General features: G+C 41.2%; 46 protein-coding genes and 2 pseudogenes. 36 read left to right on the top strand and 12 right to left on the bottom strand.

Annotation, left to right across the window (positions count from 1 at the left end; translation table 11 throughout):
* Nucleotides 1-313: 313 nt before the first annotated feature.
* The 8 genes from L1028_RS24995 (at nucleotide 314) to L1028_RS24960 (ending at nucleotide 10,954) form a co-directional block, all read left to right on the top strand.
* Nucleotides 314-1,024: a copper amine oxidase N-terminal domain-containing protein gene (locus tag L1028_RS24995; RefSeq protein ID WP_234540612.1), complete on the top strand. Its 711-nt coding sequence runs from the start codon at nucleotides 314-316 to the stop codon at nucleotides 1,022-1,024.
* Nucleotides 1,025-1,425: 401 nt separating this feature from the next.
* A complete protein-coding gene (locus L1028_RS24990) occupies nucleotides 1,426-1,914 on the top strand; it encodes a hypothetical protein (RefSeq protein WP_234540611.1) in 489 nt (162 codons plus the stop codon).
* Nucleotides 1,915-2,228: 314 nt separating this feature from the next.
* The gene (locus L1028_RS24985; RefSeq protein WP_234540608.1) at nucleotides 2,229-2,459 is read left to right on the top strand and encodes a hypothetical protein; all 231 of its coding nucleotides are present in this window, start codon (nucleotides 2,229-2,231) and stop codon (nucleotides 2,457-2,459) included.
* 1,683 nt (nucleotides 2,460-4,142) lie between these two features.
* Nucleotides 4,143-4,463: a DUF262 domain-containing protein gene (locus tag L1028_RS24980; RefSeq protein WP_234540605.1), complete on the top strand. Its 321-nt coding sequence runs from the start codon at nucleotides 4,143-4,145 to the stop codon at nucleotides 4,461-4,463.
* A gap of 65 nt (nucleotides 4,464-4,528) precedes the next feature.
* A complete protein-coding gene (locus L1028_RS24975; protein WP_234540604.1) occupies nucleotides 4,529-5,968 on the top strand; it encodes an HNH endonuclease family protein in 1,440 nt (479 codons plus the stop codon).
* A 199-nt stretch (nucleotides 5,969-6,167) separates the two neighbouring features.
* Nucleotides 6,168-8,111 (top strand): ATP-dependent nuclease, encoded by a 1,944-nt coding sequence (locus L1028_RS24970; protein ID WP_234540603.1) that lies wholly within the window; start codon nucleotides 6,168-6,170, stop codon nucleotides 8,109-8,111.
* Nucleotides 8,112-8,113: 2 nt separating this feature from the next.
* Nucleotides 8,114-9,976: a UvrD-helicase domain-containing protein gene (locus L1028_RS24965; RefSeq protein WP_234540602.1), complete on the top strand. Its 1,863-nt coding sequence runs from the start codon at nucleotides 8,114-8,116 to the stop codon at nucleotides 9,974-9,976.
* Between the two features lie 603 nt (nucleotides 9,977-10,579).
* Nucleotides 10,580-10,954, top strand: coding sequence for a hypothetical protein (locus tag L1028_RS24960; RefSeq protein WP_234540601.1), 375 nt, complete (start codon nucleotides 10,580-10,582; stop codon nucleotides 10,952-10,954).
* Between the two features lie 134 nt (nucleotides 10,955-11,088).
* Here the strand turns inward: L1028_RS24960 and L1028_RS24955 are convergent, their stop codons facing one another.
* Entirely contained in the window at nucleotides 11,089-11,487 is a 399-nt protein-coding gene (locus L1028_RS24955; RefSeq protein WP_036689594.1) for a cytidine deaminase, read from the bottom strand.
* Between the two features lie 268 nt (nucleotides 11,488-11,755).
* On the opposite strand from L1028_RS24955, the gene L1028_RS24950 reads away from it, so the two are divergent.
* Nucleotides 11,756-12,715, top strand: coding sequence for a methylenetetrahydrofolate reductase (locus tag L1028_RS24950; protein ID WP_234540600.1), 960 nt, complete (start codon nucleotides 11,756-11,758; stop codon nucleotides 12,713-12,715).
* Nucleotides 12,716-13,018: 303 nt separating this feature from the next.
* A complete protein-coding gene (locus L1028_RS24945) occupies nucleotides 13,019-15,007 on the top strand; it encodes an elongation factor G (protein WP_234540599.1) in 1,989 nt (662 codons plus the stop codon).
* Between the two features lie 15 nt (nucleotides 15,008-15,022).
* Here L1028_RS24945 and L1028_RS24940 read toward each other — a convergent pair whose 3' ends face one another.
* Nucleotides 15,023-15,361: a winged helix-turn-helix transcriptional regulator gene (locus tag L1028_RS24940; RefSeq protein ID WP_042126439.1), complete on the bottom strand. Its 339-nt coding sequence runs from the start codon at nucleotides 15,359-15,361 to the stop codon at nucleotides 15,023-15,025.
* A gap of 151 nt (nucleotides 15,362-15,512) precedes the next feature.
* On the opposite strand from L1028_RS24940, the gene L1028_RS24935 reads away from it, so the two are divergent.
* The 3 genes from L1028_RS24935 (at nucleotide 15,513) to L1028_RS24925 (ending at nucleotide 18,180) form a co-directional block, all read left to right on the top strand.
* Nucleotides 15,513-16,424, top strand: coding sequence for a DsbA family oxidoreductase (locus L1028_RS24935; protein ID WP_234540598.1), 912 nt, complete (start codon nucleotides 15,513-15,515; stop codon nucleotides 16,422-16,424).
* A 532-nt stretch (nucleotides 16,425-16,956) separates the two neighbouring features.
* On the top strand, nucleotides 16,957-17,592 hold the full coding sequence (locus tag L1028_RS24930) for a serine/threonine-protein kinase (RefSeq protein ID WP_234540597.1): 636 nt from the start codon (nucleotides 16,957-16,959) through the stop codon (nucleotides 17,590-17,592).
* A gap of 105 nt (nucleotides 17,593-17,697) precedes the next feature.
* Nucleotides 17,698-18,180: a DinB family protein gene (locus L1028_RS24925; protein WP_234540596.1), complete on the top strand. Its 483-nt coding sequence runs from the start codon at nucleotides 17,698-17,700 to the stop codon at nucleotides 18,178-18,180.
* Between the two features lie 121 nt (nucleotides 18,181-18,301).
* Here L1028_RS24925 and L1028_RS24920 read toward each other — a convergent pair whose 3' ends face one another.
* The gene (locus L1028_RS24920; protein ID WP_234540619.1) at nucleotides 18,302-18,409 is read right to left on the bottom strand and encodes a helix-turn-helix domain-containing protein; all 108 of its coding nucleotides are present in this window, start codon (nucleotides 18,407-18,409) and stop codon (nucleotides 18,302-18,304) included.
* Between the two features lie 18 nt (nucleotides 18,410-18,427).
* Nucleotides 18,428-19,174, bottom strand: a complete 747-nt coding sequence (locus L1028_RS24915) for a response regulator (RefSeq protein ID WP_234540595.1) — start codon at nucleotides 19,172-19,174, stop codon at nucleotides 18,428-18,430.
* Nucleotides 19,175-19,252: 78 nt separating this feature from the next.
* Here L1028_RS24915 and L1028_RS24910 point away from each other — a divergent pair, with 78 nt between their 5' ends.
* Together L1028_RS24910 and cls are read left to right on the top strand one after the other, a co-directional pair.
* Entirely contained in the window at nucleotides 19,253-19,765 is a 513-nt protein-coding gene (locus tag L1028_RS24910) for a DUF2264 C-terminal domain-containing protein (protein WP_234540594.1), read from the top strand.
* Nucleotides 19,766-20,042: 277 nt separating this feature from the next.
* Nucleotides 20,043-21,497 (top strand): cardiolipin synthase, encoded by a 1,455-nt coding sequence (gene cls / locus L1028_RS24905; RefSeq protein WP_234540593.1) that lies wholly within the window; start codon nucleotides 20,043-20,045, stop codon nucleotides 21,495-21,497.
* A gap of 85 nt (nucleotides 21,498-21,582) precedes the next feature.
* Here cls and L1028_RS24900 read toward each other — a convergent pair whose 3' ends face one another.
* Entirely contained in the window at nucleotides 21,583-22,371 is a 789-nt protein-coding gene (locus L1028_RS24900; RefSeq protein WP_234540591.1) for a YheC/YheD family protein, read from the bottom strand.
* A gap of 110 nt (nucleotides 22,372-22,481) precedes the next feature.
* Between L1028_RS24900 and sbnA the strand changes: the two genes are divergently transcribed.
* Together sbnA and L1028_RS24890 are read left to right on the top strand one after the other, a co-directional pair.
* The gene (gene sbnA / locus L1028_RS31560; protein ID WP_341482580.1) at nucleotides 22,482-24,749 is read left to right on the top strand and encodes a 2,3-diaminopropionate biosynthesis protein SbnA; all 2,268 of its coding nucleotides are present in this window, start codon (nucleotides 22,482-22,484) and stop codon (nucleotides 24,747-24,749) included.
* A 31-nt stretch (nucleotides 24,750-24,780) separates the two neighbouring features.
* On the top strand, nucleotides 24,781-25,746 hold the full coding sequence (locus L1028_RS24890; RefSeq protein WP_234540589.1) for a 2,3-diaminopropionate biosynthesis protein SbnB: 966 nt from the start codon (nucleotides 24,781-24,783) through the stop codon (nucleotides 25,744-25,746).
* Nucleotides 25,747-25,839: 93 nt separating this feature from the next.
* Here L1028_RS24890 and L1028_RS24885 read toward each other — a convergent pair whose 3' ends face one another.
* The 3 genes from L1028_RS24885 to L1028_RS24875 form a co-directional block, all read right to left on the bottom strand.
* Nucleotides 25,840-26,475: a TetR/AcrR family transcriptional regulator gene (locus L1028_RS24885; protein WP_234540588.1), complete on the bottom strand. Its 636-nt coding sequence runs from the start codon at nucleotides 26,473-26,475 to the stop codon at nucleotides 25,840-25,842.
* A 44-nt stretch (nucleotides 26,476-26,519) separates the two neighbouring features.
* The gene (locus tag L1028_RS24880) at nucleotides 26,520-27,710 is read right to left on the bottom strand and encodes a pectinacetylesterase family protein (protein WP_234540586.1); all 1,191 of its coding nucleotides are present in this window, start codon (nucleotides 27,708-27,710) and stop codon (nucleotides 26,520-26,522) included.
* Nucleotides 27,711-27,890: 180 nt separating this feature from the next.
* Nucleotides 27,891-31,022, bottom strand: a complete 3,132-nt coding sequence (locus L1028_RS24875; protein WP_234540583.1) for an alpha-mannosidase — start codon at nucleotides 31,020-31,022, stop codon at nucleotides 27,891-27,893.
* 246 nt (nucleotides 31,023-31,268) lie between these two features.
* Here L1028_RS24875 and L1028_RS24870 point away from each other — a divergent pair, with 246 nt between their 5' ends.
* From L1028_RS24870 to L1028_RS24800, 15 genes are all read left to right on the top strand, one after another.
* Nucleotides 31,269-33,083, top strand: coding sequence for a sensor histidine kinase (locus tag L1028_RS24870; protein WP_234540582.1), 1,815 nt, complete (start codon nucleotides 31,269-31,271; stop codon nucleotides 33,081-33,083).
* On the top strand, nucleotides 33,083-34,651 hold the full coding sequence (locus L1028_RS24865) for a response regulator transcription factor (protein WP_234540581.1): 1,569 nt from the start codon (nucleotides 33,083-33,085) through the stop codon (nucleotides 34,649-34,651). Before L1028_RS24870 ends, L1028_RS24865 begins: the two co-directional genes overlap by 1 nt.
* Nucleotides 34,652-34,929: 278 nt before the next feature.
* The gene (locus tag L1028_RS24860; RefSeq protein ID WP_234540580.1) at nucleotides 34,930-35,859 is read left to right on the top strand and encodes an ABC transporter permease; all 930 of its coding nucleotides are present in this window, start codon (nucleotides 34,930-34,932) and stop codon (nucleotides 35,857-35,859) included.
* Nucleotides 35,860-35,878: 19 nt separating this feature from the next.
* On the top strand, nucleotides 35,879-36,802 hold the full coding sequence (locus L1028_RS24855) for a carbohydrate ABC transporter permease (RefSeq protein WP_234540579.1): 924 nt from the start codon (nucleotides 35,879-35,881) through the stop codon (nucleotides 36,800-36,802).
* Nucleotides 36,803-36,886: 84 nt separating this feature from the next.
* Nucleotides 36,887-38,404, top strand: a complete 1,518-nt coding sequence (locus L1028_RS24850; protein ID WP_234540578.1) for an ABC transporter substrate-binding protein — start codon at nucleotides 36,887-36,889, stop codon at nucleotides 38,402-38,404.
* Nucleotides 38,405-38,524: 120 nt separating this feature from the next.
* Complete coding sequence (locus L1028_RS24845; RefSeq protein WP_234540577.1) at nucleotides 38,525-39,844, top strand: glycoside hydrolase family 125 protein; 1,320 nt, start codon at nucleotides 38,525-38,527, stop codon at nucleotides 39,842-39,844.
* Nucleotides 39,841-42,990, top strand: a complete 3,150-nt coding sequence (locus L1028_RS24840; protein WP_234540575.1) for a beta-galactosidase — start codon at nucleotides 39,841-39,843, stop codon at nucleotides 42,988-42,990. Before L1028_RS24845 ends, L1028_RS24840 begins: the two co-directional genes overlap by 4 nt.
* A gap of 45 nt (nucleotides 42,991-43,035) precedes the next feature.
* On the top strand, nucleotides 43,036-45,789 hold the full coding sequence (locus tag L1028_RS24835) for an alpha-mannosidase (protein WP_234540574.1): 2,754 nt from the start codon (nucleotides 43,036-43,038) through the stop codon (nucleotides 45,787-45,789).
* Between the two features lie 151 nt (nucleotides 45,790-45,940).
* The gene (locus tag L1028_RS24830) at nucleotides 45,941-46,702 is read left to right on the top strand and encodes an IclR family transcriptional regulator (RefSeq protein WP_234540573.1); all 762 of its coding nucleotides are present in this window, start codon (nucleotides 45,941-45,943) and stop codon (nucleotides 46,700-46,702) included.
* Nucleotides 46,702-47,475 carry an SDR family NAD(P)-dependent oxidoreductase gene (locus L1028_RS24825; RefSeq protein WP_234540572.1) on the top strand — a complete coding sequence of 258 codons (774 nt, stop codon included), beginning with the start codon at nucleotides 46,702-46,704 and terminating at the stop codon, nucleotides 47,473-47,475. The genes L1028_RS24830 and L1028_RS24825 overlap by 1 nt, the downstream gene beginning before the upstream one ends.
* A gap of 35 nt (nucleotides 47,476-47,510) precedes the next feature.
* Nucleotides 47,511-48,422: a fumarylacetoacetate hydrolase family protein gene (locus tag L1028_RS24820; protein WP_234540571.1), complete on the top strand. Its 912-nt coding sequence runs from the start codon at nucleotides 47,511-47,513 to the stop codon at nucleotides 48,420-48,422.
* A 28-nt stretch (nucleotides 48,423-48,450) separates the two neighbouring features.
* Nucleotides 48,451-49,311, top strand: coding sequence for an amidohydrolase family protein (locus L1028_RS24815; RefSeq protein WP_234540569.1), 861 nt, complete (start codon nucleotides 48,451-48,453; stop codon nucleotides 49,309-49,311).
* Nucleotides 49,312-49,314: 3 nt separating this feature from the next.
* Nucleotides 49,315-50,085, top strand: a complete 771-nt coding sequence (locus L1028_RS24810) for an SDR family NAD(P)-dependent oxidoreductase (RefSeq protein WP_234540567.1) — start codon at nucleotides 49,315-49,317, stop codon at nucleotides 50,083-50,085.
* A 25-nt stretch (nucleotides 50,086-50,110) separates the two neighbouring features.
* Nucleotides 50,111-50,434 (top strand): L-rhamnose mutarotase, encoded by a 324-nt coding sequence (locus L1028_RS24805; RefSeq protein WP_234540566.1) that lies wholly within the window; start codon nucleotides 50,111-50,113, stop codon nucleotides 50,432-50,434.
* 35 nt (nucleotides 50,435-50,469) lie between these two features.
* On the top strand, nucleotides 50,470-51,567 hold the full coding sequence (locus L1028_RS24800) for a mandelate racemase/muconate lactonizing enzyme family protein (protein WP_234540565.1): 1,098 nt from the start codon (nucleotides 50,470-50,472) through the stop codon (nucleotides 51,565-51,567).
* A 175-nt stretch (nucleotides 51,568-51,742) separates the two neighbouring features.
* Here the strand turns inward: L1028_RS24800 and L1028_RS24795 are convergent, their stop codons facing one another.
* Nucleotides 51,743-52,180, bottom strand: a complete 438-nt coding sequence (locus L1028_RS24795; protein ID WP_234540615.1) for a MarR family transcriptional regulator — start codon at nucleotides 52,178-52,180, stop codon at nucleotides 51,743-51,745.
* Nucleotides 52,181-52,473: 293 nt separating this feature from the next.
* On the opposite strand from L1028_RS24795, the gene L1028_RS24790 reads away from it, so the two are divergent.
* Nucleotides 52,474-53,004 carry an HAD family hydrolase gene (locus L1028_RS24790; protein ID WP_234540564.1) on the top strand — a complete coding sequence of 177 codons (531 nt, stop codon included), beginning with the start codon at nucleotides 52,474-52,476 and terminating at the stop codon, nucleotides 53,002-53,004.
* A gap of 134 nt (nucleotides 53,005-53,138) precedes the next feature.
* On the opposite strand, the pseudogene L1028_RS24785 reads toward L1028_RS24790, so the two are convergent.
* The 3 genes and pseudogenes from L1028_RS24785 to L1028_RS24775 all read right to left on the bottom strand — a co-directional run bounded on the left by L1028_RS24785 (nucleotide 53,139) and on the right by L1028_RS24775 (nucleotide 55,095).
* Nucleotides 53,139-53,707: pseudogene (locus L1028_RS24785) on the bottom strand (YdeI/OmpD-associated family protein).
* 3 nt (nucleotides 53,708-53,710) lie between these two features.
* Nucleotides 53,711-54,103: a DinB family protein gene (locus L1028_RS24780; RefSeq protein WP_234540613.1), complete on the bottom strand. Its 393-nt coding sequence runs from the start codon at nucleotides 54,101-54,103 to the stop codon at nucleotides 53,711-53,713.
* A 79-nt stretch (nucleotides 54,104-54,182) separates the two neighbouring features.
* Nucleotides 54,183-55,095 (bottom strand): annotated as a pseudogene (locus L1028_RS24775) (helix-turn-helix transcriptional regulator).
* Nucleotides 55,096-55,311: 216 nt separating this feature from the next.
* On the opposite strand from L1028_RS24775, the gene L1028_RS24770 reads away from it, so the two are divergent.
* Genes L1028_RS24770 through L1028_RS24760 form a run of 3 tightly spaced genes read left to right on the top strand, consistent with a single transcriptional unit; the run spans nucleotide 55,312 to nucleotide 57,087 of the window.
* Nucleotides 55,312-55,938 (top strand): TetR/AcrR family transcriptional regulator, encoded by a 627-nt coding sequence (locus tag L1028_RS24770; protein ID WP_234540562.1) that lies wholly within the window; start codon nucleotides 55,312-55,314, stop codon nucleotides 55,936-55,938.
* Between the two features lies 1 nt (nucleotide 55,939).
* Nucleotides 55,940-56,794 carry an ABC transporter ATP-binding protein gene (locus L1028_RS24765; RefSeq protein ID WP_234540561.1) on the top strand — a complete coding sequence of 285 codons (855 nt, stop codon included), beginning with the start codon at nucleotides 55,940-55,942 and terminating at the stop codon, nucleotides 56,792-56,794.
* On the top strand, nucleotides 56,791-57,087 hold the full coding sequence (locus L1028_RS24760; protein ID WP_234540560.1) for a hypothetical protein: 297 nt from the start codon (nucleotides 56,791-56,793) through the stop codon (nucleotides 57,085-57,087). Before L1028_RS24765 ends, L1028_RS24760 begins: the two co-directional genes overlap by 4 nt.
* Nucleotides 57,088-57,165: the final 78 nt, after the last annotated feature.

Here is a 57,165-nt window from a genome sequence, read left to right as displayed (position 1 = left end):
TCTGTTGTAAAATGATTCATAGGGAAGACCTCTCTTTGAATTGTTGTGTGGTAACTCAATTCTACAAGAAAAGGGCTTCCTTTTTCTATTTATCTATTTACACAAAATATTTTACGCTCTCTTCATAAAGGGTTATTTTTATTATTACGGGCTATATATCAAACTTCTCATAAGCCTGAGTATTTGTATTGGCTTACATTTTATAATGTATCGTTACGCAATACCTTTTTAAAAAATATATAGCGCAACATTTTTTTTAATTTCGCGTTATAAACATTGTGAAAATAATTGGAAGGGAATGAATTAATTGTATATGTCTATCATTAAAAAGTTGTTTCCTATCTGTTTAATAATTTTATTGATGCTTCCGAGCGTTAGTTCGGCTGCTTCTACAACTACCAACTCAACAACAAGATCTATAAACGTCAACATTAACGGATCTTTTATTTCTACCGATACTAATCCTTTTATACAGGCGGGTAGAATTATGGTTCCAATTAGAACGCTTGCTTCCCTCGGACTCAATTATTCGTGGGACGCTAAAAGCCACACTGCAACAATTACTAATTCTTCTAATGAAATATTTCAAATGGTTCAGGGTGAGAGTATTGCTTATAAAAATGGGGAACCTGTACAAATGGATAGTGAAGCAAATAATTATAATGGTCGCATGATGGTCCCCGCAAAGTTTGTTAGTGAGGCTTTTGGATATAGCTTATACTATGAAAAGACACGAGGGATTTTATTCATTCAATCCAAAAACTTTATTCCTGATCTCAGCGCAATAAATTCATCAGACTTAAAGCAGGCGCGCCTGGCATCCATTTCCTTACCAATTAATTACTCATTTAAACCTGATGTAAGTGCAGAGAGTGATAATTCTCAATACTACACGTATACATTTGCCTCCAAAGAGACTACTCGCTATACCTATAGTAATGGGACAGTAACAACAGTGGTTGAGATTAAAGATGGAACCGCAAAGGCCATATGGCAATTTTCTGATGTAAATATACCTGGTTAGGATACCACTACGTTGGGCGGCAGTAGACCTGAGTATATTTCCAATATTTACAATGATTCTTATAATTATAATAATGGTACCTATATTGGTTATTACAGGCTTAGTGATGGAACTGGTAAAAACATTTAAATACACAGGCCTTAATTACGGTGATATTATTCAAAGCATTCCACAGTAAACAAATCAAAAAATAAGACGCTCCCCCTATCTGTTTAGTAGTGATTGAAACGGATGAATAACAACCTTAACGGTAATAAGGAAGACCATATGTATTGAAGGATACTTTAATGGAATAAAAACAATGTAGGTAACTTTGTGTCATTTATGTAGGCAACTTTATGTCAACGGACAGACAACGGCTACAGAGTAAAGAGCGAGAAAACTTTTAGGAGTGAACAAATATGCGGATGTATTCTAAAAGTATTAGAATATTGATTGGTATGGTTTTTATCGTTTGTGTAGTAGGAAGTGTAATGAGATTCCAAAGCACGTATGCTAAAAGTACGACTAATCAAAGCCACACTAATTCTACTAGCTATCCTGAAAATGAACATGGACAGACATACGGTTCTGCTGAAGAAGCCAGCTCCATTGAAATGCTACCTGATTTAATCCATGCAGGAATTATGAATGGCATTAAAGGCTATCTGCTGAAAAAAGATTATCTCGGTGGACCTGGCGATATCCCAGTGTATGATGTTTATGGGAAAACCATAATTGGTTCTTTTCATATTGGCGCTAAGAATATGAACTATCCTAAAAATAAAAACGGAAAGACATATGGTTCTAGCGCAGATGCTACTTCTCCAGAAACGGAACCTGAATTAATCAGTGCTATAGGTGTGGATGGCACTGAAGGATATGTGGCTGAAAAGAGACTTAGACGTTGAGCTACCAAAATCACCCGAGGAAGCCATTGCGATACAGAACAGTAGATCACCAGGTGGTCGTGATATTTCGCTGTATGAAGTTGATGGTGAAACTTTAATTGGTGTGTTTCATCTTGGAGGAAAGTAATAAAAAAGTATATTAAGCGTTCCGCTAACGAGGAACGATAGTTTAATAAGAGAGAAGTTTCATTACTAAGCATCAACATCTGTTCCTCTCCACAAAATGATTATTTAGGGTGGTCTATTGCATATCTACGAGTCACATTGATTATTTCTGTAGCACTATTGGGGCATGGTAGAGGGAGCGTGATGTAGTGGAAAAGATAGCTGGAATTATTGTAATTTTTATTGTTGTTATGATTCCTATGTATGGAGTATTAATATGGACTTATTTTTGTCCTGAGGATAGTTTATTATGGGGGAAACGATGGCTGTATAAAGAAGAGCCTGAAATATCTAATGCGGCAATTCGCTTTGCTAAAGTATCCTCATTGACAGCTATTGTGGTGCTGACTATTTTATTTGGAGTCCTAATATTTAGTTAGCATCAACATCCGTTTGTACTTTTTTGATTCTCGTGATACCTCAATCTTGTTCAAATAAAATCGAGGGTTGTTCCCTATAGTATGCAAAAAGCGGTTAAGCTAACGGGACACGTTTGTTCAATTAACAATAGTGGGAAACTGCCGGCACAATCGGTAGCCTTTCGTTCACCTAACCGGCAGGTTAATTCCAATATATGGAACTATTTTATGGAGGTGTATTTATGCAGGAACTGGATCATGGTCAGATTGACAGCTTATTAATTGGTACTGGCTTGGCTTGTGAAGTTCATGCCTCATCAGTCGAATGATCCGGAAGAATATTAGCGGGCATACTTTGTGGGGAAGTCGCTAAATCCGAGTTGTCTGTGAGGTTAGGAAATTATATAACCCGTACGTTTGAAAAATAGTGAAGCACTTTTCTTTTTTTAAGGCAATAGAAATGGCTCGGTGAGCTGCTATGAGTTCATGATCCGTTAAGTTTTTAATGCTTGAGAGTGATTTATAAGTCTTAGGAGGAATAAATTGAGCTGTTCATCCTTCGTGAAAACAGGGACAGCCTCTAAGAAAGCGGGAAGAGTCCTAAACCATAGACCAGATTTTTGATTAAATAGAGATCGTTGAAGAGGGATGTATATTATGCGAAAATCATGAATACTACGAAAATGCCCTTTTTCTCAAGTTAAGTGAAAAATATGATGCTCTAAATTAATCTTCTGAAATTTTTCTCACACTAAATGAAAAATCTTTGTTGATTATACAGGACTTTTTGATGTTTTTTTCTCATTTAAAATGAAAAATCACAAATGTGACTATGCACAGCTACTAAAAGCAAGCGATCATGTAATCCTTCAAAAGGTTTGGAAAAACGTGATTAAAGGTTGGAGTTTTTTGTCGCGCTAACCCGCATCACTACTGGGCTGGATTCAAAAAGATTGAACAAATGATTGCGACGGAATAGGCGTTCGTACTTTTGTGAAGAAATCAAAAATCAGAAAGTATCTCCCGGATAGATTTCTCCGCAGGGAATATCATGTTGTTCATCATAGAAATCATGTTGAGTAGCCTGTGTTTCTTAAGCTGTTTGTGCTCCTCTTCCATTATGAAAGATAGAAAGAATACAGGTGTAGACGTCTAATATAACATTGCATACCATTAATCTAATTGGCGGTCGACTTGAAATGATAACATGACATGAATGGAAAGCTCGTAAATTTACGAGCCTTTTTATGTTTGCTTGGTACTCCCATGATTTTGACAGATTGATGAACAGACTTAGGTAACACTAAGGTGCGAGAACATGATAGCATCGGTGACAAGTGATCACTTGGATTATTCATCATGATGAAGGAGATAGACTAAATGATCCAAATATGAAAGATAGCACTGAGGTAAACGTCATCACATAATAGGATATGCAAATAAGTAGACCTTTTTGAAAGGTCTGCTTATTTGCATATAACGATTTTTAAGGAGCGTGTTAAGGAACTATAAGTGTAGCATGAAGAGTCGTTGTAAACATATTCTAGCTTTAAGGCTGTTTCTTATTCAAATGAGAAGAAACTATACTATAATGTAGAATGGTGTTAAAATTTGGATGTGACTTCTACATATATATTTTTAGTTTTTTGATTCTTAGGTACATATAAAAATTTTTAGATACGATATTAATCAGGAGGTACTAATTTGAGCGCAATAACCCCTAAATATTTTACATTGGTGGATTTACTTGTGGGAAAGCTCTTCAGAATCCCCAATTATCAGCGAGCATACAGTTGGGAAAATAGACAAAGGCAAGATCTTTTTCAAGATATCGTTAAATCTTGCAATACAGGAAAACATCATTTTATGGCAACTGTGGTTTGCTTAATGAGGAAAGATGAAGTTAAGACATTAGGCTCACAAGAGTTGAAAATATATGACATTGTAGATGGACAGCAACGTTTAACTACACTAATTGCCCTTATTAAAGCAATAGTATTGAACTTGCATCAGGGAATGAGCTAGATAAAAGTGAAGGTATCGAATTAGAGAAAATACTCGTTAAAGGGGCTACGAAGGATTTAATTTTATTGCAGACAAATCATAATGAAGCAGAGATTTTTAGCGATTATCTTGTATCGGGAAAGATCCCAGTGAAAACTGAATTAAAAACTCAATCCGAAAAAAAATTTTGTGATTTATTCCATTCTTGTAAGAAGTTCATTAATGAAAGGAAGATAGAATCTAAGAATAACGATAAATGGTTAATTGAATTGTTGTTAGTGATTAAAAATAGATTGGGTTTTATTTTTTATGAATTGGAAGACGAAGCAATTGTATACACTGTGTTTGAAGTTTTAAATAGTAGGGGACTCGAGGTAAACTGGCTAGACAAAACGAAAAGTGTACTTATGGGCATAGTTTATGAAAAATCGGTCAGCAATTTGAGCCTGAAGGAAACTATAAGTTCATTACAAAATTATTGGGGTAAAATTTATCATGTATTGGGATTGAAGGAACTAAATGGTGATGAAATTTTAACATATGCTTCAACGCTTATGTCTCCAGAAGATAGCATTAAAGCTAAGCTTGTTAATTTACAAGATTCCTTAGATCTATTTAAGTCATTATCAAATAGCGATGTAGGAAACGCACTGAAAATTGCAAGAATGATACTTAGAGTCGCTAATAATTACAAAAAATTGTCTAGTATATCTGAGTACCAATTTTTTTATTCGATTTCTCAATGCAGGTTTTTGTATATTTCGTTAATGTTAAATGATATTTTACAAGATGAAGATAAACAAGAAATCCTAATTCATTGGGAAAAAGTGTCTTTTAGAATTTACGGATTAATGGGTAACGATTCAAAGAAAAAGCTTGGTGACTATATCAAACTTGGAAGAGAAATATACTATAACAATATAAAGAACCCATTTAATCAAAAGGTCAAAATAGATGACTATAACAAATTTAATGGGTTAAGTTTAAAAGACAAGATAATTCATAGGATTCAAGAAATTGGTAAGGAATCAGCGATTGAAATAGCGATTGATCGACTAAAAGAAAAGAATTGTTATATGAATTGGGATATGGAATTGAAGTATTTCTTTTATAAATACGAGCAATATATTTCCGACAAAAAGAATGCAAGTTATAATGACAACATCTGGACAAGTATATTTAATTCTCCTTCGACCAAATCTATTGAGCATATTGTTCCACAAAATGATCCGCGTAATCTCTGGGCAGATGTTATTGATAGAAGTCAAGATAATTATGAGCTGCAAATAAACCGAATTGGTAATCTGCTAATTCTTCCTCCTAATTTAAATAGTAGGTGTAGCACAAAGGATTTTAGTGGGAAGAAAGTGATTTATAAGGAAGCATTATCACATGTTGTGAACGATGTTATCTATGATAGTTATATTCCGAATGGAGATGCAGTTGAAAAAACTGATTGGTCTATGACTCAAATTGAGCACCGGGAAAATAAGCTTATTAATGCTGCTCTTGAAATATGGTCGTAATTTAATTTGAAGTCATAAAGCGCCTGCAGAGGTTCAATTTCCTGCGGGCTTTTTAATTTCTATAAGGCACGGTGTAGCTTTATTGAGCCTAATTTATCATAATTATTTATAAAGGGTAGAAAAGGTATTATGCCCTTTGTTGTCGAATGATGGATTTAAATAGCAATTATTTCATATAAATTGTTAAAGGGGTTTTAGTATGTACTTATCAGAACTTAGTATATGGAATTTCAGAAAATATGGAACTGATAAAACTGATGTACAAACAGGAAGAGCTAAGCCTGGGTTATTTCTTAAGTTTAATTCAGGGTTAAACTTAGTATTGGGTGAAAACGATTCAGGAAAAACGGCTATTATTGATGCAATCAAGTTACTTCTAGGTACACAAAGCAATGATTTTATAAAAATAGAGTACGATGATTTTCATTTGGCTTCGGGAAAGACAGAAGAAGAACGCACGGATACTTTGGAGATTCATTGCATTTTTAGGGATTTAAAACCGATTGAAGCAAAAAACTTTATAGAATGGCTAAGTATTGAAACAGTTGGTAAGGAGAATGAATATTACTTGAAGGTTTTTTTGAAAGGAACGCGAAAAGGGAGACGCGTTTTTTTTGATGTGAAAGCCGGGACTGACGAACAAGGCAATCAAATGAATAGTGAAGCTAGAGCACTACTTAAATCAACTTATCTTAAGCCATTAAGAGATGCTGAAAATGAAATGACGCCACGTAAAAACTCTCGTTTATCTCAAATATTAGATAATCATGATGCATTCGAAGATAAAGAAAATCATCATTTAAAACGAGCTATGGAGCAAGCAAATAAATTTATTCTCCATTATTTTCAGGGTCATGATGATGAGATAGGATTGGAAGATCAAAATGGAAAGTTGCTACTTGAAGCCATAAATACATATTTAAAAGAATTTTCACCTATTACATCACCCCTTAATTCGGTATTTTCCGTATCAGACATGAGGTTGAAATCGATATTGGAAAAGTTGAGCTTAAGTCTCTCAGATAATAAATATGGACTTGGTTCACATAATCTCTTATTTATAGCGGTTGAGCTTTTGTTATTGAATCGAAAAGAATATACGGGATTAAAAATCGCGCTTGTCGAAGAAATTGAAGCCCATATTCATCCACAGGCACAGCTACGTCTAATTGAATTTCTTCAACGGGAAGCTACCGATCGGGGCATACAATTAATTTTAACGACCCACAGCACAATCCTGGCATCAAAGGTTTCTTTAGATAATTTAATTTTGTGTAATAATGGACATTGTTTCCCAATGGATCCTAGCAGCACGAAATTGGAAAAGGGTGACTATTCATTTTTGGAACGATTCTTGGATTCAACTAAGGCAAATTTATTTTTTGCAAAAGGTGTCATTTTGGTGGAGGGTGATGCTGAGAATCTTCTTATTCCGACAATTGCTGAGTTAATAGGAAGACCATTATCCAAATATGGGACAACAATTGTTAACGTTGGAAGTACAGCATTTCTTAGATATAGTAAGATTTTTCAGCGTGAGAATGAAACATTAGGGAAAATGAATATTCCAGTATCTGTAATTACAGATAATGATGTCAAACCGGACATTTATAAAACTATCAATGCAGATGCGAAAACACATAGTAATTATATTGACGAGGATCCGAGGCAAAGTAAAATTGAACTTTTTTCAGGTCAAACGGTAAGAACGTTTGTATCGCCATATTGGACGTTAGAGTATGATCTGGCGTTAGGGGGATTTACGAGGGAATTGTATCAAGCGATTTTATATGCTAAAAAAATACAGGGCAGCGATAAATACGGGTTAACGGACAAAAAACGGGAAGAATGCGATGAAGAATTAAATGAAAGATTAACTGACTGGAAAGATAGAAAACTTTCTAAGGAACAAATTGCTTTCAATATTTATCAAGGTATCATGCAAAAGTCGACAGATAAGGTATCGAAGGCAATAGTTGCACAATGTCTGGCTGAGATTCTACAATCATTGCTAGAAAAAGAAAAAGAAAAAGAAGAAGAAAAAGAAGAAGAAAAAATAAAGGATCGTATTTTAGGGGACGTAAATTTAAAGTATATTGTTGATGCAATACTCTACGCAACTGATGGAACTGAGGGAGAATAGTAATGTTTACAATAAATGATGATGATATTGAACTGTCAGAACGTTTGTTGTTACCTGATGGACAGACCTTTGATGAGGAAAGACGTAATGTCATTCGGTGTATGGACGCCGTTGACATACAGGCGTGTCCAGGGAGTGGGAAAACCACAACGTTGTTGGCTAAGCTTTCAATTCTGGCGCGGCAGCTTCCATTAAAAACAAATCAGGGTATATGTGTGTTGACCCATACTAATGTAGCAGTTGATGAGATAAGTAAAAGATTAGATGGGAAAGCAGACGTCCTATTGAGGTATCCCAATCATTTTGGTACAATTCAATCTTTTGTTAATAAATTTTTGGCAATACCTGCTTACATTGATATATTCGGGAAAAGACCAGCGCGCATTGATGACGAGATATTTCACGAATATATAAATAGACGAATGCGAAGTTTGGACAGGGGAACACAAACCTGGCTGAGCAGTAATGGAATTAATCTAGCTGACCTGAGATTTAACTTACAGCGACTTGAAATCTCTAAAAAAATAGACGGTCCAATCATAATGCGCCCTGAAACTAAGACCTATCCAAAGTTGAAGGATTTCAAAGTAGGAATTATGAGAGAAGGCATGTTGTGTTATGATGATGCCTACTCTCTGGCTTATTGGTATGTACGACAATATCCAGGAATAAAAGAAGTATTTTCAGAACGGTTTTCATATGTCTTTATTGATGAAATGCAAGATACGGATGCAAAGCAAAAGGGTATCTTGGATCAAGTTTTTGATCCTAGCAAAGTGGTTGTGCAAAAAATCGGAGATAGTAATCAAGCGATCTATGACTCGGCTTGGCAAGTAGCTACTGAAAGTCTAAATATTTCAGGTAGTATGCGTTTTTCTAATGTAATTGCTAATACAGTGAAAAATATATGTTTGAATCCACAAGTTCTTAAAGGGAACCCTAGTGTACCGGATATTTCCCCTAAAATCATTGTTTTTGATGACGAGTCAATCTCTAAGGTAATACCTAAATTCGGTGAACTAATATTTGATAATAATTTGCATATGCTTAATCGAAAAGTCTATAAAGCAATTGGAAAGGTAGGTCGACCGAATGTAAAACGCACTCTGCCAGCATATTTTGAGCCGTATGGAAAAATAGATAATCATAAAAATCAAGATTTCGAGAGTCTAAGTGGTTATGTAAGAATGGCGTCTGGAAATCAAAATGGTGATTCTGTTGCATCGCTACGCCTTTATGTTATTAGATCAATATTGAAGTCTCTACGCCTGTTAGGTGTAAGAAGATCCAACCAGGTAGCTTATACCGAAACGACATTTATGGAATATCTCAAGAATGAGCAAAAGAATTTTTCTGAGGAATTTAATCTCAAATTAACAGAGTGGTGTTTTCAATTATATGGAGGCGAGGACATTACGGATGAATTAAAACAATTCATCCGCAATAACCTATGTGCTTTTTTTGCGGTAACGGTAAACGCTGAGTTAGAATCTTTTTTGGACGATATAGCTGATACTGAGTCAAGGGTAGAAAACCAGAAAGCTAATATTTATATACATGAACGAGGAACTAATAAAGTCGCAATTGATATTGCAACCGTTCATAGTGTAAAAGGAGAAACGCATACTGCAACCTTATTTTTAGAAACCTATTACCGAATGTTCGATGTTGAATCGATTATTGAATATATGAAAGGAAACCATAAGCCTCCTAAAAATATCACTACCGAAGATAGCTTGAATGTAGCGTACGTTGGTATGACCCGGGCTACACATATGCTATGTGTAGCTGCTCATAAGGATGGATGTAATAAACATCTAGATAAGCTCGCCGAAGCCGGTTGGGAGATTCACAATATTTACTGAATTTACATCTAAAAAAAACGATTCGAGCAGCACGATTTCACTGAAGCCTTCTCTAGATACGGGCACGTAAACAAAGGTCTAACAGTGAATCCTTTTATCATTGATGATTTTTCCCTCATGGATCACAGCGCATAAAATCAAAGCCGGCATCGATTAATAGATGCCGGCTTTGATTTATTAAAACAATGTGTAGTGCTTAATGTATAAGGTGCGTTTGATAGTAGATAAGAGTCTGCAACCTTTTTGATGAAAAAATAGGGGTGACGAAAACCGGTAACGATGACCATGCTTTTAGGAACACACGAAATTTTTAGCAGGCTTTATGCACAGATACAAGGTTGTTCAATTTCAGAGGACAATAGTCCATGGAATTTCAACCTTTTGTATAAAAGCTATTAAATTTATCTGAAATGAACCCTTGATTTTACTGGATTATTTCGTGTGATTTGTTCAAACTTTAAGAAGAATAACAGATCATCGAGAGGAAGTGTTAACCTTTTATCTCAATGGATCGCTTGTTTTTTTTATTTATTGATGATGTTATAAGAAACAAAAGAAAAAAGAATCAAAAATTATAGATAATCATTGAGAGGTTTTAACTATATGAGTTTGATAATTAGTGTAATTCAAAAGGGAAGTATAATTGTAGATACTAATTTTTTGGAGGAGCAGGTACCCGCACCACATAATAATTTGTTTGGTTTCGAATCATGCAGAAAAACTCTCTGGGGAAATGATTTAATTAGTGAACTCGGATGTGAGTTAATATATTCTTTAAAGAATACGAATATTTTTGCATTTGATGAAGGAATAGAAAAACTGGAAAGTGAATTCCTTATTTTGCTTGATAATTTAGATGCTATAGAACTACATACAGACTATGATAAAGAATTTATTGAATTTAGTGTAAGAAATGCTTTGGAAATGATAAAGGTAGTACTTAAAGAAAAAGATAAGGTCGGAATTGCGATTTGGTAAGTCACAACGTATTTACGTGGTGTGTCTGGTCTGTGAACTCTGTGTTCTGACTAAGCTTTTTAACACAAAAACACGCGTACTTGTCTAACACAGGTACGCGTGTTTTTGATATTCCACTATGGTAGGTATTATTTTTACATATCTAAATTTTTGAATGCGTAAGGCAATAAATCCCTTAAACTCAGCTCTAAGATTTCTTTTTTCTCATTGGTTAAATAGACAGGCATGTCGGGCAAACAGAATTCCGATAATACTTGTCTGCAGATACTGCATGGCGGCAGAAAATCCATTGTGTCACCTGCTACAGCTATAGCCTGAAAATCACCTTTAGTATAGCCCTTTGTAATAGCTGTGAAGATTGCTGTTCTCTCTGCGCAGTTAGTAGCACCAAAAGATACATTTTCTACATTTACTCCATTAATAACATTTCCATCTTTAAGTAATAAGGCTGCTCCAACTGGAAATTTAGAATAAGGGGCATAAGCAGCTTTCTTTGTGTTACGTGCGCTTTCCATTAATTCTTCTTTATTCATAATACTCACCCTTTTTAAATAAGAATGAACCTTTCGGTTCCCTTATCGCCAACTTTAAGGTAGGCAGGACTTCTAATATTATAATCAGACCAAATGGTTGTCAACATTAAAATCTAGAAGTTCCGCCTCCATGATGTACTACTACGATAAGTACCAATAGGGAATCATAGCTTTAAGATATAACTAGATATAGTAAATATAAGTTATACATATTAAGCCTGCCATGGTAGCCTTAACTTAAAAGAGACGTGTAGAGGAGTTTTTTATTTTGGGAGCGGCAGAGAGTACATTTAAACAAAAAATATTGAGCAAGAAACCTGGTATTTTAACATATGGAATGACACCACCGAAGGCAAGCCATTCACCAGAAAAGATATCAGAAATTGCACAGAAACAGGTTGAAAGACTTAAAAACGTTGATTTAGATGCTTTAATTCTTTACGACGTCCAGGAGGAAGCAGAGAGAGTTGATCATGAAAGACCTTACCCATATTTACCAACGATTGATCCGGCTGTCTATGGTGATAAATATCTAAGACAAGTGGAGGTCCCGAAAATAATTTATCGGTGCGTTGGTAATGATACAAGAGATTCGTTCGCGGATTGGATTAAGACTGACGAAAGTGAAGACAGATTTTCCGTGTATGTGGGCGCTTCATCAAGTAAACAAGAGGTGAAATTGAATTTACCAGATGCTTATAAGCTAAGCAAACAGTTAAATAGTAATTTAACTTTTGGAGGAGTTGTCATTCCTGAAAGACATATAAAAAAGAATGATGAGCATATACGGGTTGTCGAAAAGATTAACAATGGATGCAACTTTTTTATCACTCAGGCGACTTATAATGTAGAGGCATCAAAGAATTTATTGTCTGATTTATATTATTACTATACAAATAAGGGTTTTGAAATGGTTCCTATTTTATTTAATCTTGCACCATGTGGCACAGCGAAAACATTACAATTTATGAAATGGTTGGGGATCAGTATCCCGGGATGGTTAGAAAACGAGTTGAAATACTCGAACGACATTTTGGATAAATCCATTCAGCTATCTCAAAAAATATTTGAAGAACTATTTGAATTCGGGCTGGAGAAGGGAATTCCAATTGGATGCAGCATTGAAAGTGTTTCAACAACTAAGTTGGAAATTGAAGCATCCATTCAGCTTGCTAAAGATGTAAAGGCATTTCTAGATAAAAAGCTGTTGAGTCTAGAGAGTAGATGATTTATTGGTTTAAGGAGATTAGAAATATAAAAACTAACTATTCATTAAGCCGGTAATCCTTTCTGTTAAGGGTTACCGGTTTTTTATAAGTTAATAGGGATATGATCATCATCTCAAGAGCTGGTCTAGTGTCTTTCTTGCATATTATTCTAGCTAAATCCTTCATCGAGGATGGTTATGTCATTGGATAATATGGATCTTCGGGCGTTACCGCATGCTGTAGGTGGTGAGAGATTCTGTACAAGTTACTAGATTTCGGCTACGATTCTTATATAACAGATTGACTGAATGGATGGTAGAAATATGTATTGTAAACTGTCAGAAGCATCACCAATCACCATCGGACTGCTAGCTCATGTTGATGCCGGCAAAACCACCTTCGCAGAGCAGCTCCTATACCATGCTTCCGGAATTAAGACTCGGGGGAGAGTCGATCATCAGGATGCCTTTTTGGATAGTCATGAGATGGAGCGGGCACGGGGGATAACGATTTTTGCTGACCAGGCAGTGATGAAATATAACGAACAATCGTATCAGCTCATTGACACACCGGGGCATGTCGATTTTTCAGCTGAGATGGAGCGCGCTTTACAGGTCATGGATTATGCGGTAGTCATCTTAAGTGCTGTGGAGGGCATTGAAGGGCATACCGAGACGGTCTGGCAATTGCTACAGGAATATGGCATACCCACTTTTATATTTATTAACAAAATAGATCGTACCGGTGCTGACGTCCAGCGTGTGCTAAAAGCGTTAAGGCAGCAATTTTCGCCGGATATGTTGTATTTGGCAAAAGGTCTAGATCAGAGCATGCTGCCTGAAGAGGTCATTGCAGCCGTTGCTGAGCGAGATGAAACCTTGATGGAGGCATATCTCGAAGACAACATTTATCCTGGGCAGGTATTGGCTACGCTGAAACAAATGGTTAAAGAACGGGTGGTTTTTCCCGTTATGAGTGGAGCAGCTCTATTGGATCAGGGGATTGCGGAATGGATGCAGACGATGCAACTACTAATGGAATCGACTTACGAAGTAAACGCAGTGTTCGGAGCACGAGTATATAAGGTGCGTCATGAGCTGCAAGGCACGCGACTGACTTTTATGAAGATATTAGCTGGAAAGTTACGGGTACGGGAGGATCTCTGCTATAGCACTTCAGAACATGAGGAGTTAAGCCAGAAAATCACTTCTATTCGTATCTATCATGGGGGGAAATATACTTCATGCGATGAAGCCTCCGCGGGACAGCTTGTTGCCGTTACGGGCCTAACCGATGCAGCCATTGGACTGGGTATAGGTAATCATTCAGATCGAGTAGAATCCCGTCTTGTGTCAGCGTTGAAATCCAAAGTTGTATTCAATTTGGGGATATCATCCAGAGAAGTGCTACGCTACTTCATGATCCTGCAAGCCGAAGACCCTACGCTGCAAGTGACATGGGAGGACAAGCTGGAGGAGATTCATGTTCATGTGATGGGAATGATCCAGCTAGAGGTACTTCAGCAGGTGGTATTAGACCGTTTCCAGCTCAAGGTATCGTTCTCCAAGCCAGAGATATTATACAAAGAGACGATCGCAGAGATTGTGATTGGTTGTGGGCATTTCGAACCTCTTAAGCATTATGCAGAGGTGCATCTCCGGCTTGCGCCTGCGAAACGTGGTGAGGGAATTACATATCGCAGTACATGCCATGTGGAGCAGCTCAGCACAGGGTATCAGCATCTCGTCGGTCAGCATTTACTTGAAAAGGACCATCGTGGAGTTCTTACCGGCTCTCCCGTCACCGATCTGTATATAACGCTTTTAACCGGGGCAGCTCATCAGAAGCACACTCATGGCGGTGATTTTCGGGAGGCGACACTGCGGGCACTGCGGCAGGGATTGGAGCAAGCGAATAAGATTTTACTGGAACCTTATTATCAATTCAAAATCAAAGTCGATGCAGAGCTTATCGGACGCGTAATGTCTGATATACAGCTGGCCCATGGTGAATTTGACCCGCCAGAAATGCTAGGTGAATCGATGTTTATTCAGGGACGTGCGCCTGTCGCGACGTTCATGCATTATACAGTAGAGCTTGCTTCATTCACGAAGGGCAAGGGAGCAATCTCGATGAAGTTAGGCGGTTATCAGCCATGTCATAACCCAGAACAGGTCATCGCAAGGATTGGATACGACCGCAGCGCTGATCCTGAGTACACCTCCAGCTCTATGTTCTGTGCAAAGGGAGCGGGATATAGCGTTCCTTGGGATGAAGCGCCTTCGTATATGCATTTGGAGATTCAGGAATAGGAGTGAGAAAGCAGTCTAGGAATTATCCTTCACCCCAATATTTCTTTGTCCCCATTCAACAACGGATTCAATTAAAGGCACTAATTCTTTTCCAGATGAAGTCAGAGAATACTCAACTCTTGGTGGCACTTCGTTATACTGCTCCCGATGAATGATTCCATATTCTATAAGATCCCTCAGTGAGTTGGTTAAGGTAGTCCCTGTTATTCCATGCAGTCTTCTTTTTAACTCGTTATAGCGTATGTTGTCGTTCTCACTAAGAATGGCTAGGATCGGGAGGTTCCACTTTCCGCTGATTACATGGAATGCGAAGGTTGCAGGACATAATTGATCAAGTCTAAATTCGTATTTCATACATAACTCCTGTCCAATAGTATTATTAAAGATACTTAGTATTAAAAATAAACGTACTTGTTTGAATTTGTATTGGTATTATAATACTCCCATACAAAGAACTTCTACAAGAGGGCACTTTCTTTGATTCTCCAGCGAAAGGTGATTATATATGAATAATTCAAATATGATGTGTGACCTTAAAACCGGTGTCTGTGGGCCAGGGGATGAAGAGCAAATGGAAATGATCGACTTTAATCTACAGTCCCCCAAAATCACACTTTACTATGCAACAGATCCAATCTGTTCCCACTGTTGGGCGCTTGAGCCGGTACTCAACCGTTTTATTCTGCAGTATGGTCAATATTTTAACGTGAAGACGATTATGGGTGGTTTGCTTTCTAGCTGGCATGGTTTTGCAGATGTCTCCAATGGCATTCAGCAGCCTTCAGATGTTGCGGAGCATTGGAGAGAAGTCGGTTTACATTCACGTATGCCTATCGATGGTTCTTTGTGGAAAAACAATCCGATTCTTTCTTCGTACCCGCCATCTAGAGTATACAAGGTTATACAAAATATATATCCGGGTAAAGAAAATGAGTTTTTGCGTCAGGCAAGAGAAGCTGTATTCGCCTTCAATCAGAATATTGGAGAGGAGCAAACATTAGTTGATATAGTCAACAACATTGGGCTAAATGGCGAAAAAATAGTGGCGGATGCTGCTCTTGGATCGGCACAAGATTTGTTAGAGCAAGATTTTGAGTTAGCAGGCAGACTTGGTGTACGTGGATTTCCAACCATTATCATGGTGAATGAAGAAAATAAAGGTGTTAAAATTGTGGGGGCACGATCATTAGAAGCCTATGTCAACGGACTTCAACAAGTTTACAATGGAGATGTAAAAGCTGAAAATGTTCCATCTCTCTCTGAACTTATCAAGGAGGGAAACATTTTGTTCTCCAAGGAAATTGAAGTGTTGTATGATATTGAATCTAGTGATATGGAGTCATTTATAGCCACGGAAATGATAGAGGGGTCATACAGTATTAAGCGTGTTTTAGGTGAATCATACGTTGTATCTTAATTATAATGAAAGAAGCCAGTAGGCCAGAGGTAACTTTGGACTTACTGGCTTCTTTCAAGTTGAATTCATTTTTAAATTTCTGTTCGATGTAATTATCTAAGTATCTACGAATTCTAATACATTATTGTTATCGATCTCCAATCGCCCGTCATTCATGTACGCCATTAGCTTTTCCCATTAATTCAAGCTGTAAACAATCGCTTGCCCTGTTACACTCTTCGTAATGACTCTAGGTGGTAAATGTTCCGCGTGATCTGTATGATCTGCTGCTGTTCAACAAGATTACTTCGGAGCAGGTTGCAGAGGAATTCCGGCAGAAGGCAGAAGAGATTCTTGATTGAACAACTAATAGGATAAAGGGAGTACGAGTTATGAACTGAGGAAACAAATGAGCAATAGCCTAGAAGAACCGGATAGCAGAGGCTATTCGGTTCTTCTGGTCCTTCTTTATATAAATTAGCTGATTCTAGTATTTTGGCGTAAACTAGGAGGATAGAACCAATATTTGAGCTGAGCTGCGGGGTGAGCAGGAATGGAGAAGTTGCTGGAATGGATAACGGGTGAGCTGATGGCAAAGGCAACTATAGAGAGTATTGATCCGAAGGAACCTGTGAAGGTCCTCAGCGTACCGAAGCCCTGGGAGGTACTCGGAACAGGGAATTATGCCGCCGTATTCTATCATCCGGAAGCTCCTGATTATGCAGTGAAGGTATACGCCCCAGGAAGGCCGGGCCTCACGGAAGAAGCTGAGGTATATCGCCGCCTCGGTCGTCATCCTGCATTCTCCGAATGTTATTACAGTGGTCCTGACTTTCTGGTCTTGAAACGGCTTAGGGGAGTCACTTTCTATGACTCTATGAAACGGGGAATTCTTATCACCGAGCAAGCCATAGAGGATATTGACAGCGCACTTGACTATGCCCGGTCCATGGGGCTGCACCCGCATGATGTCCACGCCAAGAATGTAATGATACAGGATACCCGCGGCCTGATCGTTGATATATCCGATTTCCTGAAGGAAGAGGATTGCATTATGTGGGAGGATTACAAGACGGCGTATTACCGCCTGTACCGGCCGATTGCCTCCCGCTGGAGGTTTCCGGTTCCCCGTCTGGTTCTGGAGACGGTACGCAGAGGTTACCGGTTGTGGCGGCGATGGAAGGAATAGGATGCTAAACTTTTTAGACTATTTGTAACAGGCCCTGTGACAGGTTATAATTTAATTGGTATGACTACGTAATCGTTGCCAAACGACTAATAAAGGGGATTTCAAATGTACAGAACAGTTCAAGATTTTCTAGGAGAATGGGCAAGCGCTTCTGCAGGAACAATTCGCGTTCTTGAATCGCTTACCGATGATAAATTAGATCAGGTAATTGTTGAAGGCCACAACTCATTGGGATGGTTAGGTTGGCATTTGGCAACCTGTCCGATGTTCTTTGGTGGCCAGGTAGGGTTAACACTTACTCCAGTAGGCAATCCGAAGGAAATTCCGGCTCATGCGGCTGTGATTGTTGAAGCTTATAAGAATATCGCGGCTAGTATTGCTTCTGAGGTTGAGAAATTAACGGACGAGCAAATGGTTGAGAGTGTACAGACCTTTGTAGGATTAATGCCTCGTGGTGCAATGCTTAGATCGCTTATAGATCACCAGACACATCATCGTGGTCAAATGACTGTTCTCTTACGTCAAGCAGGTCTTCGTGTACCTGGCGTAATTGGCCCTACTAGAGAAGAACAAGCTCAAATGAAATAGTTACTGGTGCTTGTTTCTAGAGATAGCTTACTTAATCGGGATGACACTTCAACAAAAAGTCTCGTTTCCTAGACATTTGTCTTGGAAACGAGACTTTTTGTTGTCGGATGGAATGTCACTATTAGCCTGCTTCAATTTGTTGTATATATTCTCTGGGTGAGATCCCCGTCACTTTCTTGAAGACCTTACTGAAATAGAAGGCACTTTCATAACCGAGTTTTTGGGAAATTTCGTAAATCCGACCTTCTCAAAGCATCATCATTTCCTTGGCCACAGTGATTTTAGTTTCCGTGATATATTCTACATAATTGACTTTAGCGACTTTGGAGAACAGATGGCTCAAATAGTTTGGACTGAAATTGAAGACATCTGCTACTTGATTCAGTGAAAGCTTAGTGCCGAGATTTCTTTTGATGTATTCCTGGACATTTTTGACGATTTGTTCTTTATAGCTTTGTCTTCGAGTAGAGAGAATTTCCGAGCAGCCGTCACGGAACTGAATCAACCAGCCGGCGATCTCTTCAATTGTATGCATCTGATAGATGGCCCGGTAGCCTTCCGGTTCATTTTCGAAGATATGCTCTACAATGTTTTCTCCATCCGCAAGAAGCGAAGTGGCCATATACAGAATATTGCAGGCAGCATCGGTGGCAGGTACCAGTAAGTCAGGTCGGTCTTCGAAGATTTCAATCATTTTGGAGATGATGGTGTATAAAGCAAGGGTATCTAGTTCTTCGAAAGCACGGCGGATCTCCGAACGGGATTCAGAAAAATCAAACAACGGATGCTCCTGCTCTAGAGGTTCATTCTCATCGAAGAAGACAAAAGAACGTTCTTTCACGGCAACTGGCAATGCCTTTCGAGCTGCCAGGTAGCTCTCCCGCAGTAAATAAGGGTCCTCGACGGCAAACCCTATGGCACCAATAATCGTTACATTGAAATAGTTATGTAATGCGGATGCCATGTCGGTAAGTTGCTTTTCAATGTCAGACATCCAGTAACGGGGATCGACTTCGGGGACAGGTAGAGCAACGGCGAAATTACGTAAGTCAAGACTGGTTACATAGCAGGGTTGTATAGAAGTAAGCGTGTCCTTTGCGCCAATGTCGAGGTTCAGACTTGGGTTGTCGCCGGACTTCCTTGGCATATTCGGATTCATCGAGTCGAAACTGGACGGTTACTGGATACCGCGGAGGGCGGTTTCGCACTTGGCCAAGAGAATGAAATGATATCGAAGATTGAGGCATCTGGCGCGATGGCCTCCACTGCTTGGGGAACCAGCGGAATCAAGGATTTGCTAGGTTGTCGGAAGGGTGAGTTGGTCTGGCCGAACGCCAATACGAACCTGCTTCACCCTCGAACGGTGCTACCGATGCTGACGACCACCCTTGAGCCGGGAATTCATTGGCTTGCTTCGGCCGTCTATGGTTGTCCTTCAGAGGGGGCTTTGGATATTCAGGCTGATCAAGCTGGTGAGGTCCTTAAGCATTCACCTGAGCAAGATTTGAAAGTTAAGTTCAGCGAGGGAACAACGTTAACCATTGTCACTCATTCTGGGAGAGAAATCGTCCTTAATTTACAATAAGTTATTTAAATATTTCTCACACTAATTGAAAAGTCACAACAACAGCTCTGATGCAGAACTACTGCATTAGGGCTATTGTTTTTATGTGGATTTTTATGAATTTATCTTTTAATTATTGAGTTTTTTATCAAATGTTTTCTTAGGTGGACAATTATGCTATAGTACTCTATCTAGTCATTTACAGAAGTATTGATTTATCAGACGATGAATAAACTGACTTTTGGCAAAACTAGAAATACCGACATCTATAGAAAGATAAGAAAGGCAGGAACTCCTTATGGACAACGGCAGTCTGGTCACATGGATACTTTCATTTGTTATGATTATAAACATATTACTCTCTGCAGGTTTTTTATTTTTTGAGAGGAGAGATATTGGTTATACGTGGGCGTGGCTTATGGTTTTTTATTTCATTCCCATTTTGGGCTTTATTATTTATCTCTTTCTTGGTCGTAATTTAGCAAAAAAGAATTTCTTTGGCCTTTCAGCTGAAGAAAGTAAATATCTACAATCAACTGTAGATCATCAATTGGCTATATTAAAGGATCAACGCGAGAATCAGAACGCTTTGTTAACGAGATATGCTGATTTGATCCATATGAACCTTGTTTCATCGAATGCGCTAATGACAACAAATAACGAGATAGCTATTTTTAACGATGGGAAACAAAAGTTTGATTCTTTATTTAATGATATTAGAAATGCCAAAAAAGAGGTCAACATTCAATATTACATCATCCAGCCTGACGATTTAGGGACAAAATTAAGAGATGAATTAACTAAAAAAGCCAAAGAAGGCGTAAAAGTGAGGGTTCTCTATGACGAAATCGGCTCCAAGAGACTTTCTCTTAAGTTCTTTAAAGAACTACTTTCTGCTGGTGGAGAAGTAGAGGTATTCTTTCCATCACTGCTTAGACCGATAAATTTTCGAATGAACAATCGAAATCATAGAAAACTTTGTATCATCGATGGGGAAATTGCTTATATTGGTGGATTTAATGTGGGAAATGAGTACTTAGGTATAGATAAAAAGTTTGGCTATTGGCGGGATACACATTTTAGAATGAAGGGGAATTCTGTCAATCAGATTCAAGGAAGATTTATTCTGGATTGGAAACATGCCCGGAAACACGAACAGGTAAGCTTCGATCAATTTTCCTTTAATACGGAAGGACATGTCGGATCAAGTCCCGTTCAAATTGTGTCTAGTGGTCCTAACTCGCTAGTTGAGCATCTTAAAAATATGTATATTAAGCTGATCTTAAATGCCAAACGGAGTGTGTATATTCAGACGCCATACTTCATTCCAGATAGCAGTTTTATGGATGCATGTAAAATTGCACTACTATCCGGTGTGGATGTACGGATTATGATTCCAAATAAGCCTGACCACCCTTTTGTATACTGGGCCACTTGGGCGTATGCAGGTGAACTATTGAATTATGGAGCGAAAATTCTGTTATATGAAAATGGTTTTTTGCATGCCAAGACGATTGTGGTAGATGAAGAAGTAGCATCCGTAGGGACAATGAATATTGATTCCCGGAGCTTTAGACTCAATTTCGAAGTTAATGCCATTGTTTATGATGAACAAGTTGCTAAACAGCTTCAAGAATTGTTTCATGAAGATAGCCAGTTAAGTACAGAGCTTACCCCTGAACGTTATAAAGAAAGGTCCATAATTATCAAATTTAAAGAGGGGATTTCTCGTCTTTTTTCGTCTATCCTCTGAATACACTGACATATACACCGTACAAAAGGCGAGCTGTGGACTTGAAAATTCACAGTTCGCCGCGGCCCATGGATTCTACTATGCTTCACACGACACCCTGTTTTGATTTCATGCACTTAAGATTGTATGTGCGACCGTATCCTTTTGCATATCTGACAATTCGGTCAATCATACGGGTGTCTTTCAGCTTAGTAAACGGGCACGGATCGGGAGCCGTATTCACTTCCAAAATCCATGGCTTGAGACGTTGATCTAAAGCAATATCTACACCGATTTCCTGAAGGCCGGGATAGACAGTGCTAAGCTGTCTGGCGGATTTCACTCCTATTTGCTTCAGGGATCGGATCAATATGGTACAATTCTCTGCGCTTGTGTAGGCTTTCAATAATTCCTCAACCGGATAAATCGTTCCTCCTTGACTCCCGTTTGTAACTACTTTGCGAGGATGCGCCACGCGTCCTGCAACCCCCGTTGCTTCCCACCCACCCTTAGAATTTCGCTGCACCATCACCCGGATATCGAATGGGCGGCCATCGTACACCAACAGCCTGATCCCCTTTTGAACTAAATAGGACTTCCCTTGGGCTTCTCGTAAGAGGACTCGATATGCCGTGTCGTAATTAGAGAATTTGTGTACGTGTGTACCGGACTGATAGCTGTATTGTGCACGAGCGAGTTGAACCCGTATCACGCCCTGGCCTAAAGATCCGCAGCAAGGCTTAATATACACCATCTTATATTTGTGTAGCATCTCATAGAGAGTGTTCTTATCCATTTTTCTTGTAAGCGGGACATATTTATTTAATTCTTGATTTCTAACCAGCACCCTTGTCTTCGTCAACTTATTGGATATACGACTGATCTGCTTCATCATTTTGTCCCTCCGTCTTAAAAGATCCATAGGCTATATTACGGAAATGCCTCAGCTTTTGATTGGGCAACCACCGAATTGTAGAACACACTGAAAGAACTCTACATATGATTATGGTAGGTATTTATCTATGGGCTGCAGCTTGCGGTCAACAGGAGGCGGCCATCATGCTGCTCGACAAAGACAAATTGCAGGATAAGTTGCTTGAAGTAATTGAGATATTTCCCTGGTATAAGGGACTGATCGGCGGCGAAAGAACGAGTTATAGCTTAGAGGCGCTTCCGCTTATGACGTCGACAACGCTAGATACCTATTATTATAATCAACCCATTGATCCTTCTTTGACCGTATATAGGACCTCGGGTACAAGCACTGGCCGTCGAAAAGCCATACTTTACTCTAAGGAAGACGATAAGCACTATATAGATATTAAAACGAAGCTGTATAGTGATCTTATTGCGGGAAGTGGATGCGTTAGCGCTTTGGCGGATATGGGTACTGGGCATGCGGCGAACACTGCGTTGTCCATTTTTGAGCGGTTAGGATTGGAACATCATTCAATTCCCTTCGAATTGCCGATTGAGCAGCATATTGAACAGCTTCAAACCTTCAAGCCTGACTTACTCTACACAATGCCTTCCATCCTTGATCATATCGTACATGCTACTAGAGATCCGCGGGCTTTTGGAATCCGAAAGATTATTTTGGTAGGGGAAATCGCCTCATTAGGGTGGCAGCAGAATATGGCCCGTCTGTTCGGTCTTGAACCGTGCGACATCATAGATACGTATGGCTCTATTGAAATAGGCACGATTGCTTATTATTCACATGATCATGGCAGGTATATTTTTGCTGATGGGATTTTTGCGGAAGGGATCGGGACGCAGGAGATTGGCGAAGAACTAAGTCCGCTTAGTAATGATGAAAGTGTTCTTGTTCTTACCTCCACGGTTCGCAAAATGCTGCCAGCTATTCGTTTCGTTACCTATGACGTTGTAAGGGACTTTAGGTCTGTGATGATAGATGGTGTGGAGAAGCAGAGCTTTAGTTCTATCGTTAAACGGGTGGGTCGGGAGCTGAAGCACGGGGAGAAAATCAGCCTGTACGATATCGAACAGGTCGTATACCGACATATTGAAGATGCGATCATTCGGGTCAAAGTGAGGAAGAACGCGCTGAGCGTTTATATCAAAAGTAAATCTGCGGATAACACCATTGTCCCGAAGATCAAAGAGGAAATTAGGGAATGCATTCCGGAAATCGGCATGATGATTCGAAACCATCTGCTGGATGATATTGAGGTCATTATAGTAGGCAAAGACGAGCCGATGGACAGCGGAAAGGTTAAGAACAAAAAGCTATATTACCAGAAAGATAAAGATCGCGCAGAGTTGGACCTCACTGACGGTATTTTGTCGACTATCGGAAATACACCCTTAATCAAGCTGAAGAGCTTGTTTAATAAAAGTGAGTTTGACGTCTATGCAAAAATGGAGCTGATGAACCCGGGGGGCAGCGCCAAAGATCGTCCCGCCCTGCGGATGATTCAAGAGGCATGGAAGGAAGGAACAATAGGTCCGGGAACCACCATCATTGAATCGAGCTCTGGAAATATGGCGATCAGCTTGGCCATGATTTGTAAGTATTTGGGGATGCGTTTTATCAGCGTTATTGATCCTAGAACCACGGAAACGAATCTGCAAATTCTGAAGGCGTTGGATGCCAAAATCGACTATGTCGCCAATCCCGATCCCGTAACAGGAGAGTTTCTTCCTGCTAGACTGAAACGTGTGCAGCAGTTATTGGCGGAAATACCGGGCAGCTACTGGCCGAATCAGTATGCGAACGCAAATAATTATTTAGCTCACTACCATACGACAATGAAAGAAATCGTGACTGATCTTGAACGAGTGGATTATTTATTTTGCAGTGTTAGTACATGCGGAACCATACGGGGTCTTGCGGAATACGCAAGAGATCACGGACTTCGGACCAAGATCGTGGCTGTCGATGCAGAGGGAAGCGCGATTTTTGGCGGAAATAAGAGTACACGGCGCTTCCCGGGACTGGGTGCCGGCATCGTGCCACCTTTTTGCAGAGCAGATATAATCGACCATATCGTGCATGTCTCGGATTCAGATATCGTAAAAGGTTGCCGGATGCTGGCGCAGAACGAATCCATCCTGGCTGGCGCATCCTCCGGGGGAATCATTGCCGCCGTTAAGCAGATGGAGCCGGATTTGACTCCGGGAGCTGTCTGCGCAGTCATTCTGCATGATAAGGGAGAGCGCTACCTCGATACCGTATACTCAGACACATGGGTTCAGGGCCAGTTCGGACGGGAGCTTTGGACTGAAGGCGTCGATGTCCCTGAGCTGTAAGAAAGGGTATATTTCGCAAGGAGGCGACGGTATGCTGTACTTAAATGATCGAGATATACAATCAGTAGGTGTGGATTGGCCTACTCTTGTGGAGTCTATAGAAACTGCTGTGAATATCATTGATTCAGGCGATTACGTGCAGCCGGTAAAGCCTTACCTAAGGTATAAGAATCCACGAAACCGGATTATTGCAATGCCCGCCTACTTAGGGGGAGAGGTCAACGCTGCGGGGATCAAGTGGATTTCTAGCTTTCCGGATAATATTCAGATGGGTCTTCCCCGCGCGCACAGCATCATTGTATTAAATGACCCAAGTACAGGCCAACCCTCAGCCGTCTTGAACTCGCCGCTCCCCAGTATCGTAAGAACTGCTTCCCTCAGCGGAGTGATGATCCGTTACTTTATGCAGGCACGTTCAGTGGAACGGATTCATCTCGGTATAATTGGTTGGGGCCCTATTGGGCAGTATCATACTCAAATGGTTACGGCTCTGTACGGAGATCGAATCGAGCGTATCCGAATTTTCGATATCAAGGGAGTAGACTTATCAGGAATCTCATCTCTCTATAGAGATAGGATGGAAGTGGCTGAGACGTGGGCGGACGTTTATCAGCATTCGAATATCTTTATTACTTGTACTGTATCAGAACATCGGTATATCGATCTGTATCCTGAAAAAGGTAGTCTTCTGTTGAATGTTTCACTGCGTGATTATAAGCCGGAGGCGTTAGCTTCTGTAAAAGCCATAATCGTCGACGATTGGGATGAAGTGTGCCGGGAGAATACGGACATCGAGCAGCTTCATCTGAAGCAGGGGCTGACTCGTGACGGCACGCAAATGATTACCGATGTCGTCTTGCGCCACAGCCTAGCTGATTTCGGCGAAGATGAACCGATCTTCTTCTGCCCGATGGGGATGGCCGTCTTCGATATCGTTACAGCGGTGTATTACGTGAACAAGGCGAGAGAAAAGGGGATAGGGACCGAGCTGGAGTAAGCTTGAGAGCAATCTGTCCATCCATTAGCGATAATGGTATCGGGACCCTCCCGAAGAGTTCAACACCGTGTTCCTAACGCCCTTTAAGTGAAGTTAAGGGGTTTTATAATCCTGGGAATGCCGTACACCAAACATGATGAAATCCTTGAATTGCCGGTCCGTTGCCCGGTCTTCCTCCGTAACCACACCGCCCCGCTGATGCGTAATAATAACGGCTTTTTGTAAATACATGAAATACAGATGGGTGGACTTCTGCAGAATGTTCAGCCACTTATTTTTTTCCTCTGGAGCCACTGCTATTGTCTCAAGAAGTATAAGCCGTGAATACCAGCCTTCCATGGCCTTCTTAAAGTCAGGCAGTTCTGCAGGATTCTTAGAAAGCGTGCTGTAGTAAACTCCAAAAATGGCATCATAGTAGATCAGTGATTCCTGATGATCTCTTAAAGCCAAATATTTATCCAGAATGTTCTCCAGTGATTGTACCGGCTGTTCAAAATCAAAATCAAACAGCAGCTGTCCAAACATCCGCTCCAGGTTAAGGGCATAGATCTGAGCGGCTAATTCTTCTTTGTCCTTATAATGATGATACAAAGTGCGCCGGGAGACCCCGGCTTGTTCTGCAATTTGAGCCATATCCGTGCGCTCAATTCCTTGAGCACAGAACAAGCTAAGCGCTGTATCCTTAATGATTTCCCTCGTCATTTGCATCTGCTTTTCACGCAAATTCATTAATTTTCTCTCCTGCCTTGTGCGAGTATTTCGCTAATTCTATGCTATTTCTGAGCTGGCTTCGAAGTCATGAGGAACTTGCTGCCCACGGAATAGGGTTTCTGATGGTTGACCGCATCACCTAGCCATTTCAGAAGCTTCACACCATCTTGTTCAGCCTGAAAGAAGGTCTCTCTGGTTGCAAATGTATGTGGCGTTGTACCCGTCTTAGCATTTAGCCCATAGTCGGTCAGATAGTAATAATAATTAGGTAAAGTGGCAGCCAAAGAAGATACAGATTGCCGCATTTCCTGAGACCATTCATTAATAATGCGTTGATCTCTGGGCCCCTTGTAATCGTTGATGTTGTTCTGAAAATGGATCAGAATCTCGTCAAATACCGAGTAGGATTGCAATATTACCGCATTCGCAGGCAGTAGATGACCGTTCGCTTTAAATGCTGCCCCGATGATATCCGCTTCGGGGGTATACCCAAAGTTCTTAACGAAGTCTGCCTGCCATTCCTTATTTACAACATTTGGCCACTTGTCTGATTTCAGGAAGGAACTGTCTGAATATTGGAAGATCTCGGAGTCTTTGTAATGAGAGGCGATCTCCGGAGCCCAGAAGGCGGACCCGAACCCACCAGCACTTTCGCCAGCAATCAGCAGTTTACCGGGCTTATCTACGTTGGCATATATCCAATCGAGGCTGCTTCGCACATTATTGCTGCCGTTATAACGCATTGTAATGGTGCTGCCGTCCTCTTTTTTATATTCAACCGTACGGTTACCGATATGGAAATCACCCGTCGAATAGGGAAGGTAGACCACATTCCAGCCATGAAAAGGATTGGCAGGATTATCCGTATCCATCATGCCTCTCAGCAAGGTCAGCATATAGAAGGGAATGTTGGGGAAATAGTTGCCTGTATCTCCACCTTTAATAAAGTTCATTAGCTTGATTGGGTGCGCGGCGCTTTGGGCATCCCAACTGGCCCCTCCCCCGGAAAAGAAGATGATCCAGTTATTAGTCTCCCCCTTTTTATTCCAGATAAAATACTCTGATCCATCACTTGAAATGACATTTCCGTCCAGCTTGACTTTATTCCACTCATAAGGCTTCACTTCTGTGATTACGGGGGTGGTGGTGGCCGGTCTCTTGATCACAAAAGTGCTAATCGCAAGAATAGCAATCAAAGCAAGGCTCAAAAATCCAATGCATGTGAATATCGTGATTTTCCCCATTCTTCTCATATACATCTCTCCCTTAATTGGAGTATACGCTACGTTAACTCATTGCGCAATGTGTATACTTAAATGCGAAAGAAACAATTATAATCGAACATAAAAATGGGGTGTCCTCGCAGCCTTTTATCCATGGCTACAGGGACACCCCGTTTTTGTATGTTACTTCATTTAATTAGCTACAATTGTCTACACTTCGATTTCAAATGTTCTAATTTCGTAAGGTTCAAGTACAAAGGTAATGACAGGTTCAGTGTGAACCTCACCTTCAGGACGTTCCATTAGATTACATTCTTGCCATGAAATAATGTTCAAGTCGCTCGTCATATCAATCTGCTGGCGGCTTCCGGAATAGTCGTGAACACGTACGATTAATTTGTGTCCGTCCTCAGATTTCTTAAGGGCAGATACCATAACCGTATTCGTAGAAAGACGAATCATGGATTTTGTTACCACATCAGCTTGCCCCATGGTGCTCCGCAGTGGATTGTTGATGGACCAGGCTTGACGGACGGTATCACCTTGTAGCCAATCCCCAGTATGAGGCAGGATAGAGTAGGTGAATGAATGTTCGCCTTGATCCGCATCAGGGTCAGGGTGTGTTGCCGATTTGATTAGGGATAGACGCATCACATTATCCTTGATGTCGTAGCCATATTTGCAGTCGTTCAACAAGCTAACGCCATAACCACGATCTGATAAATCTGCCCACTGATGACCCACAGTCTCGAATCTAGCGTAATCCCAGCTAGTGTTCCAGTGTGTTGGACGCTTAACATTACCGAACTGGATATCATAAGTGGCTTCGGTAGCTCGTATCGCAACAGGGAAGGCTACTTTCATTAGCTGTTTTTTCTCATGCCAGTCTACGTTCGTCACGAAGTCGATACGACGATGCCCAGCATGTAAGATCATTTGCTGTTTAATCGTGGAATCCATATAGTTCCATGTGAATTGTACGATACAACGCAATGAACCATTTTCTATGACTTCAATGCTACGGCAGTCGATTACTTCGCGCATTTTTTGCTGATAGTAGATGTCAATGTCCCAAGCTTCGTGTGCTAGGGGTTTATCCTCAAACACTTGGAACACGTTACCGTGGCTTCCGTTAGCTAATACTTGACGCTGTTCGTGTTTATCATAGATGGATGACAATTGACCTTGCTCGTTCCAAGTTATTTCAAGGTGAGGCGTTGAAATTCCTGATTCATTCAGCTTGAATGGAGTGCTTAGTGGCTCAGAATTCACATCTGCCACGAAGGAGATGGTGGTGTATCCGAGAGAAGGAATGTCGGACACTTCAATGATCCAACGGTCACCTTCACGCTGAGCTTGTAATGGTTTACCTTCTGAGTTTATCCAATGTCCTGTTTCCATGCCAGTCTCTACAGTAATTTCTACGAGCTCAGTCAATTCCCAAGAAGCATTGTTCCAGATGGTATATTTACCGGCTTCACTTCCGTTCACTAGTAGGTTCGTAGATTGTTCCCATACAGATTGACCAATGGCTTCAGCTTGAGCATATTCAATCGTACTGTCTTCATACACTTCACGAATCGAAGAACCTGGAATAATATCATGGAATTGGTTCCGTAGAATAATTCTCCAGCCTTCATCTAGATCGGTCTGACGATAGTTCGACCAATCTTCAGACACTACACTTTGCAGTGCGTTTAGCCATTCCGCCTCGCGGTATAGCAGTTCAAGCTTGCGGTTCATCCGCTTATTGTAGGCTTGACTAGTGTACGTGCCACGGTGATATTCTAAGTAAAGCTCGCCATCCCATACATGGACATAACGATCTGTATTTGCAACGGTGTCTTGCAGGTTACGGAAGTAATCTCCCGCTGTTCCTGTTTCAATCTTCGGTAGTCCTGGGAGATCATTGAGTCTGCGGCGCATCTCTAGCATTTCGCGGTTAACCCCGCCGCCGCCATCTCCATATCCGTAAGAAAGTAATAAATTTCGATTCACTTCTTTATCCCGGTACGTATCCCAAATTCCTTTTACAGTCTTAGGAATGATGCGGCCATTATAGGTGTAGAACCAAGAATCTTCTTCAGACCAAGGCTCTGGTGTTGTAATGAAGTGTGTTAATACTTCAGTGCCATCAATACCACGCCATTGGAAGGTATCATGTGGCATGCGGTTGTATTGATTCCAGCTAATTTTCGTGGTCATGAACGTATTAATTCCTGATTTTTTTAGAATTTGTGGCAAGGACCAGCTGTAGCCAAATACGTCCGGCAGCCATAAATAATCACATTCAACACCAAATTCATTACGCAAGAAGCGAGTTCCATAGAGTAATTGACGGACAAGAGACTCACCTGAGGTCAAGTTACAATCTGCCTCGAGCCACATGCCACCGCCAGCTTCCCAGCGTCCTTCAGCTACACGTTCACGAATCTTCTCGTAGATCTCTGGATAATCGTTTTTGATGTATTCATAAAGCTGAGGTTGAGTCTGTAAAAAAGTATAGTCAGGGAACATTTCCATCAGACGGAGTACGGTCGAGAAGGAACGCGCACATTTCTCACGGGTATGCTTCAATTGCCATAACCAAGCTACATCAATATGGGTATGACCAATACAGGTAACAGTAACTGGCGATGACTTTTCCATTTTATTGATTTCATCACGCAAATAATTACGAGCTTCCTCGATTGAAGCGTAGAAGACCTCTGAACCTGGACGAGACCAGTCAATCAGAAGAAACGAGCGATCTACTGTACTTAGTAGCTGTGTATATTCTGGTGTTTTTGAATCGAGTACGTTCAGCGTCTCAACTACAGCAAGTGCGGTAAAGTAGAAATCATCCGTTGCTTCGTCCAGCCAACAAATTTCAGCCATACGAATGCCATGTGTCTGATCTTTTTTAGGACCGCCACCTTCTAATCCCGACCATAAACGGAAGGTAAGTGGAAGCTGCGTACCTACCGTTTCATCCGGCAAGAACACTTCTGTATGATTGGAATCTACACCTTGATAGGGCTTGCCGTTGTAAAAGAATAAAGATTCAAAGCCGGAGTTGTTTCCGGCACCCGTCTCGCCAAAATCAAATCGACCCAGTACCCTGCGTCCTGCCCAAGAGGCGGGTACGTCTATCTGTGTCGTTAGCCATAAATACAAATCGCGGCCTTTCCAGGTATCGCCAACTTGTAGCTTAGACCATTCTCCATCCACGGGTGGTTCCGCTGCAATTTCACCTTGTTCGTCAATCATAGAATTGAAAAAAGGAATGCGTATACGATCCCGGTAACGATATTCGGAAATCTCGTTTAGTTGGGAGTTGAGTTTACGTTTGGTTAGAAACATGAGTAATAGCCCTCCATAATCTTAATGGGGGACGAGGAATATAAGACTTATAGGGTGTTTACAGGTTTGTTTGGGGGTAGAAACCAACTATAGACGATTTTAAGCGAGATGTAAACTCATGCTCTAGAAAAAAATGTGAGTAGGAAAGATTTACATCTAAAAATGAATGCGCTCCCATTGCACAAAAAGAAAGGTGGTGTTAAGCTTCTAATCCTAAAGGCTAGATTTTTAAGGAAGGTGAATTTGTTGAATATAAAGAAATTTTATCAAAATCATTTACGAAAAAAACTGTTTAATAAAATTTTAGCTATATATTCATCCATCATCATTATTACGCTCATCGCCTCTTCCATTACCGTTTATAAATACTATGAACAGACGATCACGCGTCAACATGTTGATGCCAATCGTGAGGTATTGGATTACGTGAGTTTATATATGAATCAGCAGTACGAAGGGATCCAATTGGCCATCCAGCAAATTTATAGTGATGCTTCTGTAAGTGAGGATTTATCCTATTTTTTGCAACATGATTATGGAGATTATCTAAAATATCGTTTAGATCAGTTTGCTGAAATTGGGAGCTTCGTACCCCATACATTCGATACTTACTTCAAAACGTATTTGAATCAGAAAAGCGGTATTTCTGACGTTATCTTATACAGCACTGAGAAAGAATTTTATTATTTATATAAAAATAATACGCGACAGCTCTACAAAAGAGATATGGATATTTCGGAGCAAAAATCACCCATACCCAAGAATGGTTGGGTTTCGCATGAGAAAAAATTATTACTTAAGGAAATAAGAGAAGACAATAACCATTTGTATACGATGACTAGGGAGCTTAAAGATCCGATTTCATTGAAAACGATCGGTATGCTCATTATAGATTTTGATGCTGAACTTATTTCAAAATGGCTGGGTTCGAAAGATACAGAGAATAATGGTCAAGTGTTGGTTCTAACACCAAGCGGTGACGTCATATATGATTCCTTAGGAAGGTATATGGGACAACAGTATCCGCATATCGCCGGTCTTTATTCAGACAGCTGGACTGCACTGGATGGATTATCCAAAGTAAATTTAAATACAACGAATAGTTCAGGTCTTATTGTGGCAGGAATCATTCAGAAGTCGCAGGTCAATAAAGAAATGGTGGTTGTACGAAATTGGATTATCGGGATTACGGCAGCACTTATTGTTGCGGCAATGTCCATAACATACGGAATAATTTTACGTTTCTCAAAAAAAGTGAAGATCATCGTCAAATCTATGAAGCGCTTACAGGAAGGCGACTTAAGCACGCGCATTCATCTTAACCGAGAGGATGAATTGCAGCTCATTGCCAACAATTTTAACTATATGTGTGAAAGACTAGAGCTGTATATTAATAAAGTTTACATTTCAGAAATTACGCAAAAAAATGCAGAACTCGTTGCTCTTCAATCACAGATTAATCCGCATTTTTTATATAATACGCTTGAGGCTATAAGGATGCGGGCTATTTCGCAAGGTGCGAAGGATGTAGGTCAGATGATTTACATTTTATCAACCTTATTCCGAACGATGATTAAGAAAAGTATGGTTGTTACCATCGCTGATGAGATTGAATATTGCAATCTATATCTTGAGCTGTTTCAGATTAGGCATAAAGATAAGCTTCAAATTGAGTCGCGAATAAGTCCAGTGGCTATGAATTGTTCTATCGTTAAATTGCTGATTCAGCCAGTCATTGAAAATTATATTGTTCACGGATTCAGGCCCGAACGCTCTGATAACTTAATCCGTATTGAAGTAACTGAATCAGAAGGTAGCATTCAAATTGCTATTAGAGATAACGGAAATGGGATTATTCCCAGTAAGCTAACGGAGCTTCAAAAAACACTTCAAGTCAGTATGCGAATGGATGCACCACCTTCCTCGCTTGGACTATGTAATGTGAATGAGCGAATTAAGCTTTATTATGGGATTGAATATGGATTATCGATTGCTAGTGAGATAGGTGTAGGAACAACAGTCATCATGAATATACCAGTGGTAAGGGAGAGTATTAAATAATGCACAACATACTTATTGTGGATGATGAACCTCTTATTCTTGAAGGATTACGTTCAGTAATCGAATGGGAAGATTATGGACTAAGAATCGCAGGGCAAGCGAGTAATGGGGAAGAAGCCTTAGAATTTCTGCATAGCCATAATGAAGCTATTGACATATTAATTACAGATATTACGATGCCGAAGCTTACGGGACTTGAGCTCATTCAACAAATTAAGTCATTTGATTCAAAAATGAGATTTATTATCTTAAGCGGATATGAACAATTTGAGTATTTAAAAGCTGGAATGAGTCTAGGCATTGAAAATTATATTCTTAAACCCATTAACATAAAAGAATTAGAATCGACCATTGAGCAAATTGTTGAGGTCCTCAATCAAGAGGATGTTGAACTATTTCATGCTAAGGAGGATCAGCAGGTTTTACGTAACAATATTCTAAATCGTTGGGTCACTGGAAATATAGATCGACAGGAGCTATTGCATCGTTCAAAAGTCTTAAATATTTCCCTGGACTGTTCATGTTTTACGGTGGCTGCGATTCGGCTTATTACGGAACATGAAGAGGATGAGAGTCAACTGCACCCTAATCAACTTATGGAAGAATGTTATCGTATCGCTGTGCAGTCCGTCGCAGAGCGCGGAACAGTTATTGTATTTATAGATATGGAAGGTGATCTTGTTCTTATTGTTGCGGAGTCGGCTGAAGATGAGAACAAAGAAGAAATGTATTGTATGCTGGAACAAGTGCAATATGAGATTATGCATGAATTAGGAAAGTCTGTCTGGATTACGATAGGAAGTAAGGAATATACTTTTCAAGAAGTGCCACAAAGTTATAAAAAAGCGAAAAGTTTATATATGGATCATCTGATGCTGCCGGGCTACCCGATTATTGATGTAGATCAACTATCGAAGATGGTGTTACATGAGGAAAAGCTCGAAATTGATTATGAAGCATTTACTAAACTATTATTATCTGGAGAGCGTGAGGCGGCAAATCAATTTATCGCAGAAACGTTCCAAAAGCTGTTCGGATGTGGCGTGATTACACGCATTGATAATTACAACGTGGCGATTGAATTAATGTTGATCGCTAAGAATATGGAGAAGAACTGTAATTTCAGTGCTGTGTTTAATCCTTTGCTGCGTATCCATACCATTGAGCAGTTGCTTCATCATGTGCAGGAAAGTGTGAACGAAACGCTGGACCAATTATCGCAAGTGAGTGATGAACTTAGTCCGAATATGAGATATATGGTGGATCAGGTGAGCAAACATTATAGAGAAGAACTATCTCTGAAGACGCTCAGTCAGCGAATGAATATGCATCCTACTTACTTGGGACAGCTATTTCAGAAGGAGATGGGGCGAAGCTTCTCTGATTATGTGAATCAATTCCGAATTGAAAAAGCAAGACAACTGCTGCTTCAAACTACGTTATTAACCAATGAAATTGCAGCTGAAGTAGGGTATCTAGATCCAGCGTATTTTTATCGCCAGTTCAAAAAATCAGTAGGCATATCTCCAACAGAACTTCGAAAGATGTATAAAAAAGAAAAGGCGTAGGATTTAGGAAATGTTCCCGGGTACACGTTCAAGTGGAGGGTTCACGAACGTTGGTCACGAGAATGTTTCCTTTTTTTGTTCAAATCTTAAGGGATTTCAAGCCTCGCAGAGGTCGGTTTTTCTTGCAATCTTTAATTTTTACATATCATTCTGGAGTTTTTCAACTTTATGAAACCGCTTTTATAGCGCAGAATTAAAGATAGTTAAAGGGGCAAGGAAATAAGAGCGAAAGGGTATTACGGGGATTGTTTGGGGATAGAGAAGGGGGATGTGGAATAGTGTCTTCATTTTTCAAAAGCTTAAATAAGGATAAAGTACTATGGTTTATGGTATTACCAGGGACAATATGGTTCCTAATCTTTTGTTACTTACCGATGTTCGGAACCATTATTGCATTTAAGGATTTCAAGATTCATCGGGACGGATTCTTTGCAAGCGTTTTTAATAGTAAGTGGGTTGGCCTTGAAAATTTCAACTTTTTGTTCTCGACGGAGGACGCCTATATTATTACAAGAAATACGATACTGTATAACGTGGCGTTGATCTCTCTCGGTTTAGTTCTTGCGGTGGGCATTGCAATCACCTTGAACGAACTTGTGAACAAACGGATGGCCAAAGTTTATCAAACGGCGATGTTTATGCCTTACTTCCTTTCTTGGGTTATTATTAGTTTCTTTACGTTCAGTTTCCTGAGTGTAGATAAAGGGATCTTGAACCAAGTGATTATTTACTTCGGAGGCGATCCTGTTTCCTGGTATGGGGATACTCGCTTTTGGCCATATATCCTAATTTTCATGGGGATTTGGAAATCAATTGGTTATTCAAGTGTTGTTTACTTAGCGGCTATAGCGGGTATCGATAAGTCCTACTATGAAGCGGCTATGATTGATGGGGCCAGCAAATGGCAGCAAATTAAGTTTATTACACTTCCTTTGCTTAAACCTTTAATGGTAACGCTAACTATTCTAGCGATTGGCGGTATTTTTAGATCTGACTTCGGTCTATTCTATCAAATTCCTCGGGATTCCGGTGTTCTATACTCCGTAACGAATGTTATCGATACTTATATCTATCGAAGCATGAGTACGACAGGAAACCTAGGGATGAGTACAGCAGCGGGTCTATATCAATCGATCGTTGGATTTATCATGGTGCTTGTAACAAATTCTATTGTGAAAAAGATCAGCAAAGAAAACGCGATATTCTAGAAAGGAGTCAATTGACGTTATGGAAGTATTCAAACGTAAGCCGAAAGAAGTCGACAACAACGCCATTACTCCTTTTTGGAATGTGGTACTCAATATTGTGATTGGGATTTTCGCTTTTACCTGTGTGTTTCCGTTCTTGTTTGTCATAGCCATTTCTTTTACAGATGAGAAAGTACTCGCTTTAAATGGATTTAGCTTAATTCCAGAAAAATTTAGTATGGCGGCGTATCACTTTATTTTCAACACAGGTGATCAGTTATTTCGTTCCTTTGGAGTTACCTTACTTGTTACTGTACTAGGTACGCTCATTAGCTTATTTCTAATTACAACTTACGCCTATGTTCTTTCTCGAAGATCATTTCGCTATCGAAATTTTTTCAGCTTCTTCGCCTTCTTCACGATGTTATTCTCAGGCGGAATGGTTCCAAACTATATTATAGCCACACAATTTTTACATTTGTACAACACGATATGGGCTTTAATATTGCCAATAGCGATGAATGCCTTTTTCATTCTAGTGATGCGTACCTTCTTCCAGACTTCAGTGCCTGATGCTCTCATTGAGGCAGCCAAAATTGACGGTTCAGGGGAGTTTCGGACGTTCCTGCAAATTGTACTTCCGATCTCATTACCGGGGATTGCAACGATTGGATTGTTCTGTACGCTGGGTTATTGGAATGATTGGTTTAATGCGCTGCTGTATATAGATGATGCGAGTCTTGTACCGCTCCAAGCGATGCTGATGCGAATTCAGAATAATATGGAGTTTGTTATCCAGAACAGCATGCAGATGGGATCAAGCTTTGAGATTGCTGCGACCTTGCCGACAGAAACCGTTCGTATGGCGATGGTTGTACTGGCGACCTTGCCTATAGCACTAGCGTATCCCTTCTTCCAAAAATATTTTGTAAAAGGTTTAACCGTTGGCTCTTTAAAAGAGTAAGGCTTCAAAGATGTATTTATTCGTATCGCTAGTTTAGGAAACGATATAAATAAAGATTTACTAATCTAAAGGGGGAAAATAGAAATGAAAGTGAAGAAAAGTTTAACGCTCGCTCTTGCTGGAACAATGCTTTTTTCTGGCCTTCTTGCTGGATGTGGTTCGAATAATAATACAAATGCTGCTAAAGAAACAAACAATTCAGCGGCAGCAGGGAATTCAGCAGGGAATACATCGGAATTAAAGCCATATGAGCTGAAGATGTATTTAATTGGTGGACCTCAAAAGGATTTGGATCTTGTATTAAAAGAAGTTAATAAATATACCCAAGAAAAAATTAATGCGACGTTGAACATTACGATGTTCGATTGGGGTGATTACGATAAGAAGATGCAAGTCATTACCGCTTCTGGTGAGCCTTATGACATTGCCTTTACCTCTTCTTGGACAAATGATTTCCGCCGTAACGCAGCTAACGGTACCTTCTTGGGTCTGAACGATCTGCTAGATAAGTACGGAAAGGAAACGAAAGAAGTTTTGGACCCTCGTTTCTTAGAAGGAACTAAGATTAAAGGTGAGATCTATGGTGTTCCTGTAAATAAGGAGCTTGGACAGCAATGGGTATGGCGCTTCAATAAGAAATATGTTGATAAATACAAGATGGACATTTCCAATATTCGTACATTGGATGATCTAGAGCCACTTCTTAAAACGATTAAAGAGAATGAGCCTGCGGATATTACACCGCTAGCTGTTCCTAAAGGTTTTAAACCATTTATGCCATTTGACTATGTACTAGGTGATGAGTTACCTATCGGGGTCTATATGGATTCCACAGATGGCAAGGTTGTTAATATTCTGGAGACACCTGAACTTGCAACATCGTTAGATACGATGCGTAGACTTTACACAGCAGGTTACTTACGCCCAGACGTTGCAACACTTGAAGGTATTGATAACATTAAGACCGGTAAATGGTTTGCCGATCGCGAAATTACACAGCCTTATGCAGAAAAAGGTTGGTCTCGTTCAGCAGGTTATGAAATTGTAACTTCGCCTATGCATGAGCCTTACGTGTATACACAGTCGGCAGCAGGTTCGATGCACGCTATTTCCGTAACCTCAGGTGATCCTGAACGGGCTATGATGTTCTTGAATCTATTGAATACAGATAAGTACTTGCGTAATTTGCTTAACTATGGTATTGAAGGGATACATTATAAAAAAATCTCCGACAATGTCATTGAAGATCTGCCAGCTATGCAAGATAGCTATGCAATGCCAGGATTCACGCTTGGAAATATGTTGTTGACTTATCTGCATGCTGATGACCCTGCTGATAAATGGGATGCTTTCAAGAAGTTTAATGATTCGTCAAAAGAAGCCCCAACCTTCGGTTTTGCATTTGATCCTACACCTGTAAAAACAGAAGTAGCGGCCATCAACAACGTAACTAAAGAATTTATGCCAGCGCTATACACAGGTTCTGTTGATCCTAAAACATATCTGCCAAAAGCAACTAAGAAATTTAAAGAAGCTGGGCTGGATAAAGTCATTGCTGAAGTTCAAAAGCAACTTGATGAGTGGAACCAGACAAAGAAATAAGCTTTGAACGTATCACGCCTACGATTAATCTAAAGGTAATTCAAATAGGATTAGTGGAGACGGGCAGCTATGCTGCCCGTCTCTCTATCTATACTCATTTTTATCAAGAGGAGTGGAAATATGGAACAATTCAGACTGCCAACCATCTCAATGCCGAAGCTTCCGCTTCCACAAGCGATTCAAGAAGTATTGAACGAAGCAGAGGAGAAATTAGCTCATCGGCCTAAACTATTGCAGCTCTTCAAGAACTGCTTCCCGAATACACTTGAGACAACGACTAAGCTCATGGATGATGGAACAACATTCATCATTACTGGTGATATCCCAGCTTCCTGGTTGCGAGATTCTGTGGAGCAGGTTATGCACTATGTGCCATTTGCGAAAAATGATCCGGATCTTCAACGTATCATTAGAGGTCTAATTAAGCGTCATATGGAGTATATCCATATTGATCCGTATGCCAATGCGTTTAATGAGACGGCGAATGATTGGCATTGGAGCACTAGCGATATTACGGAAATGTCCCCATGGGTGTGGGAACGTAAATTTGAGATCGATTCACTCTGTTTTTCCATGCGCCTGGCTTATGCTTATTGGAAAGAAACGGGGAAGGCTGATATATTCGACGCCGGATTTAAGGCAGCAATGGTCAAAATATACAATTTATTTAGAACAGAGCAACGCCATTCGGAATTATCTCCTTACCGCTTTACGCGTAATAATGGGATTCCTGAAGATACGTTACGCAACAACGGCCTTGGTATGCCAGTAAATTACACGGGTATGGTATGGTCCGGGTTCCGATCAAGCGATGATGCTTGCGACTTCCATTACAATATCCCGGGGAATATGTTCGCGGTTGTTGCATTACGTCATATGCAGGAATTCGCAGAATGGGTATTTCGTGATCTTGAATTTCTAAAAGAGCTTAAAGCATTAGAAGCGGACATTGATCATGGAATCAAGCTGTATGGTATTTATCGTCATCCGAAATTTGGACCAATCTACGCCTATGAGACCGACGGCTACGGCAACTACTGCTTGATGGATGATGCGGGAACACCGGGACTCATGTCGATTCCATATCTCGGCTATGTTACGGCAGATGATGAGATTTATCAGAATACACGTCGATTTGCGCTGAGCAATGAGAATCCTTTTTACTTTGAAGGAACAGCAGCGAAAGGGATTGGCAGTCCACATACTCCGAAAGATTATATCTGGCATATGGCATTGTCTATGCAAGGTTTGACGGCATCCACGAAGGAAGAGAAGCTGGAGATGCTTGCGATGCTAGAGGCAACGGATGCAGATACTGGCTTTATGCATGAAGGATTTCATGTCGATGACCCGAATATATTCACTAGAAAATGGTTTGCCTGGTCTAATAGTCTGTTCTCTCAACTCGTGTATAAATCGATGAAGGATGGAATTCTATGAGCAGACCCATAATCATATTCTATGATTCTGATTTTCCAATTTCCAATTCGATTCCTAGCGGTGCGATTAAATCCATGCGTGAGTTCGGTACGATTGTGAATGCGAATCAGCTTGCAGCAACACTTAAGGAAACCGAAGGTGGATGTTTCATTAATCTGCATGCACCCTATTTCCCAAAAGCGGCATGGATAGACATTCTTGGATATTTGCAAAGGGGTGGTGGGCTGATCAGTATTGGAGGCGCTCCCTTCAAACAACCCGTTCGCTGGAAGAATGAACAATGGCATGTGGAAGCAGAGCAGACCTCTTATCATCAAGAGCTGTATATTCATGAGGTACTGCGTGTTGATTGTTCTCGCAACCTGTCCTTGCTTGCATCAGATGTCATTCCTCTGCTTAAGGGGCAAGAAGCTCTTTTTATATCGAGTGCAGAGACATGGAACCTTGTGCCTCATACGACAAAGACAAGTGATTTACCCCATCAAATGGGGTCGGCAGGTCCGATGAGCACTCGGATTTACCCGCTTTTGAAGGGAATTACGCATGAGGGTCGGGAAACTGCTGCTCCAGTAGTTCTTTGGGAGAATACGATTGGTTTATTTGCAGGCTCACGCTGGCTGTTCGTAAATACGGCTGCAACGGATTCTTTTTGGAAGGAAAAAGGGCTGTCCGCGATATCTGAGTGGGTTCGTTTCTGTAGTAAGGGTGTAACGGAAATGTGGGTTAAGCCGAATTACGCGTCATATGAGTCAGGAGAACGCGCTTCTCTGACACTTCAGGTTCAGCAGCTTGAGCGTGTACAGCCTTCTTTGCGAAATGAAGACAAATGGAAGTTAACAATACATGTTGAGCATGAATCCGATTCATCCTTGCGCTGGTCCCATAGTCTGGTGATGAAGGCTAATGCTGAGCTTAACATCGTCCGAGTGCCTATTCCTTTGGAAATTAGGAGTGGTCTGTTCCAAGTGGTCTGCGAAGCGGAAGCTAGTGATGGTGAAGTCCGCATTCTACGTCAAGGGTTCTGGGGGCATGCTCCTGAACTTCTGGCAGCAGGTGAACCGGTAACGAGTGGAAGAGATTATTTCATAAAAGATGGGCGTCCGCTACCTGTTGTGGGGATGACTTATATGACGAGTGATGTGGCACGAAAATTTCTATTTCTGCCGAACGTTGGGGTATGGGATCGCGATATGGGTCAAATGCGGAAGGCAGGGATTAACTGGATCCGAACAGGAATCTGGACTGCTTATCGTAATGTGATGCAAGACGATGGTCATGTTTCAGAAGAGGTACTGCGAGCGATTGATGCCTTTATCATGACGGCGAAGAAACATGATCTTCAGGTGACTTTCACGTTCTTCTCCTTCACACCGGAAACGTGGGGAGGGGTAAATCCTTATCTGGACCCACAAAGTGTAGAAGCTCAGAAGCGGTTCATTCGTTCTATTGTATCTCGTCATAAAGCGTCTTCGAATGTAGATTGGGATCTTATTAATGAACCGTCGATGTTTGATCCGGCACGGATTTTCTCGGATGGTCCGAGTTCATGTCATGATCGTTTCGAGCAACAAGCTTTCATAGAATGGCTTCGACATAGACATGAGGAAATCGAAGTGCTACAAGAACGTTGGAATATGACACCCGCACAACTTCCTGACTTTGCATCGGCAGGGCTGCCAGAAGTGAAAGAGATGAACTTCGATGTACAGGATATGCACAGTGCTAAAAGAGGGACACGTTGGCTTGATTATTGCTTGTTCTCCATGGATATGCATAACCGGTGGGTGAAGCAGTTATATGACACCATTAAGGAGCAATGTCCAGATCAGATGGTTACGGTTGGGCAGGATGAAGGGCTAGGGGCGCAGCGACCTTCACCGTTCTTCTACGAGGAGGCGGTGGATTACACCACTGTACATTCCTGGTGGTTTAATGATTATCTGGTGTGGGACGGCATCTTTGCCAAGACACCTAATAAGCCAAACCTAATTCAAGAGACTGGCGTCATGTATGTAGAAACTCCTGATGGACGAGCCAAACGTTCGGAGCTAGAGCTGCGAAATCTTCTCGAACGTAAATATGCCTATGCGTTTGGAACTGCTGGTGCGGGGGCCATACACTGGATTTGGAATACGAACTTCTATATGGATAATGCGAATGAATCCCATATTGGAGCATTGAGAGCAGATGGAACCGAAAAGCCAGAGGCGGATGTCTCTTATGACTTCGGGAAGTTTATAGAAGGCATTCGTGACGTATTTGGAGATCGGAAACTGGAAGAGATTGCTGTGGTGTTTCCGTATTCGAATGATTTCTCTAACCGGAAGCTGGCTTTCGCGGCTACAACAGAGCTTACCCGTATTCTTTCATATGATCTAAAGATGCCTTTCAGAGGGGCTTCTGAATACCACCTAGATGATTTAGAGAACCATCCTGTGAAGCTTATTATACTGCCAAGCGCGCATAACTTCGATGATGCAGCGATGGTAAGGTTGTTACACATCGTTGAAGAGACAGGTGCGGTATTGCTTGCTACAGGCCCGCTCGACATTGATGCTTACTGGCGTTCTTCAGAGCGCTTAAGTGATATTCTTGGCAAGCGTGAATTGCGTAATGTGCGCCGTGAAGAAGTTCTTAGCCTTCAAGGCCAAGAACTACCCGTCTCCTTCGGTTACCGACGGATTGCTGAGGTATCGAAGGAAACGATAATTCACGAATCAGTTGGAAGCGGAAGCTCTACTATAGACTCAGTCATAAACATCCCGCTTGGCAAGGGTCGACTCCTATGGAGTCCACTGCCCGTTGAATTGAGCGACCGAAGTGATACTACGTCTGCACTGTATCGTTATGCGCTCCATGCTGCTCATGTGGAGTGTGACTTGGAGTGGATTAGCGGAGGGGACTTAGCTGGTATCTACGGACGGAAATTGAGTTTTGCTACGGGAGCTCTCTTCACCTTCGTATCGGAATATGCTCAGGATGCGAAGATCGAGGTAAAGGATTCAGCCACTGGCCGAATCTACGCGTTCTTGTTGGAACAGGAACGTTCAGTCCTCTTTGCTACGGACTATAAAGGTGATCTTCTTGGCGTGTATCGCCAGCAGGAAGTCGAAATCCATGTAACTTATCCACATCTACTACATTAAGCATCTTAGTAGAGAGTACGTATTGCATATAAGGAGGTCTTCACATTGGAAAGTTCAGATAAATCTATTAAACCTCAGACTGCCCATATTATTTCTCATACTCACTGGGACAGGGAATGGTATCTTCCATATGAAAAGCATCATGTACGGCTTATTAAACTGGTCGATGAATTGCTGGATCGATTGGATGAGGATGGTGAATTTAAGAGTTTCTTTCTTGATGGACAGACGATTATTCTAGAGGATTACCTTCAAGTTCGTCCAGAGAATCAAGAGCGTCTACAAAAACATATTACGGAAGGACGCCTTCTAATCGGTCCTTGGTATATTCTTCAAGATGCTTTTCTTACCAGCGGAGAGGCAAATGTGCGTAATATGCAGATCGGCCATCAGGATTCGAAACGTTACGGTGAACCATCTAAGATCGGTTATTTTCCGGACACCTTTGGTCTAGTAGGTCAGACTCCACAATTAATGAAGCAATCAGGCATCAATAATGCCTTTTTTGGAAGAGGTGTAAAACCGACTGGATTCAATAATACAGTATCGGACGGTGGATATGAATCTTCGTTCTCCGAGCTGATATGGGAAGGTCCAGATGGATCGAAAGTACTTGGAATTCTATTTGCGAATTGGTATTCGAACGGAAACGAAGTGCCAGTAAATGAAGCAGAGGCAAAAGAGTTCTGGGAGAAGAAGTTAGCAGATGCTCGAAAATTTGCCTCTACAGGTGAGCTACTATTCATGAACGGCTGCGATCATCAACCAGCTCAGCTAGATTTGCCGGCGGCTATTGAAACTGCGAAGCGGCTATATCCAGAAATGGAGTTTATCCATTCCAACTTCCCTGATTACCTTAAGGCTGTAGAGGATGTAATGGATCACAACAATTTGTCGACCGTAAAGGGTGAACTGCGGAGCCAGCACACTGACGGATGGGGGACGTTAGTGAATACCGCGTCTGCTCGTGTCTATTTGAAACAGATGAATCAGGAAGGGCAAGTCTTGCTTGAAAAGGTGGCCGAGCCACTTGCTTCATTCGCACATGTATTGGGCAAAGATTACCCTCATCATCTGTTCACCTATGCCTGGAAGACGTTAATGCAGAATCATCCTCACGACAGCATTTGTGGCTGCAGCGTGGATGAGGTACATCGCGAAATGGTAACCCGGTTTGATAAAAGCCGTCATGTAGCAGAGACCATTGTTAATGATAGTAAGCGCATGATCGCTGAAGCTGTGGATACGTCTGGTTTTGCAGCATATGGTGAAGAAGTGCTTCCGCTAGTAGTCATGAATATGTCAGGTTGGAGACGCACGGGTACAGTGAGCGTAGAAATTGATGCGGCACGTCTATATTTGCGAGAGGGTTTCTCTCTAGAAGAAACGGCCAGCCGTATGAAAGATATTGACTTAAACGGTCGTGAATTAGTAGACGATCAAGGGAATACCATTACATGCCAGATGGTGGATTTGGGTCTTCAGTTTGGTTATGATTTGCCTGACGATAAATTTCGCCAGCCCTATATGTGCCGCCGAGTAAGACTTACCTTTGAAGCTGTGCAAGTTCCGGCGCTGGGTCTTCGTGCATATGCGTGGGTTCGCCGTGCAAATGCAGAGTTGCCTATAGCGCCTGAATCTTTGCTTCAAGGGGATCGGGTGTTGGAGAATGAGGCCATCAAAGTAGTGATTCATGATAATGGTTCATTTACGATGAGTGACAAAGCCAGTGGCATGACCTACCGGGATCTTGGTGTGTATGAGAACACAGGTGATATCGGGAATGAATACATGTATAAACAGCCAGAGGGTGAACAAGCTTTAACGACCAAGGGACTACAGGCGAACATTTGCGTTCTGGAAAATACACCTTATCGAGCATCTGTAGAAATTAAGCATGACTGGGAGATTCCAGCCTCAGCAGATGATAAGCTGGACGAGGAACAGCGTGCTCTTGTGTACTACCCGGAGCGGAAAGCGCAGCGCAGTAGTGACACAGTCATTCTTAAACTTCGTACCGTAATTAGCCTGGAGCGGGGCGGGAAGGGGCTGCATATCGAAACGACGATAGACAATAAAGCCAAAGATCACCGGATTCGTGCACTATTTCCGACAGATTTGAACACCGCCACACATCATGTGGATTCGATGTTCGAGGTTGCGGAGCGGAATATTGAGCCAGCTACAGAATGGATGAATCCGAGTAACACGCAGCATCAGCAGGCCTTTGTTGATATCAGTAATGAAAAAGCCGGTCTAACCGTCGCTAACTTTGGATTAAATGAATATGAAGTGCTAAGAGATGGTCGTAACACCATTGCGATTACACTACTCCGTAGTGTGGGTGAATTGGGAGACTGGGGTTTGTTCCCAACTCCAGAAGCGCAGTGTCTCGGAGAGCACGTTGTACGTATGGAGCTCATCCCACACACAGGAGATGGTATAACCTCAGGTGCTTTTGCTGAAGCGTATCAATTCCAGATTCCTTGGGTCGTATGTCAGACTGACGTACATGAAGGAGCGATTGCTCCGGTGTATACGCCATTCGAATGGGAGAGTCAGGAGCTCGCATTTTCCTCTCTAAAAATGAACGAGCAGACTGGAGACCTACTGCTTCGCTGGTACAACATGAGTCAGCAGAGCACCGACCTGACCATCCGTTCAACGATACCGCAGCAGTATTTCTATAAGACGTCGATCCTGGAAGAGGAGAGCCACCCACTCTCTAGCGAAGAGAAAGGTAGTTCGGCCTTACAGATCAGTCCATGCGAAATTGTAACGATTGGTATCCGGAGATAATAGGAGTATAAAGACGATAGTTAACCTAGGCATCAGCTTGGGAGCTATCGTCTTTTTTTTCAAAAAAAAGATTGCCAAATATAACTAATAAAATTAAAATTAGTTTGTATAGAAAACTTGGTTTTGTATAATGTTTGAAGGAGGTGCTCACATGGACAAAAAATATTGGGTGCCTGCTTTGGAGAAAGCAGACGGGATTCTACGCCTTGTATCAGAGGAACCCTATAAGCATCGATTAATTGATTTATCCATTCAGCTTGGTATCCATAAGAGTTCTATGTATTCTATTTTGCAGACAATGGAAGTACTTGATTGGGTGAATAGAGATACTAACGATACTTATGCCATTGGCTCCGCTACGGGAAGGTGGGGAGATTCCTACTTGCAAGGTCAGGACTTAATCTCATCATTTCACCGAGAAGCTACCGCCACAAGAGATCGTTTGCAAGAAACGGTTCAGTTGGCCAGACTTGAAGGTAATGAAGTGTTGTATCTAGCTAAGGAGGAAGCGCCGACTATGGTCAGGCTAGCATCCGGCCCCGGTATGAAGTTCCCTGCTCATGTGACTGCACTTGGGAAATTGCTCCTGTCGTTCATTGATAATAAAGATCTGGATTCATTGTACCCGATTCAAGAATTAACGACCGCTACAGAGTATTCATTGAAAACGAAGGCGGATCTGGTTAAGCAACTACGAATCATTCGCGATGAGGGGATTGCTTTCGATGAGCAGGAAGTTATCGTTGGGTTCAGCTGTGTTTCAGCCCCCATCCTATCTAAATCAGGTGAGGCTATCGCAGCAGTGAGCTGTACCATGCAGCAGCATATCTGGGAGATAAAGAAGGATGTTGCGGAGGCTGAAATTCGTCATTTGGCGAATCGGTTATCGCTATACCAAGGAGGCAATCATTAATGAGATTAGCCAATAAAGTCATCTTAATTACGGGCTCGGGTTCAGGGATCGGGAGGAGCACGGCATTGCTGTTTGCTCGTGAAGGCGCAACTGTAATTGTGAACGATTTAGATGAAGCTAAAGGCATAGAGACTTTGAAGGATATTCATGCAGATGGAGGAAAAGGTCATTTCATCCATGCGGATGTGACCCATGCTGAATCTGTAGAGCAGATGGTAGATCAAATCATTGAACAATATGGCCATATAGATGTGCTTTTTAACAATGCAGGAATTAGCGGGGTAGGCGCTTTGCATGAAGTTGAACCGGATGCATGGGAACGGGTAATTCAGGTCAATATTCGGGGTGTATATTTGCCCTCCAAATATGTGCTTCCTCATATGATGAAACGAAAATCTGGCAACATCATTAATATGTCCTCTTGCGTCGCAGAAATCGGGCTCGCCAGAAGAGCTTCTTATTCAGCTACCAAAGGAGCGGTATTGGCCCTGACGAAATCCATGCAAGTAGATTACGCAGCATACAATATTCGTGTAAATGCCCTTTTACCAGGTACAATCCTAACACCGTTCGTTGAGAATTACTTAAAAACCTCTTACGATAATCCGGCAACTGCGATTGCGTCAATTAAGAAACGTCAGCTTAGTGAAGAGCTCGGCTTACCTGAGGATGTTGCCCAAGCAGCCTTATTTCTTGCTTCGGATGAATCGAAATTTATGATGGGTTCTCCTCTCTATATTGATGGAGGCGCAACTTTTGGGAAAAATGCCTGAACAGCATTAAACGATAAAAGGAAGGGGAATTAATAATGAAGTTATTAACATTCGTTAACAATGGCGATTACCAATTGGGGGTCGTAACAGAAAAAGGAATACTGGATATTACAAGCGCTTTAATAGATTTGCCTACACAGCATGGGTATTCCGTACCTATGACCGTTCACGAAGTCATTGACGGTGGTGAGGCAGCGGTTTCGAGGCTGGATCAATTCACAACTCAAGCACTAGATATGGCTGGAGAAGACTGTTCATACCTATTAGATGAAGCGAAGTTGACACTCGGTCCATGCGTGACTCATCCAAATAAAATCATCTGCGTCGGTCTTAACTATCGAAAGCATGCGGTGGAAACGTACGCAGCGATTCCTGAGTTCCCGATATTGTTCAATAAATTCAATAACACGTTGACGGGACATGGCGACGATATTCCCCTTCCAAGAGTGACGAAAAAAGTTGATTATGAAGCAGAGCTTGTTATCGTTATCGGCAAATCAGCTAAGTACGTTACGAAAGAGGACGCGCTTATCCACGTATTTGGTTATTGCAACGTAAATGATTTGTCCGCACGGGACTTGCAACTAAAGACTCAGCAATGGCTGTTAGGCAAGTCATGTGATAAATTCTCTCCTCTTGGACCTTATCTAGTTACAGCGGATGAAATCGAAAACCCGAATGATTTAGAGATTAAATGTACAGTCAACGGAGAAATCCGCCAGCACTCCAATACGTCAGACATGATTTTCCAATGCGATGAGATTGTAAGTTATATTTCGCAACATTTGACGCTTGTGCCTGGAGACATCATTCTGACTGGAACTCCAGAAGGCGTCGTCCTCGGTTATCCGGTGGATCAGCAGATTTACCTGAAGGATGGTGATATCGTCACGATTGAGATTGAGAAGCTCGGCAAGCTGACGAATCGGCTCGTTAAGGAAGACTGAGAATGTACTCATTTTGTGAGGTGAAAGCATGAGAATTGATGCACATCAGCATTATTGGCAATTAAGTCGAGGCGATTACGGATGGCCTACACCAGAAGTTCCATTACTATATCGAGATTTTATGCCTGATGACCTGACAGAATCATTACTACGACATGGAATCACGAAAACGATTGTTGTTCAAGCAGCAGCTACTGTTGAAGAAACTGAATTTCTTCTAGGTTTATGCAAGACCTATGATTCAATAGCTGGTGTTGTGGGGTGGCTAGATTTAGAGCAGGAAAATTTTACGGAAACCTTTGAACTTTTACGTAAAAATCCTCATTTTATTGGCCTCCGATTAATGCTTCAAAGTATTGATGCTGATGAATATTTGCAACGTCCTCATGTTATTCATCATTTAAAATGGTTAGAGACGATGGAATTCCCTGTTGATTTATTGATCCATGCTGCACAATTCCCAGCTGTATTGAAATTGCTCAAGCTTATGCCAAATTTACATGCGGTCATTGACCATATAGGTAAGCCACAAATTTCCCAGCAAGAAACCTCACCTTGGCAAGAGTGGGTTACAGAGGTCGCGCAATATCCGCAAATGTATTGCAAACTTTCAGGTATGGTTACCGAAGCAAATGTGGCGGCCTGGGTAGAATCTGACTTTAACTTTTATATCAAACATGTCATACATGCATTTGGATTAAACCGGGTCATATTCGGCAGTGACTGGCCAGTGTGCCTGCTTGCAGCAAGCTATGATCAAGCAGTAAGCATTTTGTTAAACAATTTACCTGAAGCGCTTACAGAGCAAGAATTAGACGATGTTTTTGGCAATAATGCGATCCGCTTTTATCAATTGGAGACAACACATTTTATTGAAACTGGAGTGTAGCCTATGCAATTACAAGGGAAAGTCGTTATTGTTACAGGCGGTGGCTCCGGGATTGGCGAAGCGACTGCCAAATTATTAGCTAGCGAGGGCGCTAAAGTGATCATTGCGGACTGGAATGATGCTGAAGCAAACCGAGTAGTAAAAGAAATCCAATCAGTTCATTGTGGGAATCCTATTGCTTTTGCTGTGAAAACGGATGTTTCATCGGAGATAGAAGTTAAACAATTGGTAGAACTAGTTTTAAATAAATTTGGCAGGATTGACATCCTATTCAATAACGCCGCTGTGGTATTACCGAAGTCCTTGGAGGATATCTCTGAATCAGAATGGACTCGTACCTTAGATATCAATTTGAAGAGTGTCTATTTGATGATTAAATTCTGTATTCCTTCTATTAGAGAAAACCGCGGCTGCATTGTGAACATGGCTTCATTAAGCGGATTGGTAGGCCAAAAGCAAAATCCGGTATACTCGGCTTCAAAAGGCGCAATTATTGCAATGACTAAATCATTAGCGTTAGATTATGCGAGCGATGGAGTTCGTGTTAATTGCATATGTCCTGCAGGTGTAATAACGCCTTTATTAGAAGAGTGGATCGGTCAACAGCCCAATCCGGCAGTGACAGTACAAGATTTGATCGATATGCATCCATTGGGAAGATGTGCCTCAACGGAAGAGATAGCTAGAGCCGTGTTGTATTTAGCGAGTGATTTATCCGGATTTGTTACGGGTGTAGCGCTCCCTGTTGATGGTGGAGCATCCTTAGGTTATTAATGAGTTATTGAAAGGGAGGGACGGAATGACTCGATATGGGAGTGTTATTCATGTCAAGGATGAGAAGCTAGAAGAATACAAAGCGTTACATGCATCTGTATGGCCAGAAGTGTTGGATAGATTAAGGAAATGCAACATTAAAAACTATTCCATTTTTTATAGAGACGGCTACTTGTTCAGCTATTTTGAATATACAGGGGATGACTATACGGCTGATATAGCCATAATGGCAGCAGATCCTCGTACACAAGAATGGTGGAGCTTAACAGATCCTTGTCAGTATCCAGTGAAGTCTGCATTAGAAGGTGAATGGTGGGCGAGTATGGATGAGGTTTTCCATTTGGATTGAGTAATCATTTCATTTAAAGCTAGGGAGATGAAAAAATGAAAATTACAAAAGTAGAAAGCTTCGTCTTACACGTTCCGATTACGCCACCAATTACGGATGCAATTAATGTTGCTACGCATTGGGGACTTGCGGGCGTTCGGATTTTTACAGATGAGGGTTTTGAGGGGTATGGGTATACAGGAACTTGTGCACATGGTGATGATATGATCGTTGATACGATTGATCGTTATTACGCTCCTTTATTAATTGGCAAAGATCCGTTTATGGTGAAAGAAATTTGGGATGAGCTGCGTTTTGGTAAAATGCATTGGATTGGTAGAGCGGGAGTTACTCATATGGCGTTGGCTGCAGTAGATATTGCACTTTGGGATATTATGGCGAAGGCTTCCAATAAACCGTTGTGGCAGTATCTTGGCGGACATAAATCCAAACAAATAAAAGCTTATAATACAAACGGCGGCTGGTTGAACTGGTCCAAAGAACGTTTGATTAAGGACGTTACTGAAATTGTTGAGCAGGGCTTCACTGGAGTTAAAATTAAAGTGGGTAAAGCAGATTCACATGAGGATTATGATCGTTGCAAAGCTGTTCGTAAGGCGATAGGAGATCAAACCCTCTTCATGATCGATGTGAACCAGCAGTGGAATATCAATACAGGAATGACATGGGGGAAGAAGTTAGAGGAGTTTGATTTGTTCTGGTTAGAAGAACCCTTAAATCCAGATGACATCATGGGACATAAGAAGCTGGCCGATGCATTAAATGTACCTATTGCGTTAGGTGAACATGTCTATACGAAATATGCATTCCGGGATTATATCCATCAAGGGGCACTCGAATATTGCCAAGTAGATGTAACGCGTGTTGGTGGGATTACGGAATGGCAACAGGTTGCAGGTTTAGCCGCTTCATACGATATTCCGATTTGTCCGCATGTTGGTGATATGGGGCAAATTCATCAGCATTTGGTTGCAGCAACACCAGGTGCGATCATGCTGGAATATATTCCTTGGATCCGCCATATTTTTGTGGAGCCGGCTACTGTAGTTAACGGGCACTACATACTTCCTCAAATGCCGGGTGCATCAACGGAGATTATACCAGCGCTATTTGATCAGTATCGCGTGAGATAATGAAGTGATGGAAGCTTTGATTGTTGCCTTTTAAATAAAGCTTTAAGCCTGCGCTCATAAGTACTTGACAGCTATACAGTCTTTCCAGTCCAACAATTCGGAACATATGAACAACAAACCCCGCTTTATGCATGTTATATGCAATAAGCGGGGTTTGTTGTTTTTAGCATTTGAGTCAAGAAGAAGACTTACTACGTGTTGGGGAGCTGAGATGATCAATCTGCTCGTCTAGAACGGTGCTGGCTTTGCCTAAAAATTGTGAAATGAGGGCAAGTTCTTCATCCGTATAGGAAGCAGCCAATTTAACCATAGCGGTATGAAGCGGCAGGTAGGTGTCAATAATATCTTCTTTGTTTTCATACAAGGGGACAATGATTACTTTACGGCGATCATTAGGGTCATTTTGTCTGCGAACGTATCCGTTTTTTTCGAGACGATCTATTAATGCAGTAACGCTACCTGTGGCAAGTCCAGTTAGTTTGGACAGCTCTCCAGCGGTAATTGGGCCTTTTTCACGCAGAATATCCACAGATAAAAAGTCATTATTGTATAACCCAAGAGAGGCGGCTACGTTTTGCTGGTATACCACCGTTCGGGTTCCCAGACCACGCATGAGTAAGGTGAATTGTTCTTGCTCTGGTGTAGGTTGAGCTTGTTCATGGCTTGACAAAGGATAACGCCCCTTTTAAAATATTTATATCTCGTCAATCAAGATATTTGATTATGGAGTTGTTTTAAAATATGTTATTTTACAAATACATTCTATCGAAATCAGCATACTTTTGCAAAAAGAGTAGTAAATCTGTAGCATTGGGTTAAGCGCGACTGTCTGGATCATAAGGATGATATGAAGCAAAGAATCTAATGAAACCCACCCATTAAATAAAGAGGACGGTTATTGAGAACATGGACGAGAAAAGGTTAATTATCTTTTTTGACAGCGGAGACACCATTGTTGATGAATCAACTGAAATTAGGGATGAAGAAGGAATTGTATTGAGTGCGGACCTGATTCCAGGAGCAGATGTTACGATTCAGACCCTGCATGAGAGAGGATACACGCTTGCTCTGGTTGCAGATGGCGATGCGCAATCCTTCAAAAATGTATTTAAGCAGCATGGACTAAACGATTATTTCAGCGCCATGATTATTTCCGAGAATATCAAAGCAGTCAAGCCAAGCCCGCGCATGTTCAAGGCAGCTATTGGTGCGCTTGATTTGTCTGAAGCGGATTTCTCCCGTACCGTTATGATTGGCAACAATCTTAGCCGTGACATGAAAGGGGCCAATGCGCTAGGCATCACCAGCATTTTTCAGAGCTGGACGCCCCGTTATCCCCATGAGCCGGCAGATGAGTCTGAGCGTCCGACGTATACAGTTAGTGAGTCGCTGCAATTGCTAGAGTTGATTGAGAGGCTGAACGCTGAGCTCAAGTAAGCTGGAAGTCGTTCATTATGCTATTTTTCCATATTTAAATACAAAAAGAGAAACCCAAGGTCATGAGAATGACTGGGTTTCTCACCTTTCTTAATCAATCCAAGAGTTGCGAAGCAATCGTATGATCTAGCAGACTAATAATCTAGAAGCCGTCCATGATCATGCCATTGACCGTACATTTTATTTTCTTTAGTATTTGTTATAAATTTATCTAATTTACTCTTAAATAATTCTGGTTGATGTGTATTGCTTTGTATCGTGTCGATCCTGACTCTTTTATAAAGGGCTGGAAAGACTAAGAAGTTCTCATATATCTGCTGTTCCTCTTGTAGCCTTTGTTCTATAACCCTATCGACTTTAAAAGAAGCGAGATTCATATCCGCAGTACCTTTCTTCCTTCGTCACTCATTAACCCCAGTTTATCGAGGCGGCGGACACGTTCTTTATTTAATTCTGTCCAAGAGCTTCGTTTGCTTCTTGGAGACAGTCGCTGCGCCAGCTCCGTTTCAGAAACTTTCTTTTTCACTCCATCGATCCATCCAAAGCACAAACATTCCTCAACCACATCCAAATATAGCAATGTTTCTGGGTTTGGCGTCATACTTACGAGTACCCAACAAGATTTTTCAGTCTTACAATTTTCCTGAAGCCAAGCTCTTAAAGCTTTTCTCGATTTCGCGGTAATTAGATTTTCAATATGCATAAATTAAATAGCTTTCGCAGGCACCTGATACCAAAAAAGGGAATAGTCATTCATGGTGGAAGCGTGTCCTAACTGACGTAACATAGTAGATATATTACCTCTATGATAAGTCCCGTGATTGACGGCATGCAGCACAATTTCTGATAGGCGTGTTTGGCGGATTCCAGCGAATGGGTTATCAAGTAGAATAGTCTGCTCCAAATCGGTTTGGTTTTGTAACCATTCTTTGTATTGTTCAGATAGCTGGGCAAAAATATTAGCGTATTCATCAACCGAATCTAGAATGCTCATATTTAGCGGGATACTTTTTTGAAAAGCATCAGGCATGATTCTTCCCAAGATCGTTTGGTTCGCCCAAATGTGGTAATTAAACATTTCTACTGGATGGTTGGTCATTGTATGATCTCCTTTTGAGTTGTGATAGATTATTTTGTAGCTGTAGTTAATATAAAAGAAGAAGTATGACAGCAGACTGTCATACTTCTTCATAAAGATTTAGGGTGTTTTGCAGCTGCTTTTTTAAGATACCTCGCAGTGCAAGAGGCTCGAGGACTTCAGCTCCGCTGCCGAAACTTAGCAAAATTGACCATAGCCAGCGGGCTTCTAATGGTTCATACACAGGAATTCGCATCGTCATGCTCTCATCGGTATGAAATTCCTTATCCACCTGGTGAAATTGATCCAGCGCTTCTGCCAAAGCCTCAGGTCCCACCCGGATTACGACTTCTTCAACCTGATCGGACCTGTTTGAACAACCGGCCTCTATGGGTACCTCATGTTGGGAATGAAAGATATCCTGTGTCAGAAGCAAATTCATCATCCGGGATAGCCGGAACTCTCGATAAATCCTGTCGTTCACGGCAATAACCATAGATGTACCAGTTGCTATATTTAAAATGAAGCTTTACTGGTTCCATATCACGGGTTGTGCGTTCGTTTTTTACATTGATGTAATCAAAACGGACACTATTTCGTTCCGTAATAGCCGTACGTAAAAGTGAAAGTGCATCGGGATCCATACGACGAGTTTCAAAATCCACCGCTAGACCAGAAGTCTGTTGCTCTGTTCCAATCGTTTGCAGCCGTTCAATGGTTCCTTGCGCTTGCTCGTCTTCAAACACGGAAGAGAGACTGTTCAGCACGGTAATCAGAGAAGTGACATCATAAGAACGGAGAAGGCTTTTATCCATTTTATATCCGTCCAAGATGCCATATCCGCCTTTAGTTCCCTGATACGATACGACCGGGATGCCTGCGGCACAAATGACATCGATATCCCTATAGATAGTTCTCTGGGAAACCTGAAACTCTTCAGCCAGCTTGGAGGCAGATAAAACTTCGTGGTTCAACAGCTTGTAGATCATAGAAATCAAACGTTCCAATTTCATTTGTGTATTCCCACCCATTAGTCCATTTCGTGTTACTGCATGATTATAGCATAAATTTTTCAAGCTAAATTTTGGGGAGGATTTTGGTGGTGTTGCACAGGAAAGTACTAATTGTACCTCACAGAGAAAAAAAGATTGACAAAATATGGATTATGGGTTAACTTGTGAATATAAAATAAAATTATTCATAAAACCATAAAAAGCGAGTGGACTTATATGCCTAAAAAATTCATGGAACAAGAGAAAGAATGGATAAAACATAAGTTGTTAACAGAAGGGCGCCGCTGTTTTGAAATACATGGCATTAAAAAAACTAGTGTTGAGGAATTAACAAAAGCCGCCGGGATTGCGCAAGGTTCGTTTTACATGTTCTTTGGATCGAAAGAGGAATTGTTCTATCACATATTACTTGAAGAAGAACAACGAATTCGGAGTACAATGTTCGATTCATTTAGCGTAGGCGTGCCTGTAAGCAAGGAAGAAATCAGATTATTTTTACTGAAAGCTTTTCGCATGATGGAAGAGAGTCCGATCGTACGCCAGATGTTCGTAAGAAGCGAAATGGAGCAGCTATTAAGAAAGTTACCTAATGAGTTGTTGGAACAAAATTTTACAGAGGATAAAGACTTTTTTATTCCTTTCATTAAGTCTTGGCAAGCAGAAGGTATCATGGCTGGGATTGACCCGGAATTAATCGTGAGCATGATTCGCTCTGTAGTCCTTCTGTCTTTGCATAAGGAAGAGATTGGTGATGAACGATATCAGGCAACTATAGAGCTTTTGATTGGGGTTCTGGCTGAGGGGATGACTTCTTTGAAAGATAATAAGACTGGGGGAGAATGAAATGATCGAAGTGAAGGAGCTTCATTTTACCTACCCAAAAATTAAAGAGCCAACCCTTAGTGGACTTAACTTTTCCATACCTCAAGGAGAAGTGTTTGGTTTTCTCGGTCCTTCGGGAGCGGGTAAAAGCACAACACAAAAAATACTAATTGGAGTCTTGAAAAATTATCTCGGCAGCGTTAACGTAATGGGCAAAGAAATAAGAAACACCGGACCGGAGTATTTTGAGCGAATAGGGGTCGCTTTTGAGTTTCCAAATTTCTATTCCAAGTTTACTGCGCTGGAAAATTTGCAGCTATTTCGGTCTCTGTATTCAGGGAAAACAGCGGAACCGAGGTTTCTCCTGGAGCAAGTAAATCTCACTGAAGCAGCAAATTTGAAGGTCTCCCAGTTATCGAAGGGGATGAAGATGAGACTGAATTTCTGCAGAGCACTCTTAAATGACCCACAAATTCTATTTCTGGATGAACCTACTTCCGGGCTCGACCCCGTCAATGCCAAAAGGATGAAGGAGTTAATTCTGGAAAAGAAGGCAAATGGGACAACAGTAATCATAACAACACACAACATGCAAGCCGCTGAGGAACTCTGCGACAGGGTCGCTTTTATCGTAGACGGTCAGATTAAGTTGATTGATTCTCCTCGGGAGCTTAAGCTTCTAAATGGAAAAAAACGAGTGCGGCTAGAATACCGCCATCAAAATGAAGTTAGAAATGAGGAATTCTCACTTGATGATATAGGGGAGAACGAATATTTCTTAAAGCTTGTTCGTGAGCATCCAATAGAAACCATTCATTCGCAGGAGGCGTCTTTGGAACAAATCTTTATTGACGTAACTGGGAGGCAGTTAACATGAGATTCAGATCTGCGTTTGCCTTTGACATCCGGTTTCAATGGCGGCATGGGTTTTATTGGATCTACGTCATTATCTGTACGTTTTATTTGGTATTGCTGCATCTTATTCCTGATCATTATCGAGAACAAACGATGTTGTTATTGACCTTTATCGATCCGAGTGCTTTAGGGCTTATTCTCGCAGGGGGGATTGTGCTGCTGGAAAGAGACCAGGGCATCCATGATCCTTTATTTGTTACTCCGATTCGTGTTAGTTATGATGAACGAAAGGCAGCCCCTGTTCGCACACCGTAGGTTAAAATGGAAGTTAAAAGGACAACCATTTCAGAGCTACATGCGAAAGGAGCTGTTACTATGAAGAATACCATAAAA

Source organism: Paenibacillus pseudetheri (assembly GCF_924513355.1).
GTDB classification, from domain to species: Bacteria; Bacillota; Bacilli; order Paenibacillales; family Paenibacillaceae; genus Paenibacillus_AQ; species Paenibacillus_AQ pseudetheri.
Note: the sequence above shows the minus strand (reverse complement) of the source record. Positions and strands in the feature narration are given on the sequence as shown.

Excerpts from the sequence above, each read along its gene's own strand:
- L1028_RS24965 (WP_234540602.1), top strand. The coding sequence starts at position 8,114 with ATGTTTACAATAAATGATGATGATATTGAACTGTCAGAACGTTTGTTG.
- L1028_RS24855 (WP_234540579.1), top strand. The coding sequence starts at position 35,879 with ATGGAAGTATTCAAACGTAAGCCGAAAGAAGTCGACAACAACGCCATT.
- L1028_RS24955 (WP_036689594.1), bottom strand. The coding sequence starts at position 11,487 with ATGAATAAAGAAGAATTAATGGAAAGCGCACGTAACACAAAGAAAGCT.
- L1028_RS24800 (WP_234540565.1), top strand. The coding sequence starts at position 50,470 with ATGAAAATTACAAAAGTAGAAAGCTTCGTCTTACACGTTCCGATTACG.
- L1028_RS24825 (WP_234540572.1), top strand. The coding sequence starts at position 46,702 with ATGAGATTAGCCAATAAAGTCATCTTAATTACGGGCTCGGGTTCAGGG.
- L1028_RS24820 (WP_234540571.1), top strand. The coding sequence starts at position 47,511 with ATGAAGTTATTAACATTCGTTAACAATGGCGATTACCAATTGGGGGTC.
- L1028_RS24900 (WP_234540591.1), bottom strand. The coding sequence starts at position 22,371 with ATGATGAAGCAGATCAGTCGTATATCCAATAAGTTGACGAAGACAAGG.
- L1028_RS24995 (WP_234540612.1), top strand. The coding sequence starts at position 314 with ATGTCTATCATTAAAAAGTTGTTTCCTATCTGTTTAATAATTTTATTG.
- L1028_RS24925 (WP_234540596.1), top strand. The coding sequence starts at position 17,698 with ATGTACAGAACAGTTCAAGATTTTCTAGGAGAATGGGCAAGCGCTTCT.
- L1028_RS24765 (WP_234540561.1), top strand. The coding sequence starts at position 55,940 with ATGATCGAAGTGAAGGAGCTTCATTTTACCTACCCAAAAATTAAAGAG.
- L1028_RS24770 (WP_234540562.1), top strand. The coding sequence starts at position 55,312 with ATGCCTAAAAAATTCATGGAACAAGAGAAAGAATGGATAAAACATAAG.
- L1028_RS24930 (WP_234540597.1), top strand. The coding sequence starts at position 16,957 with ATGGAGAAGTTGCTGGAATGGATAACGGGTGAGCTGATGGCAAAGGCA.
- L1028_RS24795 (WP_234540615.1), bottom strand. The coding sequence starts at position 52,180 with ATGCGTGGTCTGGGAACCCGAACGGTGGTATACCAGCAAAACGTAGCC.
- L1028_RS24970 (WP_234540603.1), top strand. The coding sequence starts at position 6,168 with ATGTACTTATCAGAACTTAGTATATGGAATTTCAGAAAATATGGAACT.
- L1028_RS24875 (WP_234540583.1), bottom strand. The coding sequence starts at position 31,022 with ATGTTTCTAACCAAACGTAAACTCAACTCCCAACTAAACGAGATTTCC.
- L1028_RS24885 (WP_234540588.1), bottom strand. The coding sequence starts at position 26,475 with ATGAATTTGCGTGAAAAGCAGATGCAAATGACGAGGGAAATCATTAAG.
- L1028_RS24850 (WP_234540578.1), top strand. The coding sequence starts at position 36,887 with ATGAAAGTGAAGAAAAGTTTAACGCTCGCTCTTGCTGGAACAATGCTT.
- L1028_RS24815 (WP_234540569.1), top strand. The coding sequence starts at position 48,451 with ATGAGAATTGATGCACATCAGCATTATTGGCAATTAAGTCGAGGCGAT.
- L1028_RS24805 (WP_234540566.1), top strand. The coding sequence starts at position 50,111 with ATGACTCGATATGGGAGTGTTATTCATGTCAAGGATGAGAAGCTAGAA.
- L1028_RS24840 (WP_234540575.1), top strand. The coding sequence starts at position 39,841 with ATGAGCAGACCCATAATCATATTCTATGATTCTGATTTTCCAATTTCC.
- L1028_RS24880 (WP_234540586.1), bottom strand. The coding sequence starts at position 27,710 with ATGAGAAGAATGGGGAAAATCACGATATTCACATGCATTGGATTTTTG.
- L1028_RS24760 (WP_234540560.1), top strand. The coding sequence starts at position 56,791 with ATGAGATTCAGATCTGCGTTTGCCTTTGACATCCGGTTTCAATGGCGG.
- L1028_RS24790 (WP_234540564.1), top strand. The coding sequence starts at position 52,474 with ATGGACGAGAAAAGGTTAATTATCTTTTTTGACAGCGGAGACACCATT.
- L1028_RS24940 (WP_042126439.1), bottom strand. The coding sequence starts at position 15,361 with ATGAAATACGAATTTAGACTTGATCAATTATGTCCTGCAACCTTCGCA.
- cls (WP_234540593.1), top strand. The coding sequence starts at position 20,043 with ATGGACAACGGCAGTCTGGTCACATGGATACTTTCATTTGTTATGATT.
- L1028_RS24915 (WP_234540595.1), bottom strand. The coding sequence starts at position 19,174 with ATGTCTGACATTGAAAAGCAACTTACCGACATGGCATCCGCATTACAT.
- L1028_RS24865 (WP_234540581.1), top strand. The coding sequence starts at position 33,083 with ATGCACAACATACTTATTGTGGATGATGAACCTCTTATTCTTGAAGGA.
- L1028_RS24935 (WP_234540598.1), top strand. The coding sequence starts at position 15,513 with ATGAATAATTCAAATATGATGTGTGACCTTAAAACCGGTGTCTGTGGG.
- L1028_RS24945 (WP_234540599.1), top strand. The coding sequence starts at position 13,019 with ATGTATTGTAAACTGTCAGAAGCATCACCAATCACCATCGGACTGCTA.
- L1028_RS24780 (WP_234540613.1), bottom strand. The coding sequence starts at position 54,103 with ATGACCAACCATCCAGTAGAAATGTTTAATTACCACATTTGGGCGAAC.
- L1028_RS24845 (WP_234540577.1), top strand. The coding sequence starts at position 38,525 with ATGGAACAATTCAGACTGCCAACCATCTCAATGCCGAAGCTTCCGCTT.
- L1028_RS24890 (WP_234540589.1), top strand. The coding sequence starts at position 24,781 with ATGCTGTACTTAAATGATCGAGATATACAATCAGTAGGTGTGGATTGG.
- L1028_RS24960 (WP_234540601.1), top strand. The coding sequence starts at position 10,580 with ATGAGTTTGATAATTAGTGTAATTCAAAAGGGAAGTATAATTGTAGAT.
- L1028_RS24990 (WP_234540611.1), top strand. The coding sequence starts at position 1,426 with ATGCGGATGTATTCTAAAAGTATTAGAATATTGATTGGTATGGTTTTT.
- sbnA (WP_341482580.1), top strand. The coding sequence starts at position 22,482 with ATGGTAGGTATTTATCTATGGGCTGCAGCTTGCGGTCAACAGGAGGCG.
- L1028_RS24830 (WP_234540573.1), top strand. The coding sequence starts at position 45,941 with ATGGACAAAAAATATTGGGTGCCTGCTTTGGAGAAAGCAGACGGGATT.
- L1028_RS24810 (WP_234540567.1), top strand. The coding sequence starts at position 49,315 with ATGCAATTACAAGGGAAAGTCGTTATTGTTACAGGCGGTGGCTCCGGG.